The sequence below is a fragment of the Mesorhizobium norvegicum genome, assembly GCF_004919685.1.
Taxonomy (GTDB): domain Bacteria; phylum Pseudomonadota; class Alphaproteobacteria; order Rhizobiales; family Rhizobiaceae; genus Mesorhizobium; species Mesorhizobium norvegicum.
Genome location: NZ_SMYZ01000021.1, coordinates 165,747 through 223,417, shown reverse-complemented (window position 1 = coordinate 223,417; position 57,671 = coordinate 165,747). Strand labels below are relative to the sequence as shown.

The window sequence follows — 57,671 nt, the reverse complement described above, 5'->3', positions numbered from 1 at the left end:
TGGGGACGCCTGCGCGGTGAACTCGACAGCTTGCGCGGCGACCTCGACCGTACGCGCAGCGAGCGCGACAGGTTGCGCGCCGACAGCGACCGGCTGACCGGTGAGCTCGATGCATGCGGCAAGACCCGCGCCGACCTCGAGCGCCGGCTGCGCGAGGCGCAGGCCGCACCTGCTGCCGGGAGCAGCGCGGCAAAGCCAGCAGGCCAGGCGTCTGCAGCCCTGATGTCGACTCCCGCGACGGCCAAATCTGCCGCCGCAAAACCCGCGCCGGCTAAACCGGCCGCTGCGAAGGCGGCCCCTGCCAAGCCGGCGGCGAAACCCGCCGCCGCCAAAGCCTCGGCTCCAGCTAAATCCGCGACGAGCAAGCCTGTAGCAGCCAAGAAAGCTGCACCGGCACCGGCCAAGCCAGCATCCGGCAAGCCCGACAATCTGCGCCGGCTGATCGGCATTGGCCCGGTCAACGAGAAGCTGCTCAAGGCGCAAGGCGTCACCAGTTTCGCCCAGATTGCCGGCTGGACGGCCGCCGATATCAAGCGGATCGAGGACGTGATGAATTTCGACGGCCGCATAGCGCGCGAGCGCTGGATCGAGCAGGCCAAACTGCTCGCCGCCGGCAACGAGAAGGAATTCGCCAAGCAGTTTCCAACGGCGGGAACCGCCAGCAACACCTGATCACCAGGCAAGAGCTGAAGATTGCAAACGGCGGCGCCAATATGGCGCCGCCGTTTGCTTTTGGCCCCTGGGTTTGGCCCGGAGTCGACCTAAAGGTCGGCCCAAAGGTCGGCTTTGAGTGGCAGCGTGCCGTTCCCTCGATTGCGCGCGAGCGGCCCCCCATATAGAGCGGTCAACGGCTTCATTGACTGCAGCATCCGAGTCCCATGTCCCTGCCCGCCGCCATTTTCCGCAACGACGAAAGCGCGCGCCAGCTCGTTTTCGACCAGCCGGCCGATGTCATCGTGGCGCATGAGGCAAAGGATTTCCTGTCGGCACTGGCGGCAGCGCAAGCCGCGCACGACGCCGGCAAATGGCTGGCCGGTTATTTCTCCTATGAGGCGGGTTATCTGCTCGAACCGAAGCTCGTTCCCCTACTGCCTGACGGGCGCCGCGCTCCACTCGTCTGCCTTGGGGTTTTCGATGCGCCGGTCGAAGAGGCGGTGCCGCCCCGCAACACAGCGGCGACCAATGGTCCGATCTTCGATGCCCGTGCGATCTGGTCGCCCGAGGACTACGAGAAGCGGTTCTCGCGACTGCATCAGCACATCAGGCAAGGCGATTGCTACCAGGGCAATTTGACCTTTCCGGTGCATGCGCAATGGACGGGCGACCCGCTGGCTGCCTTCGACGCGCTGACCGAACGCCAGCCGGTGAAATACGGCGCGCTGGTCGCGCTCGGCGAGCCCATCGTGCTGTCGCGCTCGCCCGAACTGTTCTTCGAGATCGACACCGAGGGGATGATCGAGACGCATCCGATGAAGGGCACGGCGCCGCGCGGCGCGACCAAGGCCGAAGACGAGCGGCAGAAGATCTTCCTGCGCAACGACGAGAAGAACCAGGCCGAAAACCGCATGATCGTCGATCTCCTGCGCAACGATATCTCGCTGATCAGTGAGGTCGGCACGCTGGACGTACCGGCGCTGTTCCGCATCGAGACCTATCCGACGGTCCACCAGATGGTGAGCGACGTCAGGGCAAAACTGCTGCCGGGGCTTTCGATCCGCCAGATCTTCGCGGCGCTGTTTCCGTGCGGCTCGATCACCGGCGCGCCAAAAATCCGCGCCATGGAAATCCTGCGCGATCTGGAAGGCACGCCGCGCGACGCCTATTGCGGCGCCATCGGCTGGATCGCGCCCGGCGGCACGATGCGCTTTTCCGTGGCGATCCGCACCATCTCGCTCTTTTCCGGCGGCGAGGCGATCTACAATGTCGGTGGCGGCGTCGTCTTCGATTCGACGGCGCAGGAGGAGTATCAGGAGTGTCTGCTGAAAGCGCGCTTCGCGACGGGAACACCGCCGATTTCCAGCTGATCGAGACCATGCGCTGGGAACCCGGCTCGGGCTTCCTGCGCTTCGATCGCCATCTCGCGCGCCTCTATGGCTCGGCTGCGGAGCTCGGCTTCCGCTATGATCCGGGCAAGGTCGGCGAGGCGCTGAGCAGCGCGGTCGGCGGTTCCGGCATTGCCATGCGCACACGCCTCGTCCTGTCGCACGATGGCGAGGTGACGGCCTCGGCACAGCCCTATGAACCGCTCGCCGCCGACAAGGTCTGGCTGCTGCGGCTGGCACGGACGAGGCTCGATTCGAGCAACACGCTGCTGCGCCACAAGACCAGCCGGCGACAGGTCTACACGCATGCCCGTGCCGAATATCTCATCACCCAGGCCGACGAGGTTCTGCTGGCCAACGAGCGCGGCGAGATCTGTGAAGGCACGATCACCAATGTCTTCGCCGATTTCGGCGACGGCGTGCTGGCGACGCCGCGGCTCGACTGCGGCCTGCTGCCTGGCGTATTGCGCGCCGAGCTTCTGGATGAAGGCCGCGCCCGTGAAGCGATCTACAGCTTGGACGATTTGAAATCCGCCAGGGCGCTGTTCGTCGGCAATTCGCTGCGCGGACTAATCCCGGCCAAACTTGCCTGAGAGAAGACAATGTTCGTCGTTTCACTGAACTACAAAGTGCCGCTGACCGAGATCGACCAGCTCCAGGCGGCCCATGTCGAGTGGCTAAAGGCCTGCTATGCGGAAGGCATCTTTGTCGCCTCCGGGCCGAAGAAACCGCGAACCGGCGGCATCATCATCGCGCAATGCCCGCGCGAGGTGCTCGACGCCAGGCTGGCCGCCGACCCTTTCGCCAAGGCAGGCGCGGCCGACTATGATGTCACCGAATTCCTGGCGAGGATGACCGCCGCCGGCCTCGACCATTTCAAGGAAGCATGAGCTTGGCCGAGGCGCTGCCCACCCACACGCCCTATGACGGCTCGTCGAAACTCTTCAGCATCGGGCTGAAGCCGCTCGATCCGGCGGACTGGATCGAGGTCGACGACCATCTGCTGCCGTATCTCGCCGAGAAGCACCGGCTCTATACCGAAATCCCCGAGCGCGTTTTTGTCGAGGAAAACGGCACGCGGGACGCGCAGCAGGAAGTGCTCGACTTGCTCGGTGCGCATCTGCTGGAGAGGTTCCCCGAAACCTATCGGCGCACCGGATCAGGCATCGAGGTGGCGGGCGCGGCGGGCGGCCTGCCTGCTTCCCTCGCCGATGCTCCGCTGGCTAAGGCCTCACAGCTCATCCAGGAAGACCTGATCCTGATGCGCCGCAGCGACAGCGGCTGGCGGCTGGTCGCCGGCTCGCTCTGCTTTCCCTCGTCCTGGTCGCTTCTGGAAAAGTTCGGCAAGCCGCTGCAGGACATCCACGCGCCTGTGCCGGGTTTCGGCCCGGGCACGCGTCCGGCCGAGCTGATCAACCGGATGTTCGATGGCCTCCAGGGGCAGGCCGTCGAGCGCTACAACTGGTCGATCCAGTCTGATAACGCGCTCTACCATCCGCTCTCCGACCTGCAGCGCATCGACCGCGCCACCAACCGGCCGTCGCGCTTTCCCAATGGCGACATCGACGCCCATGCCTTCATCCGCGTCGAGCGGCAAACCCTGCGGAAACTGCCTGTTGCACGCGATATCCTGTTCACCATCCGCATCCATCTCGACCCTCTCGCCGTGCTCGCCCGGCACCCGGATCGGGCAACGCTGGCTGTGTCTTTCGCAGCCCAGCTCGACGCGCTCGATCTCGCCCAGCTCGACTACAAGGGCCTGACATCGGACCGTGACCGGCTGATGTCGGTCCTTAACCACATGGCCAATGACGGCTGACCGCTGGTTGGCGCTTTTCGCTGGTTTGTGACAATGATCTGTGATGTAGCGCATGGCCGCCGGGCAAAAATCCCCGGTTTGGCGCGTGTTTTTTCCCAGTTTCCTGGGTTTTGAAGGAGTGCTCGATAAAATGGCGACTGAAAACTGGCCCGTTTACGGTGAGATCAGCGGCCCTGTCGTGATGATCGGCTTCGGCTCGATCGGCCGGGGAACGCTGCCGCTGATCGAACGCCATTTCAAGTTCGACACGTCGCGTATGACGGTCATCGACCCGCGCGACACCGACCGCAAGCTGCTCGACGAGCGCGGCATCGCCTTCGTCCAGGAAGCGGTGACCGAGAAGAACTACAAGAAACTCTTGACGCCGCTTCTGACCAATGGCGGCGGCCAGGGCTTTTGCATCAACCTGTCGGTCGATACCGGCTCGGTGGATTTGATGCGGCTCTGCCGCAAGCTCGGCGTGCTCTACATCGACACCGTCGTCGAGCCGTGGCTCGGCTTCTATTTCGACGCCAAGGCCGACAACGCCAGCCGCACCAACTACGCGCTGCGCGAGTCGCTGCTCAAGGAAAAGCACGACAAGCCCGGCGGCGCGACGGCGGTCTCCACCTGCGGCGCCAATCCCGGCATGGTCTCGTGGTTCGTCAAGCAGGCGCTGGTCAACCTCGCCACCGATCTTGGCCTCGAATTTTCAGAGCCCGCGCAGGACGACCGCGAGGGCTGGGCCAAGCTGATGAAGAAGGCCGGCGTCAAGGGCATCCACATCGCCGAGCGTGACACCCAGCGCGTCAAGAAGCCGAAGCCGATGGACGTGTTCTGGAACACCTGGTCGGTCGAGGGCTTTATCTCCGAGGGTCTGCAGCCGGCCGAGCTCGGCTGGGGCACGCATGAGACGTGGATGCCGAAGAACGCCAAGAAGCACAAGCACGGCTCGAAGGCCGCCATCTATCTGGAGCAGCCCGGCGCCAACACGCGCGTGCGCTCATGGTGCCCGACGCCCGGCGCGCAGTACGGCTTCCTGGTGACGCACAACGAGGCGATCTCGATCGCCGATTTCTTCACCGTGCGCTCCAAGAAGGGCAAGGTGCACTACCGCCCGACCTGCCACTATGCCTACCACCCCTGCAATGACGCGATGCTGTCGCTGGACGAGATGTTCGGCGCTGCCGGCAAGCCCCAGTCGGTGCACCACGTGCTCGACGAGAACGAACTGGTCGACGGCGTCGACGAACTCGGCGTGCTGCTCTACGGCCATGACAAGAACGCCTATTGGTACGGCTCGCAGCTGTCGCTCGCCGAGGCGCGCAAGCTGGCGCCCTACCAGAACGCCACCGGCATGCAGGTCACCTCGGCGGTGCTTTCGGGCATGGTCTGGGCGCTGGAGAATCCCGAGGCCGGTATCGTCGAGGCCGACGAGATGGATTACAAGCGCTGCCTGGACGTGCAGTCCCAGTATCTCGGACCGGTCAAGGGCTACTACACCGACTGGACGCCGCTCGATAACCGCCCCGGTCTGTTCCCGGAAGACCTCGACCGGAACGACCCGTGGCAGTTCCGCAACATCCTCGTCCGATAGCGGCCTGCCCGGGGTACTCCATTGCCTTGCAATCGCCCGGAAATCGGGCGATTGAAGGGATGCGGACTGAGGAGAGGATTTTCATATGAACAACATTGCGCGCAAAGTTCTTTCGATGAGCGTAGCGGCGGCAGCCTTGGCCGGGCTTGCTGCTTGTACGACCAGTGGCCCGAATGAGCCGCCGATGGCAGCGGCGCCGAAAGGCGTCGAGGGCTCTTGGATCGACGCCAAGGGCACCGGCCTGTCGACATTCGCCGGCGGCACCTTCACGACCGTCGCCACCGACACCGGCCAGAAGCTTGCCGACGGCAGCTACACGATGACCGGCGCCACGTCGGTGCAGATCAACGGCACGTCGCTGATCCGCCAGACCGCGGTCAGCTTCAACTGCCTGATGGTTTCGACAAGCCAGCTCAACTGCACCAGTTCCAGCGGCCAGAATTTCGTGCTGACACGGCGCGCCTGAACCAGCGAGCATTCGCTTGCCCAAGGACGGCGGCCGGTTGGCCGCCGTCCTTTTTTATGCCGGCAAAGGTTCCCGGATTTCCGCTTGCGTCATCCGGAACGCGATGGGAACATGGCCAAAGCGCCGACTGTTATGTTCCAGTCAAGCAAGAGCGTTAAAGGCCTCTGATCAGCTTTCCGGGAGACGAAGATGAAGAAGCTTGCTGCCATTGCCGCCCTGTCCGCCTCAGCACTCGGCCTGTCGGCCGGCGCATCCTTTGCCGACTACACGCTGAACATCCTGCACATTAACGACTGGCACAGCCGCATCGAGGGCAACAACAAATATGAATCGACCTGCTCGGCCGACGAGGAGACCAAGGGCGAGTGCATCGGCGGCGCGGGCCGGCTGATCACCGCGATCGCCCAGGAGCGCAAGAAGCTCGAAGGCCAGAACGTGCTGCTGCTCAGCGCCGGCGACAATTTCCAGGGATCGCTGTTCTACACGACCTACAAGGGCAAGGTCGAAGGCGAATTTCTCAACGAGATGAAGTTCGACGCCATGGCGCTCGGCAACCATGAATTCGACGACGGCGAAGTGGCCTTGGCGCCGTTCCTCGACATGATCAAGTTCCCGGTGCTGGGCGCCAATGTGAAGGCCAACGCGCAATCCAAGCTGGGCGACCGCGTCAAGCCGTCGATCGTCGTCGAGGTCGGCGGCCAGAAGATCGGCATCATCGGCGCGATCACCAACGACACGCCGGAACTCGCCTCCCCCGGCCCCAACGTCGCCATAGAGGACGACGTCAAGTCGATCACTGCCGAGGTCGAGAAGCTGAAGGGCGAGGGCGTCAACAAGATCATCGCCGTGACCCATATCGGCTACAAGCGCGAGCGCGACGTCATTGCCAAGATCCCGGGCATCGACGTCGTCGTCGGCGGCCACAGCCATTCGCTGCTGTCGAACACCGACCCTAAGGCGGAAGGCCCCTACCCGACGATGGTCGACAACCCGGACGGGTACAAGGTGCCGGTCGTGCAGGCGGCGTCCTATTCCAAATATCTCGGCGAGTTCAAGGTGGTGTTCGACGACAATGGCGTCGTCAAATCGGCCAGCGGCGACCCGATCTATCTCGACAAGTCGATCACGCCCGACCCGGCCGTGCTCGCCCGCATCAAGGAGCTTGGCGCCCCGATCGAGGCGCTGAAGAACAAGGAAGTGGCGGAAACCTCCGACGTGATCGACGGCAGTCGCGAGAGCTGCCGCACCCGCGAATGCGCGATGGGCAACCTCGTCTCCGACGCCATCCTCGACCGCGTCAAGGGACAGGGCGTCGAGATCGTCATCTCCAATGGCGGCGGCCTGCGCGCCTCGATCGACAAGGGCACCGTGACCATGGGCGAGGTGCTGACCGTGCTGCCGTTCCAGAACACGCTGGCAACCTTCCAGATTTCCGGCAAGGACCTGGTGGCCGGCCTCGAGAACGGCCTCAGCCAGATCGAGGACGGCGCCGGGCGCTTCCCGCAGGTCGCCGGCCTGAAATATTCCTTCGACAAATCCGTCGCGCCCAATGCCGGCCGCGTCAAGTCGGTGGAGGTCATGGAAGGAGGCGCCTGGACGCCGCTCAACCCGGACAAGGACTATCTGGTCGCCACCAACAATTATGTCCGCCAGGGCGGCGACGGCTACAAGGTCTTCGCCGACAAGGCCAAGAATGCCTACGACTACGGTCCGGGTCTCGAACAGGTGGTTGCCGACTATCTCGGCGCCCATCGGCCCTATACGCCGAAGCTCGACGGCCGCATCACCGAAATCGCGGCGGTCGCGGCGGCGCCTGCGGCGCCGGCAACCGATCCGGCCAAGCCGGCCGAGCCGGCAAAGCCGGCCGAGGCAGCTCCCGCACCGGCAACTCCGGCACCGGCTGAAGCCGCCAAGCCTGCCGATGCGGCGCCGGCAATGCCTGAACTGCCGGCCAACTCGGGCGATATCGCCAACACGCCGCCGGCCGTACCAGCCGAAACCGCACCGGCGACGCCGGCACCCGCCGAACCGGCCAAACCAGCCGAGACGGCACCTGCGCCAGCGACCCCGGCGCCCGCTCCCGCCGCCGAGCCGGCAAAGCCCGCCGAGGCCGCACCGGCCGAAGCCAGCCATGTCATCGTTGCCGGCGATACCTATTGGGATTTGGCCAAGAAGGCCTATGGCGACGCGACGAAGTGGAAACTGATCTATGAGGCCAACAAGGGCCAACGGCCCCACCAGCTTAAGCTGGGCGCCACGCTGACCATTCCTGCGAAGTAAAGTCGCTTCACCTTTTCAAGAATGACACCCGCCCGGGAAACCGGGCGGGTGTCCGGTTTTCGAGCTAAGGTGCGGCCAGACGCTGCATTGAAAGCGCGCGCAAGATGGTTAGGTTCGCGTCTCCCGGAGAACCCTTATGACGCTTTCCACCCCTGTCGATCCCAAGGCCGCGAAGGCGCTCGGCCCGTTGCCGGCGGGACATCCGCCGGTCAAGGCAAGCAAGATCGGCGTCATGCTGGTCAATCTCGGCACGCCGGATGGCACCGACTTCAAGCCGATGTGGCGCTATCTCCGCGAATTCCTCTCCGACCCACGCGTCATCGAGCTCAACAAGGCGATCTGGTATCCGATCCTCTATGGGCTGGTGCTCACCACGCGGCCGAAGAAGTCGGGCGCCAACTACGCCAGGATCTGGAACCGAGAGAAGAACGAGTCGCCTTTGCGCACCTACACCCGCGCACAAGGCGAAAAGCTGGCCGAAGCAGTGCGCGACCTGCCCGATGTCGTCGTCGACTGGGCGATGCGCTATGGCAATCCTTCGACCGAGAGCGTGGCCAAGAAACTGGTCGAACAGGGTTGCGACCGCATTCTTTCGTTCCCGCTCTATCCGCAATATTCGGCGACGACCACGGCAACCGCCAACGATCAGCTGTTTCGCGCCTTGATGAAAATGCGCCGCGCACCGGCCATCCGCAGCGTGCCGCCTTACTATGACGAACCGATCTACATCGAAGCGCTGGCGCGCTCGATCGAACAACATCTGGCGACACTGGATTTCGAGCCGGAGGTGGTCATCACCTCCTATCACGGCATTCCAAAGCCCTATTTCGAGAAGGGCGATCCCTATCATTGCCATTGCCAGAAGACGACGCGATTGTTGCGTGAACGGCTCGGCTGGGATGACAAGAAACTGATCATCACCTTCCAGTCACGCTTCGGCGCGCAGGAATGGCTGCAGCCCTACACCGACAAGACGGTCGAGAAGCTCGCGCAGGACGGCGTGAAGTCGATCGCCATCGTCAATCCCGGTTTTTCCGTCGACTGCATCGAGACGCTGGACGAGATCGGCCGCGAGGCGGCCGAAACCTTCCATCATGCCGGCGGCAAGAACTTCGCCCATATCCCTTGCCTCAACGACAGCGCCGAGGGCATGGCGGTGATCGAGGCGATGGTACGGCGCGAACTGTCCGGCTGGGTCTGAACCGGAACAACACCTTCTCGCAGATCGCTTCCGAGATTGTCTCGGCCTCGATCGACGGGCTGGACGACACGGATGCAAGGCTGCTTGCCTTCAACCGCTGGGTGCAAACCCACAAACAATCCATCATCACCTGATTGTAACGCATCTGAAACACACTTAAGTCTTTGGTGAAGTCGGCCGCGCGAGAATGGCTTGTGCGGCCTTCGTCTGAGGGAGAGCCAAATGGATTTCAGTGGTTTCGATATTGCGGTTGGTGCACTTGCCCTTCTGGTATTGGTGCTTCTGATCAAAGGCATCAGAACTATCCCGCAAGGCTACAATTATACGGTGGAGCGCTTTGGCCGTTACACCAAGACACTGAGCCCAGGCCTCAATTTCATTTTCCCGTTCGTCGACCGCATCGGCGCCAAGATGAACATGATGGAGCAGGTGCTCGACGTTCCGAGCCAGGAAATCATCACCCGCGACAACGCTATCGTCGGTGTCGACGGCATCGCCTTTTTCCAGATCCTCAACGCGGCGCAGGCCGCCTACCAGGTTTCCGGCCTGCAGAACGCCATCCTCAACCTAACGATGACCAACATCCGTACCGTCATGGGTTCGATGGACCTCGATGAACTGTTGTCGAACCGCGACGCCATCAACGAGCGCCTGCTGCGCGTCGTCGATGAAGCGGCGCATCCGTGGGGCATCAAGATCACCCGCGTCGAGATCAAGGACATCAACCCGCCGGCCAACCTTATCGAATCGATGGGCCGGCAGATGACCGCGGAACGCAACAAGCGCGCGCAAATCCTTGCCGCCGAAGGCCTCAAGCAGTCGCAGATCCTCGAGGCCGAGGGCCGCAAGGAAGCCGCCTTCCGCGACGCCGAAGCGCGCGAGCGCTCGGCCGAGGCGGAAGCCCGCGCCACCCAGGTGGTGTCGGAAGCAATCTCCAAGGGCGACGTGCAGGCGCTGAACTACTTCGTGGCGCTGAAATACACCGAAGCACTCGGCAGGATCGGCACGGCCACCAACAGCAAGATCGTGCTGATGCCCTTCGAGGCGTCGTCTCTGATCGGCTCGCTCGGCGGCATTGGCGAGATCGCCAAGGAAGTCTTCCGCAGCGAAGGCACCACCGGCGCGCAAAGGCAGACCGCGCGTCCGCCAGTCGTTCGCCCGACCGACAACTGAGATCATAGGCCATGATCGACCGCATCATTTCCGAACTCGGCCCATGGAACTGGATGGTTCTGGGCTTTGTCCTGCTGGTGATGGAAATCATCGCGCCCGGTATCTTCATGCTGTGGATCGGCATCGCCGCCCTGATTATCGGCGCGGTGTCGCTGCTGATCTGGGACGCCGGCTTCTGGACCTGGCAGGTCCAGGTCCTCGCCTTCCTGGCGCTGTCGCTGGTCTCGGCCTATGTCGGCAAGAAGCTGGTCGGCAGTCGCACTGACCCGACCGACCAGCCGCTGCTCAACCGGCGCGGCGCGCAGATGGTCGGCAGGATGGCGACACTTGCCGAACCAATCCGGGATGGCCGTGGCCGCATCAAGCTGGGTGACACGCTGTGGCGTGTCTCTGGCCCGGACCTTCCGGCCGGCACGCAAGTGCGCGTGACGGGTGCTGCCGACACGGATCTGGAACTGACTGTGGAGGCGGTCTGAACTTTCAGGCGGCGCCGATGCGCAAGAGATCATGCAGGTGGATGAGGCCGACCGGCCTCTTGCCTTCCACCACCATCAAGCTGGTGATGGCCGAATTGTTGATCGTCTGCAGCGCCGTTGCCACCAGCGTGTCCGGCGTCGCCGTCTTTGGTCCTCTTGTCATCACCTGATCCACCGTCATTGCCAGCAGATTGCCGCCGATGTGACGGCGGATATCACCATCGGTGATGATGCCGACCAGCGCGCCGTCGGCGTCGGTGATCGCCACGCAGCCAAATCCCTTGCGCGACAGTTCCAGGATCGCGTCCTGCATGCCGGTGCCCGCAACCACCAGCGGCAGCCTGTCGCCGACATGCATGATCTCGCGGATCTGCGTCAGGTTGGCGCCGAGCTGGCCGCCGGGATGGAAGGTGCGAAAATGATCCGGCGTGAAGCCGCGTGCTTCGAGCAGCGCGATCGCCAATGCGTCGCCCATCACCAGTTGCAGCAATGTCGATGTCGTCGGCGCCAGGCCGTGCGGGCAGGCCTCCGGCGTGCGCGGCAGCAACAGCACGACGTCGGCGGCCCGCGCAAGCGCCGATGTCTCTCCGGCGGTTATGGCGATCAACGGGATGGAAAAGCGCCTGGAATAGGCGACGATGCCCATCAACTCCTTGCTCTCGCCCGACCACGACATGGCGATGATGGCGTCGTCCCTGGCGATCATGCCGAGATCGCCGTGATTGGCTTCCGCGGGATGAACAAAGAAGGCCGGCGTGCCGGTCGAGGCCAGCGTCGCCGCGATCTTCGAACCGATATGGCCGCTTTTGCCGACACCGGTGACGATGAGCCGGCCTTCAATCCCGGAGATCATCTCGACGGCCTGGGCGAAAGGCGCAGCCAATCCGTTCTCGAGGGCCTCGGCAAGGGCCGCAACCCCCGCCTGTTCGGTTGCCACCGTCCTCAGCGCCGAAGCGATCGAGGCTTGCCTGTCGAAAGGCTTCTTATCCAGGGATCCCGCATGCATGGTTGATGCGATTAGCGCTTTGCCGGCGCGCTGTCCAACGGAAATGGCCCCATGCATGTCGCCGGACGTGTGCGGTGGTCTGAGACAACGGCAGGCGTGAAAACAAAAAGCTTAACGCGCGCGGTTTGAATCCCTTTGGAAATCAGCGCTTCAGGCGGCTGACTGGCCGCCGCCTCAACCCTCCGTTAACCATCCCCATTTACGGTTCGGTAAGTATGGCGCGCGTGCGCCGCGCAAGCAGTGGTGGCGATGTCCGGGGTCCAGCCAGAAAAATCGAGTGGACGAAAGGGCAAGGCGGTCTGCGCCTTGCTGCTGGCGACCAGCATGTTTGCCTTGCTGCGCCCAACGGCGCTCCATGCGCAGGAAACGGAACTGCGCGGCGAAGTTTCGGAATCGGCGATCCTGTCCGACCAGCAGCGCAAGGCGAGACAACTCGCTTTGGCAGCGCAAGGTCGGGCGCCAACCAATGCGGCGCAAGACAATGCGCCGGCCCGCACCTATCTGCCGGCCAGCGCCGGCGCCGTGCCTGACGACACGGAGACCGGCGACGCAACCGCCACCGGCAGCGTTTTTGACCCGCCGGAAGCCGCCGACGACACCTCCGCCGACACTCCGGCACCGCCCAAGCCCCGCCGCCGTTCGTCGACCGCCGCGCAGAATGCGGCTGACCAGGCCAAGGAAAAGGCTACGGACAAGTCGAAAAAGAAGAAGAAGAAGTCGACAGCAGCAGACACCGACACCACCGCTTCCACGACGGCCTCCACGACAGATGCCACCGATGGTGCAGACACCGATGAGGAGACGGCCAACCGCCGCGCCCTCACCATCGACAGCGCCGACAAGCAAAAGCTCGACCCGGGCGCAGAGCGCACGGACGCCATCGAAGGCCAGAAAAAGAAGCCGGAGGACGACCCGTTTGCCGCCACCGGCGTCAAATGGGGTTCCTTCGTCATCCGGCCGACCATCGAACAGGGCCTGACCGCCACCTCGAACGGCGATTCGAGCAATGCCGGCAAGTCGGCGCTGCTTTCCGAGACCGCGCTGCGCTTCTCCGCCGCCTCCGACTGGCGCGAGAACTCCGCCACGATCGACGGCTATGGCCTGTTCCGCGAGACCGTCTCGGGTTACCCGGTTCACAACGAGCAAGGTCGCATCGAAGGCCAGCTCAATGTCGACCTCGACAATGAACTGCGCGCCATCGCCAAGCTCGGCTACGAGGCCGTACCGGAATCGGCGTCGGCGCCGGACGCCATCGCGGGCGTCAGCAAGCAGCCGCTGCGGCAGACCGTCGATGGCAGCCTCGCCGTCGAAAAAGACGTCGGCAAGATGCAGTACACGTTGACCGGCGCGATCTCGCACGACTTCTATGGCGACGCCAAGCTTTCCAACGGCACCTCGCTGTCGCAGAAGGATCGGGACTCGACGCTCTACACCGCGACCTTGCGCACCGGCTACGAGATCTCCCCCGCCATCACCCCCTTCACCGAAATCGAGGTCGGCCGCCGGGCCTATGACCAACGCATCGACAATGAAGGCTTCGAGCGCTCGTCGACGCGGCTTGGCGCCCGCGCCGGCGTTGCGCTCGACATGGGTGAGAAGCTGTCAGGCGAATTCTCGGCCGGCTGGCTCAGGGAAGCGATCGACGACAAAAACCTGGACGCGATTTCGGGTGCGACCGTCAATGCCGACCTCAAATGGTCACCGGAGCGCGGCACCATGATCGGCCTGACCGGCAAGACCACAGTAGAGCCCACGACCACATCAGGCGAAAGCGGCGACATCCTCTATTCCGGCCGCCTGACTGGCGAGCGCCAGATTCGCGCCAACCTCACCGGCAATGCGGCGCTGGGCCTCGACTGGCGTGATTATATCGGCATCGACGGCCACGACATGACCTTGAGCGCCGAGGCCGGCCTGACCTGGTGGCTGAACCGCTATGCCGGCCTCACCACAAGGGTGAGGACCGAGAAGCTGACCAGCAATTTGCCGGGCCGCGACTACACCGCCAACAGCATCTTCATCGGCGTGAAGGTGCAGCGCTGAAGCCGTCTGAGATTCGTCATCCTGGGGCGTAGCAAGGAGCGAAGCGACGCGGCGCAGACCCCAGGATCCATGCCGCGACTTATAGGCGCCTCTGCGGTGGTCGGCCTGGGGACATCGCTCTGGACCGCTGCACTCTGGGTCCATGTAACGGAATGGATCCTCGGGTCTCCGCGACGTCGCTACGCTCCTGCTTCGCCCGAGGATGACGAAAGTGTGGGGCCTAAAACGCTGCGCCGCGGCGGTCCGATGGCTTCATCTCATCGAGAAGCGTGCGGATGACTCCGGCCATGTTCTCGTTCATGTCGCTGCGCCACAGCGCGAAGGCGACATTGGCCTCGACAAAGCCTTCCGGCGATCCGCAATCGAACGTGCGGCCCTGATAGTGGTAGCCATAAAAGGGCTGCTGCTTTTCCAGCTTCAGCATCGCGTCGGTGAGCTGGATCTCGTTGCCGGCGCCCTTTTCCTGGCCTTCGAGGATCTTGAAGATGTCCGGCTGCAGGATGTAGCGGCCGTTGATGTAGAGATTGGACGGCGCGGTGCCGGTCTTCGGCTTTTCCACCATCTCGGTGATGCGGAAGCCATGATGCGTGTCCTCGCCACGGCCGACGATGCCGTATTTATGGGCGTCGGCGGGATCGCATTCCTGCACGGCGATGATGTTGTTGCCGGTTTCCTCGTAGAGCTCGACCATTGCCTTCATGCAGCTCTTCTCCGACTGCATGATCATGTCGGGCAACAAAAGCGCGAAGGGCTCGTCGCCGACGAGCTCGCGGGCGCACCAGACGGCATGGCCAAGCCCCATCGGCACCTGCTGGCGTGTGAAGCTGGTCTGCCCTGGCGCCGGCTGCAGCCGTTGCAGGCGGGCGAGCTGGTCGTCCTTGCCGCGCTGGGCCAGCGTGTCGTAGAGCTCGAACTGGATGTCGAAATGGTCCTCGATGACGGCCTTGTTGCGGCCGGTGACGAAGATGAAATGCTCGATGCCGGCCTCGCGCGCTTCATCCACCACATACTGGATGACTGGCCGATCGACGACGGTCAGCATTTCCTTGGGGACGGCCTTGGTGGCCGGGAGAAACCGTGTGCCGAGACCAGCGACGGGGAAGACTGCCTTGCGAACTCTCTTCATGCTTTCAATTATCCGTTTGATGGCCAGCTCCGCAATCCCCGTTTCAAGACATTTTCACGCCGGAATTGAGGACTACTGGGCGACTGAGGGGAACGTTCACCGGTAAAGCTTCGAGGCGTCTTTTCGTTCCCAGCGGCACCTATGGTAAACTAATTCCTAACCTGGTTCGGCGATGAATGGTCTTTCCTGAGACAGAGAAGGAGGAAAAGATGTCCGTTCGCAATGCCGCAAAGCGTTTTACCAGCGTCATGGCGGCAGCCAGCCTCTCGCTCGCTCTGCTGATGCCTGGCCCCGCTTTCGCCGATGCCGGTTTCCGGCAATGGGTCGCCGGCTTCCGCGCCACCGCCGTGCAGAGCGGCGTTTCCGGTGCCCTCTATGACCAGGCCTTCAGGGACATCAGGGATATTGACCCGGTGGTGCTGGAAAAGGCGCGCACGCAACCTGAATTCACGGCCCCTGCCTGGGACTATTTCGACAACCGCGTCCATGATCAGTCGGTCTCCGTCGGCCAGCAGATGGCCAAGAAATGGAAGCCGTGGCTGGACCGGATCGAGGCCAGGTTCGGCGTCGACCGCTACATCCTGCTGGCCATCTGGTCGATGGAATCGAACTATGGCGAGATCCTCAAGCGCGACGACATCATGCGCAATGTCGTGCGCTCGCTGGCGACCTTGGCCTATGCCGATCCGAAGCGGGCGAAATTCGCCCGCACCCAGCTGATCGCCGCGCTGAAGATCCTGCAGACCGGCGACATCGACGAAAGCCATCTGAGCGGATCCTGGGCCGGCGCCATGGGCCACACCCAGTTCATCCCGACCAGCTATCTGCACTATGCCGTCGACATGGACGGCAACGGCAAGCGCGACATCTGGAATTCGATCCCCGATGCGCTGGCGACCTCCGCCAACCTGTTGAAGAAGAATGGCTGGCAGGCCGGCAAGACCTGGGGCTATGAGGTCGCCTTGCCTGCCGGCAAACTTCCCGGCGGCTCCAAGACGCTGTCGCAATGGCAGGCGCTTGGCGTCGTCAGGGCCAACGGCAAGCCGTTCAAGAACGGCTCCGACAAGGCGACGCTGAAGGTGCCGGACGGCCGCAGCGGGCCGGCCTTCCTGATGATCAAGAATTTCACGGTCATCAAAGCCTACAACAATGCCGACAAATATGCGCTTGCCGTTGGTCTTCTTGCCGACGAAATCGCAGGCTCCAGCGGTCTCGTGCAGGACTGGAAGCGGCCTTTCACCAAGCTCACTTTCGAGGAAAGGCAGGAGCTGCAGAAGCGGCTTTCCCAGCACGGCCTTTATGACGGCAAGTTCGACGGCAAGATCGGCGACGGCTCGAAGACTGCCATCATGGCCTTCCAGGCCAAGGCCGGCTTGACCCAGGATGGCTATCCGAGCATGGAAGTGCTGAAGTGGCTCCGGCAGAAATAGAGCCACCTGCGGTGCCGCGCGGCCTTCCGGGCGCGCAAAGGACGCTGTAGCAATCTGCCAGGGATGGAGGAAACGATTGGCTTCGGCTGCGCGCATCGCAGGGCTTGTTCGTCGCATGCCGGTGCTCATTCTGGCCGTCGTCGTGCTCGCCGTCGGCGTGGCTGGCGCCTTTCATGCGCCGGCCATGGCGCAGGAGCAGCAAAATCGCGGCTGGTCGTTGCGCGACCTTCTGTTCCCGCGTCGCAGCGAGCGGATCGAGCCGCCGCTGGACATCCAGAAGGCAAGACCCAGGCCCAAGGCGAAAAAACCACGCGCGCCCCGCCCGCCTGCGGAACCGGAAACCCCTGTGGTCGACAAGGCGCCGGACGCCCGCACCGTCCTGGTGGTCGGAGACTTCATGGCGACCGGCCTCGCCGAAGGCCTCGACACCGCGTTCGCCGAGAATGCCGGCGTCAGGATCGTCGTTCGCAGCAATGGCTCGTCCGGCTTCGTGCGCGATGATTTCTACAACTGGCCCGAACAGATCAAGGCACTGATCGAGACAGAAAAACCCGCCGCCGTGATCGTCATGCTGGGCTCCAACGACCGCCAGCAGATGAAGGTGGGTGAGGTGCGCGAACAGCCCCGTTCCGAAAACTGGACCAAGGAATATGAGCGTCGCACCGACGCGCTCGGCAAAGCCATGGCCGCAGCCAAGGTGCCCTTCCTGTGGGTCGGCATGCCGGCCTTCCGGCTGCCGAAGATGACCTCCGACATGCTGGCCTTCAACGACATCTACCACCAGGCCGCCGAAAGCAACGGCGGTGAATTCGTCGACGTTTGGGACGGATTCGTCGACGAGAACGGCGCCTTCGTCACCAGCGGCCCCGACATCAACGGTCAGCCGGTGCGACTGCGCGCCGATGACGGTATCAACGTGTCGAAGGCGGGCAAGCGCAAGCTCGCCTTCTATACCGAAAAACCGTTGCTGAAGATCCTCGGCCTGACCGCGCCGGGAAGCGTGGTCACGGCTTCCGCGCCGGCGGGCGCTCCTGTCGAGGCGCCGGCGCCGGCCGCGGCCCCCATCGTCATCGACCGCACCGCGCCGATGCTGCTCAGCGATCCGGCACTCGACGGCGGCTCTGAACTGCTCGGCGCGGCCCCGCCGGCAAAGGCCAATCCGGACCTGCCCGGCGAGAGGCTGGTTGTGGAGGGCAAGGCACCCGTGGCTTCGCCCGGCCGCGCCGACGATTTCTCCTGGCCGCCGAAGGCCGCAGCCGCGACCGACACCACGACCGCGATCAATCGCTAAAAACGCTCAGCGGGGCAGAACGCTCGACCCCATCAATGCCTCGTCGATAGAGCGCGCCGCCTGGCGGCCCTCGCGGATCGCCCAGACGACCAGCGACTGGCCTCGACGCACGTCGCCGGCCGCATAGAGCCTGTCGACGCTGGTCCTATAATCGCGGTCATTGGCCTCGACATTCCTGGAGCGGCGGCTGTCGGTGGCGATCTTCATCTCACCCTCCAGCTCCTTCGCCACTCCGGCAGTGGCCGGCCCGGCAAAGCCGATGGCGATGAAGGCAAGATCGGCGCGGATGACGAATTCGCTGCCGGCGATCGGCTTGCGCTTCTCGTCGACCTCGCAGCACTTGACGCCGGTCAGCTGGCCCTCCTCGCCGATGAATTCGAGTGTCGCCACCTGGAATTCGCGCTCCGCCCCTTCGGCCTGCGACGACGAGGTGCGCATCTTGGTCGCCCAGTAGGGCCAGACCGAAAGCTTGTCTTCCTTCTCCGGCGGCTGCGGGCGGATGTCGAGCTGGGTGACGCGCACCGCGCCCTGGCGGAAGGCGGTGCCGACACAGTCGGACGCGGTATCGCCGCCGCCGACGACGACGACATGTTGGCCGCCGGCGATGATCGGATGCGACGGCCACGCCACGGACTGGATCGGTTCGCCGCCGACACGCCGGTTCTGCTGCACCAGATAGGGCATCGCGTCATGGACGCCGCCGAGATCGTCGCCGGGAATGCCGGCCGCGCGCGGCGTTTCCGACCCGCCACAATAAAGCACGGCATCATGTTCGGCGAGCAGCTCGGCAACAGGCTTGTCGACACCGACATTGACGCTGCAATGGAAGCTCACGCCCTCGCCCTGCATCTGCTCGATGCGCCGGTCGATATAGTGCTTCTCGATCTTGAAGTCGGGAATGCCGTAGCGCATCAGCCCGCCGGGCCGGCTTTCGCGCTCATAGACATGGACGTCGTGGCCAGCGCGGCCAAGCTGCTGGGCAGCCGCCATGCCGGCAGGGCCGGAGCCGATGACGGCGACCCGCTTGCCGGTCTTCTTCTCCGGCGGATAAGGCCTGATGTGGCCGGTCTCGTAGGCCTTGTCGGCGATCGCCTGCTCGACCGTCTTGATGGCGACGGGGATATCCTCGAGGTTCAGCGTGCAGGCTTCCTCGCAGGGCGCGGGGCAGATGCGGCCGGTGAACTCCGGGAAGTTGTTGGTCGAATGCAGGTTGCGGATCGCATTGTCCCAGTCGCCATTGTAGACGAGGTCGTTCCAGTCGGGGATCTGGTTGTGGATCGGACAGCCCGTCGGCCCATGGCAGAACGGAATGCCGCAATCCATGCAGCGCGCGGCCTGTTTCTCGACCTCCTTGTCCGACATCGGCAGCGTGAATTCACGGAAATGCCGGATGCGATCGGAGGCCGGCTGGTACTTGTGCACCTGCCGGTCGATTTCGAGAAAGCCTGTTACCTTGCCCATAGTCCAGTTCCTGCTGTCCAGATGGTGCGGTTTTCGCCGCACCCGTTAACCCCTTGAGGCAGCCATGGCAACCTTGCGCCCGAGGTCAAACTGTCGATGAAGATGGGCCGGGAAGCCTGGGCTCCCCGGCAATTGCAAAGCCTATTCCGCCGCGACGCCCATGCGCATGCGTTCCATTTCGATCAGGGCGCGGCGGTATTCGACCGGCATGATCTTGCGGAACTTCGGCCGGAAAATCGTCCAGTCGTCGAGAATCTCGCGACCGCGTACCGATCCGGTGTAATGCACGTGGTTGGAGATCAGCTGGTAGAGCCGCTCCTCGTCATGGCTGGTCATGTCGCCGGAGACATCGACGCGACCCTTGTGGTCAAGGTCGCCGCCATGATGCAGCAGCCTTTCCATCAGGTCGTCTTCTTCCGGAACCGGCTCCAGCTCGACCATCGCCATGTTGCAGCGCTCGGCGAAATCGCCCGCCTCGTCGAGCACATAGGCGACGCCGCCCGACATGCCGGCGGCGAAGTTGCGGCCGGTCTTGCCGATGACGACGACGATGCCGCCGGTCATGTACTCGCAGCCATGGTCGCCGACGCCTTCGACGACGGCGGCCACACCCGAATTGCGCACGGCGAAACGCTCGCCTGCGACACCGGCGAAGTAGGCCTCGCCTTCGGTCGCGCCGTAAAGCACGGTGTTGCCGACGATGATGGACTCCGCGGCGACGATCTTGGCTTCTTCCGGCGGGCGAATGACGATGCGTCCGCCCGACAGGCCTTTGCCGACATAGTCGTTGCCGGCGCCGACAAGCTCGAACGAGATACCGCGCGCCAGGAACGCACCGAAGGACTGGCCGGCCGTGCCGGTCAACTTCACCTGGATCGTGTCCTCGCGCAGGCCCTTGTGCTTGAAGCGCTTGGCCACTTCACCCGACAGCATGGCGCCGGTGGAGCGGTCGACATTGCGGATATCGACCTCGATCTTGACCGGCTGCTTGCTCTCGAGCGCCGGCTTTGCCAGTTCGATCAGCTTGCGGTCTAGCACGTCGTCGATCGGGTGCTTCTGCCGCTCGGTCCAGTGCACAGCTTCATGCGGCGCATCCGGCTTGAAGAACATCTTCGAGAAATCGAGCCCGCGCGCCTTCCAGTGCACGATCAGGTCACGCTTTTCCAGGAGATCGGTGTCGCCGATGATCTGGTCGATATGGGTGTAGCCCATCTCGGCAAGCAGGCCGCGAACCTCTTCCGCGACGTAGAAGAAGAAGTTGATGACATGCTCGGGCGTGCCCTTGAAGCGCTTGCGCAGCACCGGATCCTGCGTCGCGACGCCGACCGGGCAGGTGTTGAGATGGCACTTGCGCATCATGATGCAGCCGGCCGCGATCAGCGGCGCGGTCGAGAAGCCGAACTCGTCGGCGCCAAGCAGCGCGCCGATGATGACATCGCGGCCGGTGCGCAAGCCGCCGTCGACCTGCAGCGCAACGCGCGACCGCAGACCGTTCAGCACCAGGGTCTGGTGCGTCTCGGCAAGGCCCATTTCCCACGGGCTGCCGGCATGCTTGAGCGACGTCAGCGGTGAGGCACCGGTGCCGCCGTCATAGCCCGAGATGGTGATGTGGTCGGCGCGCGCCTTGGCGACGCCCGCCGCAACCGTGCCGACACCGACTTCCGACACCAGCTTGACCGACACGTCGGCCGTCGGATTGACGTTCTTCAGATCGTAGATCAGCTGCGCCAGATCTTCGATCGAATAGATGTCGTGATGCGGCGGCGGCGAAATCAGGCCGACGCCCGGTGTCGAATGCCGGACCTTGGCGATGGTCGCATCGACCTTGTGGCCGGGCAGCTGGCCGCCCTCGCCGGGCTTGGCGCCCTGCGCCACCTTGATCTGCATCATGTCGGAATTGACGAGGTATTCGGCCGTCACGCCGAAACGCCCGGAGGCGATCTGCTTGATCGCCGAGCGTTCCGGGTTCTTGCCGCCGCCGGGCAGAGGCAGATAGCGGTCGGCCTCTTCGCCGCCCTCGCCGGTGTTCGACTTGCCGCCGATCTGGTTCATGGCGCGCGCCAGCGTGGTGTGCGCTTCGCGCGAGATCGAGCCGAACGACATCGCCCCGGTCGAGAACCGCTTGACGATGTCGGCCGCCGACATGACGTCGTCGAGCGCGACCTTCTCGCGGCCGGTTTCCTCGGCCAGCTTGAGCCTGAACAAGCCACGAATGGTCTGGGCGCGGGCCGTCTCGCTGTCGATCTGCGCGGAATAGTCCTTGAACGTTTCCCACGATCCCTGGCGCACGGCATGCTGCAATGTGGCGACCGCATCGGGCGACCAGATATGCGCCTCGCCGCGCATGCGGAACATGTATTCGCCGCCGACTTCGAGGCTGTTGCGCAGCACGGGGTCGTTGCCGAAACCGTCATTGTGGCGGCTGAGCGTCTCGGTCGCGATCTCGTCCAGCCCAACGCCTTCGATCAGCGTGGCGGTGCCGGTGAAGTATTGCTGCACGAAATCGCTCTTCAGGCCGATGGCGTCGAAAATCTGCGCGCCGCAATAAGACTGGTAGGTCGAGATGCCCATCTTGGACATCACCTTGAGAATGCCCTTGCCGATCGACTTGATGTAGCGCGAGACGACTTCGTAGGCGTCCACTTCCTTCGGCAGTTCGCCGCGCTTGTGCATGTCGAGCAGCGTGTCGAAGGCGAGGTAAGGGTTAATCGCCTCGGCGCCATAGCCGGCAAGGCAGCAGAAATGATGCACTTCGCGCGGCTCGCCGGATTCGACGACGAGGCCGACCGAGGTGCGCAGCCCCTTGCGGATCAGGTGATGATGCACCGCCGCCGTCGCCAAGAGCGCCGGGATGGCGATGCGGTCCGGCCCGACCTGGCGGTCGGACAGGATGATGATGTTGTAACCGCCGGCGACCGCCGCCTCCGCCCGCTCGCACAGGCGGTCGATGGCGCCCTGCATACCCGCGGCCCCTTCGGCGGAGCCATAGGTGATGTCGATCGTCTTGGTGTCGAAGCGGTCCTCGGTGTGGCCGATGGAGCGGATCTTTTCGAGATCGCCATTGGTCAGGATCGGCTGGCGCACCTCGAGCCGCTTGCGGCGCGAATTGCCGACCAGGTCGAAGATGTTGGGCCGCGGCCCGATGAAGGACACGAGGCTCATCACCAGCTCCTCGCGGATCGGATCGATCGGCGGGTTGGTGACCTGGGCGAAGTTCTGCTTGAAATAGGTGTAGAGCAGCTTCGACTTGTCCGACATGGCCGAGATCGGCGTGTCGGTGCCCATCGAGCCCACGGCTTCCTGGCCCGTCGTCGCCATCGGCGACATCAACAGCTTGGTATCTTCCTGGCTGTAGCCGAACGCCTGCTGGCGGTCGAGCAGGCTGACATCCTTGCGCAGTGCGCGCGGCTCGACCGGCTTCAAATCTTCGAGGATGAGCTGCGTGTTGGCGAGCCAGGTCTTGTAGGGATGCTTGGTCGCGATCTCCGACTTGAGCTCCTCGTCGGAGACGATGCGCCCCTTCTCCAGGTCGATCAGCAGCATGCGGCCGGGCTGCAGCCGCCACTTCTTGACGATCTTCTCCTCCGGCACCGGCAGCACGCCGGCTTCCGAGGCCATAATGACACGGTCGTCGTCGGTGACGATGTAGCGCGCCGGGCGCAGTCCGTTGCGGTCGAGCGTGGCGCCGATCTGGCGGCCATCGGTGAAGACCACCGCAGCCGGCCCGTCCCACGGCTCCATAAGTGCTGCATGGTATTCGTAGAAGGCCTTGCGATCGGCATCCATGAGCTTGTTGCCGGCCCAGGCTTCCGGGATCAGCATCATCATGGCGTGGCTGAGGCTGTACCCACCCTGGAACAGGAACTCGAGCGCATTGTCGAAGCAGGCGGTGTCGGACTGGCCGTCGTAGGAGATCGGCCACAGCTTCGAGATGTTGTTGCCGAACAGTTCGGAATCGACCGAGGCCTGCCTGGCCGCCATCCAGTTGTTGTTGCCGCGCACGGTGTTGATCTCGCCATTGTGGGCGACCATGCGATAGGGATGCGCCAGCTTCCATGACGGGAAAGTGTTGGTCGAGAAGCGCTGGTGGACGAGGATCAGCGCCGTCTCGAAGCGCGGATCGATCAGGTCCTTGTAGTAGGCACCGACCTGGTAGGCCAGGAACATGCCCTTGTAGACGATGGTGCGCGCCGACAGCGACACGCAATAGGAGCCGATGTCCTTGTTGTCGTTCTCGGCGTAGATGCGGCCCGATATGACCTTGCGCAGCAGATAGAGCCTGGCCTCATACTCCTCGTCGTCGGTAATGTCTGGCGTGCGGCCGATGAAGACCTGCCGATGGAACGGCTCGGACGCCACGATGTCAGGCGCCTTCGACAGCGACGAATTGTCGACGGGCACGTCACGGAAACCGATGAGCGGAAGCCCCTCGGATTGCGCCGATTCGGCGATGATGTCCTCTATATGGGCGCGCATCGCAGCGTCCTGCGGCATGAACCAATGTCCGACGCCGTACTGACCCGCCGGCGGCAGGTCGATGCCCTGGGCTGCCATCTCCTCGCGGAAGAAACGGTCGGGAAGCTGTACCAGCACGCCGGCGCCATCACCGACCAGCGGATCGGCGCCAACAGCGCCGCGATGGGTCAGGTTTTCGAGCACGGCAAGCCCGTCCTTGACGATCTGATGCGACTTCATGCCCTTCATGTTGACGATGAAGCCGACGCCACAGGCGTCATGTTCGTTGCGCGGATCGTAGAGGCCTTGGGCGGAAAAGCCGTTGGCAGTTCGGCCAATATTGGATCGCAAGGTGTTTTTGACGGTTGCCGCTTTCGTCTGCGCGGCCTGGCCGTTCGTCGCAGAGTGCGTCATGTCCGTCATCTCCTGTCCTCCATTCCAGCCCTTCGGGCGCTGGTTTGCCTCGGCAAGCGCTTGGCTCACCCTGATCCTTGTGGCACGTCTTGCGAAATCCTTGCCGAACCAGGCGGCTGTCCGCATGGTTCGTATTCGTACAGGCCAGAGTGTGGCCGTCCACCTGTCGCTCGCGGCAACAGCCGGAGAGGCCCAAATGATACGCCAATCCAGCTTGTTTTGTGCGACAAAATAAGACAGCACTACTGTCCTAAATTTTTATGACAGAATTCCCGGACGCACACAAGACCGATTCACAAAAAACTTAGGCGTTCCACGGCAGAAAATGTCGTGAGGCTGAGGAAAAACGTAAGCTTCAGTCGCGAGCCTCTGCCTTGCCGGCCGACTGGCTTTAATGGTTTTCCGGCGTCTGGCCCCTTGCGATCAGCGCGCGAAACCGGTCAACTTCATGCTGATTTCCCCAAACCCCGACTTCCCAAAACATAGGCAGATGCATGTTCTTCGCTTCCGACAACTGGGCAGGCGCCCATCCCAATATCGTTGCCGGCCTGTCGGCCGCGGCCGGCGGCTTTTCCACCGCCTATGGTGACGGTGCGCTCGACCAGGCCGTCTATCAGCGCTTCAGCGAGATTTTCGAACGCGAGGTCGCGGTGTTCTTCGTCGCCACCGGCACGGCCGCTAACTCGTTGGCGCTGACCGCTTACAACAAGCCAGGCGGCATTTCCTTCGCCCACCGCGAATCGCATGTCATCGAGGATGAATGCGGCGCGCCGGTGTATTTCTCCGGCGGCTCGCGCCTGCATGACATCGATGGCCCGCTGGGCAAGATCGATCCGCACAATCTGGAAAGGACCATCGGCCGTTTCGCGCCCGAAATCGTCCATTGGGGACGGCCGATGGCTGTTTCGATCACCCAGTCGACCGAGGTCGGCACCATCTACGGGCTGAATGAGATCGAGACGATCTCGGCGATCGCCAAGAGGCATTCGGTGCCCCTGCACATGGACGGCGCCCGCTTTGCCAACGCGCTGGTCGCGCTCGAGACGACACCGGCCGAAATGACCTGGAAACGCGGCGTCGACATCCTCTCCTTCGGCGGCACCAAGAACGGCTGCTGGTGCGCCGAGGCGATCGTGCTGTTCGATCTTGATCGCGCCAGGGAGCTGGCCTTCCTGCGCAAGCGCGCCGCCCAGCTGTTTTCGAAATCGCGCTTCGTCGCGGCGCAGTTCGAGGCCTATTTCAAGGACGGCTTGTGGCTGGACACCGCCCGCCACGCCAACGCCATGGCCGCGCGCCTTGCGGCAGCGATCGAGGATTCGGCCACGGCAAAGCTGGCCTGGCTGCCGCAGGCGAACGAGGTGTTCGCGGTGATGAAGAAGGCCGAAGCCGAAAAGCTGCAGGCAGCGGGCGCCGCCTTCTACGACTGGCACAAGCCGCATGGCTTTGACGGCCATATCGGCGAGGACGAGTTGCTCTATCGCTTCGTCACCAGCTTTGCGACGACGGCCGAAGATGTCGACCGCTTTGGCCAGCTGATCGCTGGATAATCGATTTCCTTGACAAAAAAGCGGCGCCTTTCGGCGCCGCTTCCGTCTCGGGAGGAGACTTGTACTTTAGGCAGCGGTCTTGGCCTCGATCTGCTTGGCCTTGGCCGAAGACGCCGTAATGGCGATCTTGCGCGGCTTCAGCTCCTCGGGGATGTTGCGCTTGAGGTCGACGAAGAGCAGGCCGTTCTTCAGCGAAGCACCGACGACTTCGACGTGGTCGGCAAGCTGGAAGCGGCGCTCGAAAGCCCTCGAGGCAATGCCGCGGTAGAGCAGTTCGGACCCTTCGCCGGTGCCCTCGTCCTTGCGCTCACCTTTTACGGTCAACACATTGCGATGGGCTTCGATCGAGATTTCCTCGTCCGAGAAGCCGGCAACCGCCATCGAGATGCGGTAGGAATCCTCGCCGGTGCGTTCGATGTTGTAGGGCGGATAGGTCTGCGCGCCATCCGGCTGCGCAAGCGAATCGAGCATGGTGAAGAGACGGTCGAAGCCGACGGTCGAGCGATAAAGCGGGGAAAAATCAACGTGACGCATGAGGTGTTCTCCTGTTGAGCAACATGGTTTGCGTGTGGCCGTTGCGAAACCCTTGAGCGGCGTTTCGGCTGGACCAGCGGCCCCGACATTGGCGACCGCATGAGACATTTGGGGAGCGCTCGAAAGCATTTCAAGATTTCATTTGGCGGCAAAAACCGCGCGGCTGATTCCCAGATGAACGGCAGATGAACCGGCGCTTCGGCGCGCGTTCAGACAGCCGGCGCTAAAGTGCATTCCAAGATCAAGGACTGGCGGCGCCGATTGCACAACAGGCACCGCAACGAGGCCGACCGGGTGTTAACGTCCCTTCCTCCCGGATCGACAGAGGCCGGAGGCACGCTTTCAAGCGGCTTCCGGCCTTCCCCGTTGCAGCCTCCGTCGCCGGGAATTCCTTTGCTTTTGGTGCATGGGCGTCTATCACCTTAGCGGAGCCAGCCAGCACAGGCGGCACGCCAGACGCCGAGCACGAAGCGCCGAATGACGGACCTTTTCCACGACATCCCCCTTTTCCACGAAACTCAGGGCAATCCTCGTCCGGAAAACGCCTCCGGCGGCTTCTTCACCACGCGCGACGGCAAGAAGATCCGCTATGGCCTGTTCGGCGGTACCGCCCGCCCGATGAAGGGCACAGTGGTGCTGCTGTCGGGCCGCAACGAGTGCATCGAGAAATATTTCGAAACCATCCGCAACCTTGCCGATCGCGGCTTTGGCATCGCCACCCTCGACTGGCGCGGCCAGGGCGATTCCGACCGGCTGATCCGCGATCGCCAGCGCGGCTATGTCAGGAGTTTCCGCGACTATACGGCAGACCTCGAACAATTTTTCGAGGAGATCGTGTTGCCCGACTGCCGCGGCCCTTATTACATCCTGGCGCATTCGGCGGGCGCGTTGATCACGCTGCTTGCCGCGCCGTCGATGGTGAACCGCGTGCGGCGCATGGTGCTGATCGCGCCATTCCTGACGCTGCCCGATCTGCCGGTCTCGATATCAACGGTTCGCCGCGTCTGTTCGTTTTTCTGCGCTCTCGGCCTCGGCCGGCTCTATGCCGCCTGGGGTCCGCGGCCGAAGGCAACGGCCCCTTTCGAGACCAACAAGCTGACGTCGGACCCGGAGCGCTATCGGCGCAACACACGGATTTACGAAGAGTATCCGCAACTGGCGCTTGGCGGCCCGACGATCCGCTGGCTGAAGGCGGCTGCCGAAGCATCCGAAGCCGTCAGCGATCCCGACTTCATGGCTCGGATTCAGGTGCCTCTGCTGATAATCGCCGCCGGCGCCGATCAGGTCGTCTCGACCAAGGCCGTGGAAGCCTACGCAAGGCGTCTGCGGCTCGGTTCGCTGCTGATGATCGACGGCTCCCGCCACGAAATCCTGCAGGAGGCCGACATCTACCGCGAGCAGTTGCTCGCCGCCTTCGATGCCTTCATTCCCGGCAGCGACGACCCGACTGCCTGATAGGCGCCGATCGCCGGTTCATGGCTGGCGGGCAAACTCCATGATCCAGTTGGTCTCCCAGGTGGTGCCGCCATCCTGCGAAAAGGCCTGCTCCCAGCGCGCCGTGTTTTGCGCGATCTCCGACCAGAGGAAACGAACCCGGATCGGCCGACCGTCGAAGACGTCCTCACACAGGAACGTGCCGACGCCGTCGACGAACGCGCCACGCACCGGCACGTCGATGATCAGCGGGTTGCGGCCATCGATCCACCAGATCGACCATTGCCGTGTCGCCGGATCGAAGGTCCGCACCGTGGCGGCACGATAGGCGCCATCAGGCAGTTCGATCACATTGTCGTCGACATTGCCGAGGCCACCGAGCAGCGGGCTCACCTCGCATGTTCCAGTGAATTCGTCCCAGTTGGTGTCGTCCGTCAGGCGCTTTTGCAGCCTTCGATGGCTGACATCCCAAGTGCCGAAGAAGAAATCGAAATCGCTGCGGCCGTCCGCGGGAATGTCATGGGCGGGGCTGGCTGTTGAGTGCTTCGGCATGTCTGGTTCTCCCTCTGGCAATGACCCTTCCATAGCCGGTGCCTACTGACACCCTGTTGTCAGTTGCGTGAGCCGGCCAGCGCCCGCGGCACGCAAAATGCTAAAGATTCTGACAGCCCGCATCGCCTTGAACTGCTCATCTGCTCGCGTCGAACTGAACGCCGTGGAGATGAGATCATGACCGAGAAAACCTGCGCTGCCTGCGATTGCCAGCTGGACGCCAACCCGATCCGCGTCAAGGTCGGCGGCAAGACCGTCGAAGTCTGCTGCGAGGAGTGCGCGCAAGCGCTGAACGAAGCCGGCGCCGCCGCGGCCGGCACCAGGGAGGACTGAGCGATGCGCCCCGACCATACAGCAGCGGCGCAATGCCTGGCTGGCCCTGCCCCGGCACGGGCATCGACAATCCGCACCGCGACCATGCGGCAGTCCCTGGGTGCACAATTCAATGCGGCTGCCAGATGGATCAGCCGCCAGATGGAAAGGCGCCGAAGCCGCCGCGCTCTGCTCGAAATGACCGACGATCAGCTCAAGGACATCGGCCTGTCGCGCAGCGAAGCCTATTCCGAATCCTTGCGCCGGTTGTGGGATTGAGGAGCGGCCTGTCGGGAAGTCTCCTGACAGGGATGGGCGGACCGATTGCGTAGAATGCCCTGCAATGCCGGAACCATGTTCCGGCGCAAGGGGAAGATCGCAATGGCCATGCCGCAATTCACCGTGCAACCGCTTCTGGACACCGGCACCGTCAGGGTGCGGGATGTCGTCTGCAGCGGCGAATGCCGGCACCGGAGCGAAGAAGAGTGCACGTCGGCCACTCATTTGGTGTTTCCCTACCGCGGCGTCTTCGTGCGCCATGTCGGCCGCCAGGATGCCGTTGCCGAGGCCAACCAACTGCTGTTTTTCAATGAGGCCGAAGCCTACCGGATCAGCCATCCCGTCGAGGGCGGCGATTCCTGCCTCGATCTCATCATCGAGGAGGCTCAGCTGCTTGAACTGGCGCCGAAGGAACAGTTGCGCACCGGCGGCGCCACTCCAGCCTTTCGCCGTCAGCGCCGGCGCATCGACCCGCGGGCGCAGGCTTTGGTGGCTTTGCTGCGCCACAGCCTGAGCCGCAAAATCGCCGAAACGCTCGAGGCCGAAACCCTGGCGCTGACGCTGGTGCGGCGCTCTCTTGGCGAGCGGACCTCGCATGTCGCCGGCGCCAGCGCTGGGCGCCAGAAGCTGGTCGACCGCGCCAAGCTTGTCCTGTCCTCGGATCTGTCACGACGCTGGACGCTGGCCGGAATTGCAGCCGAGGTTGGTGTCTCGCCGGTCTACCTGACGCAGGTTTTCCAGCAGGTCGAAGCCATGCCGCTCTATCGCTACCATCTGCGGCTGCGGCTGGCGCGCGCTCGACCTGCTGGGCAGCTACGACAATCTGACCACGCTGGGCATGGACCTGGGCTTCTCCAGCCACAGCCATTTCAGTCCCGCTTTCAGACAGGTTTACGGCCGCACGCCGGCCGAATTCCAGCGCTCGATAAGGTCGCGCTGAAATATGGCGGTCTCAGCCGCGCAAGGCGGCCATGGCAGCTGCGTGAAGCTCCGGCGTTGCTGCGGCGAGCACGTCGCCGCCCTTCTCCGCCGGCCCGCCATCGAATGTGGTGACGACACCACCGGCCTTCTCGATGATCGGGATCAGCGCCACGATGTCGTAGGGCTTCAATCCGGGATCGGCGACGATGTCGACGCTTCCTGAGGCAATCATAGCGAAGGCATAACAATCGGCGCCGTAACGGGCGAGCTGGACCTGCTTTTCGAACTGGTCGTAACGCTCGCGCGCCGCGTCCTTGAACAGCGCCGGCGTGGTGGTGAACAGCGTCGCCTCGGCGAGCTTCGTCGTCTTGCGCGTCGAAAGCTTGCGTGGCCCGCCCGGCCCCTCATAGTGGGAACCCGAGGCATTGGCGTAGTAAAGCTCGCCGGTGAAGGGCTGCGCCATCATGCCGGCAACAGCGTCGCCGTCGACCGTCAGCCCGACCAGCGTCCCCCACACCGGCAGGCCGGAAATGAAGGCGCGCGTGCCGTCGATCGGGTCGATCACCCAGACATGCCGGCTCGAAATGTTCTCGCTGCCATGCTCCTCGCCCAAAATACCATGGTCGGGATACTCAGCCGATATCAGCGCACGGATGGCGCGCTCAGCCTCGCGATCGGCCTCGGTGACCGGGTCGAAACTGCCCTGCTCCTTGTTGGCAACCGCGCCCTGGCTGCGAAAGCGCGGCAAGGTCTCCGCCGCTGCCGCCTGGGCGATGCGGCGCATAAAATCGATGCTGACGTCCAACTGATTCTCCTGCATTGCAGCATGCCCGAGCCGGGCCTTGCCGCCACTTCCGTCCCAAAACAAGGGTGTTTATCGATTTATCCGCGACGCTAGCTGTTGCCAAAATGTCACGCCACCGTCGTCGAAACACAATTTCCACATCAGAGTGAATTAAAAAAGGCTGAAGGTCGCTTGACATTTGTGCAGCGCACAATACCCTCAATCTCGGACAGGTTTTCCTGTCCATGCCCTCCTTGGGCGTTTCCTCCCTAGACTTCGACCGTATCGTGCAAACGATGCGGTCTTTTTTTACGCTGCGGTCCCCAACTCACTCCGCGGCCAGCGGCAGGTCGATGAAATGATGGTCGGGCATCGACATCAGGTCGGCTGAAAATCGCGTCAGATCGTCGGCCAGCGCGTCGAAGCCGGCGGCCTTCTCGAATGTCCGCTCGTTCATGTAGAGCCCGCGATTGACCTCGATCTGCAGCGCATGCAGATGGCGCGCCGGGCGGCCGTAATGCTCGGTGATGAAGCCGCCGGCATAGGGTTTGTTGTGGGCGACCGTATAGCCCATGGCGGTGAGCAGGCCGATCGCCGTCTCGGTCAGGGCGGCTGCGGCCGAGATGCCGAAACGGTCGCCGATGATGAAGTCGGGCCGCAGGCCGCTGTCGCCGACACGAATGCTCGCCGGCATCGAATGACAGTCGATCAGCACGGCAAAGCCAAACCGCGCATGGGTTCTCGTCAAAAGCCGCTTCAATGTCTCGTGATAGGGCTTGTAGACAGCCTCGATGCGGGCGATCGCTTCGGCCAGCGGCAGGCGGCCGGAGTAGATGTCGAGCCCCTCGCCGACCAGCTTCGGCACCGTGCCAAGCCCGCCCGCCACCCGCGCTGAGCGGATGTTGCAGAAGGACGGCACCGGCTCGGCGAACATGCGCGGATCGAGTTCCCACGGCTCGCGGTTAACGTCGAGATAGGCCCTCGGGAAATTCGCCGCCAGCAGCGGCGCGCCGAGCGCGACGGCGCCGCCGAACAGCTCGTCGACGTAACAGTCTTCCGACCGGCGGATGGCGTTGCGGTCCAGCCTTGCCATGGCAAGGAAGCGTTCGGGATAATAGCGGCCGCTATGCGGTGAGTTGAAGAGGAAGGGGACGCGCTGCTCGGCGCCCGACCGGATTTCGAAGGGTGGAAAGACCGAAAAATCCTCGGCTGCCGTCTTCAATTTGAGCGAACCCGAAAACACCAGTGCATCATGATGTGAAAGTGCCACCTTGCTGGCCGCCTGTCCAGCATTTCAGCGGCCACGCCGCCGGGCAAATATGGATCATCGCCTTGCTCGTTCACTTGATGTTTACCCTCACCTCCTCATATACAGGATGGTTAACGGGCTTGCCCAACGGCAATCTCGGGCGGGTGATTCGGACGGGATATCATGGCACGCATTCTTCTGGCGGAAGACGACGACGATATGCGTCGGTTCCTCGTCAAGGCGCTGGAGCGCGCCGGTTACCAGGTCAGCGATTTCGACAATGGCGCCAGCGCCTATGAACGGCTGCGCGAGGAGCCGTTCTCGCTGCTGTTGACTGACATCGTCATGCCGGAGATGGACGGCATCGAACTGGCGCGGCGCGCCACCGAGATCGATCCTGATTTGAAAGTCATGTTCATCACCGGTTTCGCTGCCGTTGCGCTGAACCCGGATTCCAAGGCGCCGAAAGACGCCAAGGTGCTGTCGAAGCCGTTCCACCTGCGCGATCTCGTCAACGAGGTCGAGAAGATGCTGCAGGCGGCCTGAGCCGCTTTCCGAGCCAATGCCTGTCGCCCAAAAGTGGTCCCGGTTCTGGGAAAACGACATGCATGAAACAAAGACCTGAAGCGCGGCGCGCTTTAGGATTGGCGCCCGTTCGCCGCTGCGGCGAGACGACGCCTTCTTTCCTTTTTCCTGCTATTGACGCGCTGGATCAAAAATGGTGTATGCGCGGCTTCGGATGGGCGTGTAGCTCAGCGGGAGAGCACTGCATTGACATTGCAGGGGTCACAGGTTCAATCCCTGTCACGCCCACCATCCTTTCAAATACTTAGCTAATCCCGTCTCCCGTCTGGCACAGAAACGGCACAGAAACCGGCCCTAAACCTCGGCCGCGTTCCGCTGAAAATCGACGTGGTGGTGACCATAGACTTTGTCGAGCGTTTTGGCCGACATGCCGAGCGCGCCGGCCGCCTCCCAGATATCCACACCCTTGAACATCATCCAGGTCGCGCGCGTGTGGCGCAGCACGTGCGGCGTGATCGCCGACTGGCCGGTGATTGCTGGATCCAGCCATCCGTTGTCGATCGCCATTTCCCAAGCGGTCCGGACAGAAGCGACCCCGCGCCCCATGTAGTTGACGACGTGCAGATAAGCCGACACTGGCTCGCCAGCCTGCCGCGCTGCCTCGTCGCGGGCGCTGTCGTCAATCCGCTTCCAGCGCGCCAGGTGGGCGCTGATACGCTTGCCTAGCCGTACCGGTGGCTGACGCTTGTTCGTCTCTGCCACGCCCTCCCCTCGCCGATGCATGACGCCGCGCTGGCTGTCGATCCATCCGCCTGTCGTGTTCGCCATCCACTGCACGTTGCAAATCGCCGCGCGCCGTGACCCGGTATAGAGGCCGAGCAGGATGAAGCGGGCCAGATGGCGGTTTACGGCAAACCGTTTGCGGCGCCACCGAACATGCTCCCGACGGCTTACGACATCACACCAAAATTCGCGATAGAAGCCGAGCGCACCGGCAAGCAGCATCGCGGCTTCCGTCCTTGTCAGCCATCGGTCCCGAGCCGGCGGGACATCGGGCATGGGTCTAAAATGATCCGTATGAACCGCAACCGACCATGCCGCCGCTCGCGGATCCGCTACTGCCGGGGGCTGTCGGCATGACTGCCTGGCTGGCATTCGCGTTGTCTGCTTGCGTCGTCCTGGCGCTAGCTTGGCCGTTCTAGTGGTGAAAGCCTGACGCTTGGTACGCGTGGGGCAGCTCAGGGTGGAGAGCGGACCGAGCCGTCTCAAAACGCTGTCGCGAACCTTGTCTCGCGCCGTGCTATACCGACCAAGCCAACCTGCACTGCGCGGCAGTTGGGGAAAATGCCTCACCGCTGCGGACACACAAAATGTTGACCTGAGGGAGTCGCCAGTCCGGATCAGAAATAAAACGACAGGGAGGATGACATGTCCCTCGACGCCAATGACTTCGATCAAGCAGTTGAAAAATACCACCTGGCTCTGGATGAGTTCATGAAAGGAAACCCAGCGCCTGCGAAGAAGCTCTATTCCCAACGAGACGATGTAACACTGGGCAATCCCTTTGGCCCTTTCGCGCATGGATGGAAACAGGTCGCTGAGAGGTTGGAGCAAGCGGCATCGAATTACAGGGACGGCGACGCTACCGGCTTCGAGAACATAGCGAAGTGTGTGACGTCTGAACTGGCATACCTCGTCGAAGTAGAGCGGCTCAGGTCCAAGGTTGGCGGTCGGAGTGATGTCACGCCTCTGGCGTTACGCGTGACGAGCGTCTTTCGCCCAGAAGATGGTCTCTGGAAGATTGTGCATCGTCATGCCGATCCGATAACGACGGCTCAGCCGGCCGATTCGGTACTCCGCCGATAGCCCGCGTCATTGGGCTCGCAGCATCGGATGGCCGCTCTGGGTCGGATCTTGCCGGTCAACGTGGGGTGGCAGCAAAATGCGGGATAGCGATCTAACCGAGCGTCCCGGCCGCGGAAGCGGAAATTTCGAAGCGGTCCCTTTTCAATAAGCCGAGAAGGCGCAATAAACACATTTGGCTTGGCCATGTGTAGGTTGATCCTCGCTCTCGCCTTCGTGCTCACCTGTGGCCCCGTGTCCGCAGTAGAGCATTGGTTTGCTCATGACGGCGACACGCTTTGGCATGACAAAAAACGCGTTCAGTTGCTCGGTATCGATGCCCCCGAACTTTCGCAGGCATGTTTTGATGCCGCTGACAAAATCTGGCCCTGCGGCAGGTATGCGCGTGACCACATTCGCCATCTCATTGCCTCCGGGGATGTATCCTGCACCATCGAAGGCAAGGACCGCTATGACAACGATGTCGGCGTCTGCTTCGTGGGAGGCATCGATCTCGCACGCGATCTGGTGAAACACGGATTGGCGGTCGCCGACGCACAATCGCCACGATACCTTGCCGAAGAGCGCGAAGCCCGCATTCTCAAACGTAACTTGTGGGCGGGGAACTTTATCGATCCCGGCGAATATAGACGGGGTGGACGCCCATAGCTGCCGGCGCGCGCCGCAATGCGCTTTCACTCATAGTTCCTGAGCCTTACCCGGCGCAACCGCCGTGCCTAAAGGTCCGTCAGGGGAAACCGGGCTCGATAGAACATTAGCGACTTCTAATAGTTTCTTCAGCGGCAGGGGTCGCCAACACCCCCGCAACTCCCGTTTATCCCTAGGGACGCCCGCCGCTGCCGTGAATGGGGCGGCGGGTTTTATTGCTAGAACCTCAGAGCAGCCGTCACCGGCTCGAACTATCGTCACATAAGCCCGGATACATGGATTAGGTGGGCAACTCGCATACCGATGCCAATGGTGAATTCGCCTTGGTTAGCGGCGAAGTCCCAACCGAAGAATGCTGCCCAGCCAAAAAGCAGAATCGAGAAACGCATTAGAATACGCTAAATTAGGCACATTGAGTAAAGGTTAAGGCCACCAGAGAGAGCGCAATCGCGACTGGAAACCGACTTTCGATCGCAAAGGCCCATGTGCCCCATAACGGGTCAATAGGTCTGGCACCGCAATTGCATTGACAGATACGGGGTTGGGGTGAGGTTCCGTCGCTTCGCAAATGGGGCGGCGGGCCTCCTCGTGCTTGTCTTGCTCAAGGAGATTACCTCTGCGCAAGCGGCCCGGACTGCGATACTTGCGCACTTGCTAAAATAATGAGATTTTGCAGGGGGGGGTCCGTTGGGGAACGGGAAGTGGGTTGGGGCAATGTATTTTCCGCAGTTTCTAGTGGGAATGCTGGCGACGTCTGTCGTCGTCGCGGCTTGGGCCTATCTCGACACGGGGTCCATCGGGAAGGGTGTAGTCTGCGGCGTCATCGCCGCTGTTTTGTTGCAGGTCGGGTATTTCGCGCTCGTATTTAGGCTTGTCTATGGGCGACGAAAAAACATCGAACAGCAGGCGGAGGAGACTACTCCCGAAAGCCAACGAATAGCCGGTCGGTCGGAGGCAGCTAATGCGGGGAGACAGGCGATAAAGAAAGGCTGACGCACCGCTAAACGGGTCTTTAGGGCCGCCAAACCAAGGACTTCAGTCTTAATTGCGTGACTGCCAATACAGTATAAACTTATCAGCGCGGGGGTTTTTCCCTCTATCGCAGTGGCCGGTGCGGCGCGCTTCACCCAAGCATCCGCACCGGCCATTCCCCGCGATTAAGTCACTCTCCAAGGCCGGAAGAATGACCGACAAGCCGGCGACAACTTACGTCGTGAGCGTGTTCGAGAAGCCGCATTGGCGCACCGTGCTGACCACCAAGGCCAAGGCGTTGGCCATGGCGAAAGAGATCGGCGACAAAGGTGCGGATCGAGGAGATCACGCCCAAGCCGAAGAAATAGGTCGTTACTTCTTCGGCGTCTGAGATGGCGCTAGTGTGACGTAAGGTGTCCTCGGCTCCTTGCCAATGGTCCGATAACGCGGCGCCGACTCACCGGGCGCGCCGAGCGATTTGATATAAAGATACAGCGAACGCATGTCGCTCTCGGCCATAGCCTGGACTTGGTACCAAGGCATTGGCGGCATTGTGAACCTGTTCTTGAGGTAGTCTACCCATTTGTCCTCCGTATATGACCTTGCCGATTCCCTTAGATTTGATGCATAGGTCGTGCCCCAGGGACCCCGCCAGCCCACGGAAGAGCCCTTCAACGCTTTCTCCGTATCGATTTTCCCCTCGGCTTCACGGTACCCTTCCGTATGGCAGAAATGGCAGCCGCCGATGATCGAAATATACAAACCGCGTTCGACGGAAACCTCGTCGGCCGCCAGTAGACTGGATGGCACGATGCACAGAGCGACGACCGCACAAAGATCGATTGTTCGCATATTCGCTCCCCCTGATTGATTGCCGCCCATCATACGCGAATGATCGACGGGCATCGTCAAGGCGGGCAAATTTCAAACTGACGTGCCCCCCAGGGGGCCCGCCAGCGCGCGTTTCGGTGAAGCGATGGCGGGACCGCGTAGCATGAAGTGTCGGCGTCGGCCTCTATGACCGGACATCTCTGCCGGCGCGCTGTGGCCAGAGCGGCGGCACGGGCGGGCCGCCCTTCAGTGGTGATGGGCGGAAACGCTCTTGACGTATTCGGACACCATTTCCCTCGGTGCCGACTGACTGACGTCGCCGACGCTAAGGATGCCGACCATCCGCATATTCTTGTTGATCACCGGCAACCTGCGGATTTTCAGTTCTTCCATGTGCTGTACGGCCTTGGCCAGATCGTCGTCTTCGCGGCAGCAGTGAATGCCGGTCGTCATGACATCGCGCGCCGTTGCGGTGCGGCCGTCGAAACCATCGTCCACCAGTCCTTTGCAGACAATATCGCGGTCGGTCACCATTCCGATCAGTCGGTCGTTCTCTCCGATGGGAATCGACCCGATATCCTGGGCTTGCATCATTTTCGCCAGTTCGGTGACAGCGGTTTCGGGGCTGACCCAGTCGACACCCTTATGCATTGCGTCTTTGACTTTCATGGCGGACTCCCTTGCTGGGTTTGTGAATGTCCCCCTGTCCCATTTTAACGCGGACGGGGCTTGACTGCCAGAGGTCATCATCCAGACCCGCGTCTGAATGGTTATCGATGTCGCCGATGACCCCTTTTTGCGGTTGGTTGTCATGCGTCCATCTCCAGCCAACTAGAGCCGCTTGGTGAGATCATGGCGTGATGCGTGGCGAGGAAGACGTTCGCCATACCTAGCTGCAGGATTTTCGTGACGAAGGCTAGCGCACCGATTGTTTCTTGGCGTATGCGGCGACTGCGCAGAGGAAAGCCAATGCGGCGGCATCGCATGCCGTCCGAGACGGGCCTTTGGCGAAAAGAACCGCGTCCGCAGCCGGTATCGTCAGGCCATGCTTTTTGGCGAAAGAGGTAACCTCGTAAGGCTGATCGTCAGATCGAATGGCAATGCCAAAATCATAATTCATGGACTACATCCTCCCAGTTCGCGGCCTTTTCCCCTTTTTTGGCCTGACGCAGAAATTAACTGCCGGCGCAACGCGCGAGTCCAGCAATTCAGGATTGTGTAAAACGATACACTCCGCAATCGCGCCTACATTTCCTTGTTTTCGATGATGCCGGTTTCGCCGTCGGGCAGTTGAGCGGCAGGCGCCGACAAGCAGCCGGATATATCTTTCAGCCGACGGAACGTTTGTACCCGCCCCGGTGTTATCGCCATGATCCCCGCATAGGGATCATAAAGGGCCTTGCCCCCCTCGGCCCCAGTTTGAGTCCGCTGTCTCCCCGGCAGCGGACCCGACATATTTCTTTTATTTCCGCAGCCTCAGCCAGCGCCGCGCTCTCAAGCTCATGGGCGATGGATAAGCGGGTCATCCGGGGATGCTCTCGGAATTTAGCTCGTACCGCAAGTGGGGTCCGTCTGCCAGCCTGCTTGGCACAGATACGGCACAGATATGTTTGAATGTTTTTGCTCTGTTCACCTTAGGTTGGCGGGTTTTTCGCAACAAAATCAGAGAGAGCACTGCATTGACATTGCAGGGGTCACAGGTTCAATCCCTGTCACGCCCACCATCCAAATCCAGACGATCAGACTTAGATCGACATCCTGGCCGGCTCGCCAGAGCTGGACGATTTCGGTCGCTCCCAAGGGAAGCTGGACATTGGCCAGGTTTTCGAGCGCAACGCGCCCGTCCCGGCGTTGACCGGAACGGGCCGCAGTCGATCAGATCATTGCGGTTCTGGATCGGGTGTATTTCCCGGCCTGTCCGGCGTGCCGCCCTTGCCTTCGCGGCAAGGCTGGCCGATACCGCAGCATTTGCCGTTGTAGGTTACGCCAGCCTGTCGCATTCCCTGGGAGCGGTTGTCTTGCAGCCGGCCAGCATCGAAACGGCGATGGCGGCCAAAAGGACGTTTCTTGAAACAGTAAACATGAGACGTTCTCCTTGATGGACCGTGTTTGGACACACCGCTTCGTCGCGCCTCGGGAGAAATTGGTTCAAAAGAAAAATTGCGATCACCGGCGAAATCTTTTGCGAGCTTGGCTTCGCGAGAAGGCGCATCGCCGATGCTGCGGCATTTGCCATGCTATGTGGTTTTCGGATTTGATTTATCGCATTGTCTTGTCGGCGTTGCCTGGCAACCTGCCATCACCGATGCCGTGAAACCGTAAGCAGGACATTCGCAACGTTACATGCGAGAGACGTTTTCCATGATTGATCGCGTTGGACAACGCAGGGCTCGGTCACCCCACGATCAGAAATGGTCCAGCACCGAAATCGGAATGGTTGACGAAACTGCGCGCGTCCCCGAGGCGGCGATCGGAATCCGGTCTCCCAGCGTGCCGTCATGAGTTCACGGTCCGGAAGGGCAAAGCTATCGTCCTGGCCGAAGCTACATCGCGAACTGAACCGTGTGCGCACGCAATTGCAATCGCCGTGGTCGACATTGAGCAACGCGCTCATTTCGGCAAAGCAGAACGCTGAATACCGACGCGGCCTCGGCAAGCGGATCGAGGCCGCCCGCGAGACTTACACAGCTTCGCCGATCTCGCAGATTGCCGACACCTTCATGCTCGTCCGGATCATCGGCAACGATCTGGAACCGCGACACCGCAAGGGCCAGTCATTCGACAATTTGCTGTTCATCCTGGACAACGAACCGGCCTTTGAGGGATGCGAAAAATTCTGGATCGTCAACCGGATAGTCGACACCGACGAGGAAGCCCGGATCATCGGCCTGCTCGAAAGCCGCCGCCAGAATTTTCACAGAATCCCTTTCGAGCTCGATGCGTACCGGAAGACGCCCTGGGATCTTGATCAGGTAGCTGCCAGCGAGATCAGATTCTCGCAGCAAGGCCGGGCGAGCGGAGCACAGTCCGCGCGTTACGAAACGCACATTCGCCGCGGCAAGAACCTCTATGTGATGAACAACAATGGAGCTCGCAACGCCGCGCTCGCGATTGCCCGTGACCGGGCAAAATGGCTGATGCCTTGGGACGGGAATTGCTACCTGACAGGGTCTGCGTTCCAGCGGATAGGGTCTGCGATCGAGAAAAACCCGCACCTTCCCTACGCCGTGGTGCCCATGGCGCGCATTGTCGACAACGCGCTTCTGCTGGACCAGGGTTTCCAGCCGCCGGCCGAGGAAGAGCCGCAGATCATATTTCGAGCCGACACCACGCAGCTGTTCGACGAAAACTATGGCTACGGAAGGCGGCCAAAAATCGAGATGCTGTGGAGGTTGGGAGTTCCCGGCTCCTGGGATCGCTACCGCGACGACGCCTGGGACTTTCCGCGCCCGGCCCGGGCAGTGGATGCCGGGCTGTTCCAGAAGGTGGGCTGGGTGGCGCGTCTGGATTCAGGGCGCTCGCATCTGGAGATCGGCAAGGCCGGCTTCGTCGCGCGCCTGGTCAGCCGCGATCAGGCGATCGTCGATATGGTCGATCAATGCGACGCCAGGGCGGTCGCCGCTCGGCTTGATACCTCCCGCCTGACTTTTTATGACGAAGACGCCCTGGCCCACGCGGTAAAGGATGCGCCCATCCTGCGCCATCTCGAAGCCGCGGCCGGACAAGCGCTCACCCGGGGTCCGTTCAGCGTGCTCGACAAGACTGGCCTGGCCCCCAGCGGAGACCCCCAGGACTATTTTCATCCAGCGCCTTATTGGTGGCCCGACCCCGACAGACCCGATGGCCTGCCCTATGTTCAGCGCGATGGCGAACGCGTGCCCGGCACGGCATTGTATGAAGCAGGAAGCGAAACCTACGATCGCACGCGCTTGCAGCGCGTCTTCGACGACACAACCGTGCTTGCGCTGGCCGCAATTGTGCTTGGCGGACATCATTATGCCGCCCATGCCGCGAAGCTCATCCGCGCATGGTTTGTCGATCCCAGGACAAGAATGAACCCGCATTTGCGTTATGCGCAGGTGCGGTCGGGCCACGACAGCAATGAAGGGTCCGGCTACGGCATCATCGAACTGAAGGATTTCTATTTCTTCCTGGATGCCGTGCGCCTGATCGAGCGAACAGGAGTGCTGGGCGACGAGGATCGCGAGGCGTTCAGAGCATGGCTCGGTTGCTACTGCGAATGGCTGGACACCGCGCCGGCAGCCGCGACCGCCTTCAACAGCAACAGCAACCAAGGGACGTTTTACGATTTGCAGCGGGCATCGATCGCCACATTTCTTGGCGACAGCGCCACGCTGGCCAAGGTCGGCCTTTATGCTCGGGAGAGATTCGCGGCCCAGGTCGCGGCCGACGGCTCATTGCCCAGGGAACTGTCCCGCACGCGCCCCAGGCACTACGCCATGTTTACCCTGCAAGGCTGGACGTCGCTGGCCCGTGTCCTGTCTTCGGTCGGCGACAATCTCTGGCAGCACCGGACCGCCGAGGGACTGGGGCTGGTTCAGGCACTGCACTGGCTTGTTGCCCACGAGAACAAGCCACACACGATGTCCACCGAAACTGTCGATCCGGATCGGCTTTGGCCGCTGCTTCTCGACCTGGCGAACCATGACCCCGCGGGGATGCCACCTGCCGACCTGAGGAGGTCGGCCAAGCCCATTTTTCACCCAGATGAGGCGATCGCGCCTTTTTGGCTGTGGCGACGGCGCTAGAGCCGGGACGTAGATCTGCGAGGGAACCCCTCCAGCTCAAACGCCCGCGACGGCGCAAAGACTCTTCATCCTGGCAACCGCCAGTTCCGGATCGGCCAGTAATCCGGCCTGGTCGGCAAGGCGGAACACATCGGCGTAGTGACGGATACCGCGCGCCGACTGCATGCCGCCGACCATCGCAAAATGGTCCTGATGACCGTTCAGCCAGGCCATGAAGACGATGCCGGCCTTGTAGTATTCGGTCGGCGCCTCGAAGATTTTTCGCGATAGCGGCACGGTCGGCGCCATCAACACGTTATAGCCGGCGCGGTCCCCCTCCGCCAGTTTCGCCAGTGCTGCGTTGGCGACCGGCGCTATCGCGTCGAAAATGCCGAGCAGCGCATGCGAATGCCTTTTCTCGTCGCCGGCGATCAGTTCGGGATAGTTGAAGTCGTCGCCGGTAAACATGACGACGCCGTCCGGCAGGCGGTTCCTCAGCGCAACCTCCTTGCCGGCATCGAGCAGCGAGATTTTTATCCCCTCAACCTTGCCGGCGTGGCGTTCGATGATGGCAACCACTGTATCGAGCGCGGCCTCGAAGTCGCTGCTGCCCCAATAACCCCTGAGCGCCGGATCGAACATGTCGCCCAGCCAGTGCAGGATGACCTTGCCGGAGGCCTGGCTCAGAATACGGTCGTAGACACTGATATAGTCGTCCGGACCTTTGGCCACCGTTGCCAAGGCTCGGCTGGCCATCATGATCGCCTTGCCGCCGAGCCCTTCGATGAAAACGAACTGCTCCTCATAGGCCTTGATGACGTCGTCGATTGTCTTGGCGGCGCTCGGCGCCAGATGGTCTGTCCCGGCGCCCGAAGCGAGGTCGGCGCCATCGACGGTACGCGCCTCGGCGATCGAGCGGCGGATCAGTTCCTGTGCATTGGCCCAGTCGAAACCCATGCCGCGCTGCGACGTGTCCATCGCCTCGGCGATGCGGAAGCCGAGCCGCCACAGATGGTGACGGAACGCCATCGTCCTGTCCCAGTCGACCACCGGCCTGGACCACGGATCGGTCATCGCAAGCGGATCGGCAACGACGTGTGCGGCGGCATAGGCGATGCGCGAAAACCGCGCGCCGATCACCGGCCGCACCGGCTGGCCGGCAAGCGCGTAGCGGGCGCTGCGGCCATCCTCACCAGGCAAGGAAATGTCCATCGATCTCTCCCTTTGCCGCGCCTATAAATGGAACGTTCCAATAAATCAAGAACCTTTAAGATTCAGAGTTCATTCATAGGCAAATGCTGCATCGCAACAGGGAAAGCCTTGAAGGCCATGCCATTTGAGTACGGACAATCGATCTTTCAAGTCGAGAAAAAATCCTGATTGACTCAGGATCGAACCGATGATTAGAACGTTCCAATAAACTTTGACCATGAAACCATGAAGTTGGGAGGATGCATCTGGATGGCCAACCGGGCCAAGGCGACGATATTCGACATCGCCCGTGAAGCAGGCGTGTCCAAATCGACGGTATCGCTCGTGCTCCAGGGCAGCGGGCTGATCCGGCCTGAGACAACCAGCAAGGTTCGCAAGGCGATCGAGGATGTCGGTTACGTCTACAACCGCGGCGCCGCCAATCTGCGCAAGGCTCACTCCAACGTCATCGGCATGGTCATCAACGATCTCACCAATCCTTTTTTCGCGGAACTGGCGGTCGGCATGGAGCGCGTCTTCCAGTCGGCCGGCATCGTGCCGTTCATCGCCAACACGGCGGAAAACCCGGTGCGCCAGGAAGAAGTGCTGAAATCGCTGATGGAGCAAGGCGTCGCCGGTCTCATCGTGTCGCCGGCACGCGGCACGACGCCGGGCGCCTTCCGGCGGATCGAGACGGCGGGCGTGCCGGTGGTCTTCGCCATGCGCCGGCTGCCGGAAAGCCGCATTCCGGTGATAGCGCCCGACAATCATCGCGGCGCCTATCTTGCCGCCGCCCATCTCATCGGCAAGGGGCATCGCCGGCTGGTCTTCTTCGGCGGCTCGTCCGACCTGGTGGTCTATCACGAGCGGCTGGGCGGCTTTCGTGAGGCCTGCGAGACGCTTGGCATCGCCGCCCGCGACATACTGATCGTCGAGGGCGAGACCAGCCGCAAAGGCGGCATTGCGTGCCTGGAAACCGCTCTCGCGATGGCTGAACCGCCGACCGCGGCCCTGTGCTTCAACGACGCGGTCGCCTTTGGCGCCATGCTGGCGTTGCGCAAGCGCGGGCTCGAGCCGGGAGCCGATTTCGCCGTCGTCGGCTTCGACGATGTGGTCGAGGCCGAGCACTATATGCCGGCTCTGACCAGCGTCGCGGTGGACTCGGCGGGCCTCGGCGAACGCGCCGCGCATGTCATGCTGAAAATGATCCAGTCGCGCACCACGCGGGCCGAGGACCATATCGGCGCGGTCAATCTCGTGGTCAGGGAAAGCTGCGGCCCGGATCGCCGCACCCGAAGCAGGCCCGCAGGTTCGGGGAACGCGGCATGAGTGTCAGATGGGGGTTGATCGGCGCCAGCACGATCGCCAGACAATTCATGATCAGCGCCATGCGCGCGCAAGGCGATGGCGAGATCGCGGCGGTGATGAGTTCCAGCCCCGAGCGCGCAACGACCTATGCCGGGGAGAACGACATTCCGCTTGCCGTCTCGACGCTTGACGCCCTGCTCGGCGCCGACATCGACGCCGTCTACATCTCGACCACCAACGAATTGCACCTCGAGCAGGCGCTCGCTGCCATCAAGGCGGGAAAGCACGTGCTGTGCGAAAAGCCGCTGGCACTGACCAGTGCCGATGCCCGAAAGATGGTTGCCGCCGCCAGGGCAGCCGGCATCGTGCTCGGCACCAATCACCATCTGCGCAACGCCGGCGCGCATCGTGCCATGCGCGAGGCGATAGCCGCCGGCCGCATCGGCAAGCCGATCGCCGCGCGCGTCTTTCATTCCGTCTATCTGCCCGTGAATCTGCAGGGCTGGCGCATCGCAAAGCCCGAGGCGGGCGGCGGCGTGGTGCTCGACATCACCGTGCATGACGCCGACACGCTGCGCTTTGTGCTCGGCGACGACCCAGTCGAGGTTTCCTGTTTCACCCAGTCGGCCGGCATGGCCGGCGCGGGGCTGGAAGATGGCGCCATGTGCATCTGGCGCTTCAAATCGGGCATCATCGCCCAGTCGCATGAAGGCTTCACCACCAAATTCGCCGGCACCGGCTTCGAAGTGCACGGTTCGGAAGGCTCGCTGATCGCCAGCAATGTGATGACCCAGAAGCCGGACGGTTCGGTGCTGTTGCGCACGGCAGAAGGCGAAGAGGAATTGAGCTTCGACCGCGAGGATCTTTATTCGCGCTCCGTGCATCAATTCCACACCGCGATCCGAGGCGAGGGCCAGCCAGCGGCCACTGGTGAAGACGGCGTCTGGTCGCTGACCTCTGCCGAGGCGGCGCTTCAATCGGCCAGCTCCGGCAAGGCCGTCAAGATCGACCCGAAACTCGGGAGCATGAATTGAGCAAGGTCGTTTCGGCAGCGCAGGCAGCGGGCCTGATCAAGGACGGCATGGTCGTGTCCGTGTCGTCGTCGAGTGGCCTCGGCTGCCCCGACGCCGTGCTGGCCGCGATCGGCGAACGCTTCGACGCAGAAGGCCATCCGAAGAACATCACCACGCTGCACCCGATCGCCGCCGGCGACATGTACGGCATTAGGGGTATCGACCATCTGGCCAAGCCTGGCCTGCTGAAGCGCACTTTGTGCGGCTCCTACCCGTCCGGCCCCTCCTCTTCCGAACCGCCGCAGATCTGGAAGATGATCGGCGACAATTCGGTCGCCGCCTACAACGTGCCGTCCGGCATCCTGTTCGACATGCATCGCGAGGCCGCCGCCAAGCGACCGGGCGTGCTGACCAAGGTCGGTCTCGACACCTTCGCCGACCCGCGCCACCAGGGCTGCGCCATGAACGCCGCCGCCAGCGAGCCGATCGTTTCGGTGCAGCAGTTCGACGGCGAGGAATGGCTCTATTTCCGCTCGATCGTGCCGCAGGTCTCGATCATCCGCGCCACGTCGGCTGACGAGCGCGGCAACCTCACCTATGAGCATGAGGGCGCCTATCTCGGCGGCCTCGAACAGGCGCTCGCCGCCCGCAACAATGGCGGTGTCGTCATCGCGCAGGTCAAGCGCGTCGTCGAAAACGGCACGCTGAAGCCGCATGACGTGCGTGTGCCCGGCGTGCTGGTCGACCACATCGTCGTCGCGCCCGACCAGTTGCAGACGACACTGACACCCTATGACCCGGCGATCTCCGGAGAAATCTTCCGGCCGCTGTCGAGCTTCCGCAACGCCGAGATGAACGTCCAGAAGGTGATCGCGCGCCGCGTCGCCATGGAGTTGCGCGACGGCATGGCAGTCAACATCGGCTTCGGTATTTCCGCCAATGTGCCGCGCATCCTGCTCGAGGAGGGCCAACACGGCAAGGTCACCTGGGTGATCGAACAGGGCGCGGTGGGCGGCGTGCCGCTGCTCGACTTCAAGTTCGGCTGTTCGTCGAACGCCGACGCCTTCATGCCCTCGCCGCACCAGTTCATCTATTTCCAGGCCGGCGGCTTCGATGCTTCGCTGCTGTCCTTCCTGCAGATCGACCGCCATGGCTCGGTCAACGTCTCGAAACTTTCGGCGCGCCCGCATGTCACCGCCGGCGCCGGCGGCTTTGTCGACATCACCGCGCGGGCGAAGAAGATCGTGTTCTCCGGCTTCTTCAACGCCGGGGCAAAACTTTCATTGGCCGATGGCGGCATCCGCATCGACCAGGAGGGCAAGGTCAAGAAGGTGGTCGCGGAGGTCGAGCACATCTCGTTTTCGGGCAAGCGGGCGGTCGCGCAGGGACAGGACATAACCTATGTCACCGAGCGCTGCGTGATGAAGCTGACGCCGGAGGGCCTGGTCGTCACAGAACTCGCACCCGGCATTGATCTGCAGCGCGATGTGCTGGCGCAGTCGGAAATTCCGTTGGGCGTTGCCAAGGACCTCAAGACGACACCGGAAGCTCTCTATCTGGACCAACCAATAGGCCTGTCGCTGAATGGCGGCGCCTCGCTCGGAGGCGCGCATGGCTGAGCCTCTCGTCACCTTCGAGCAGGATGGCGCCATCGGCATCGTCACGCTGCGCCGGCCCGAGAAATTCAACGCGCTCGACATCCCGATGCTGCGCGCGCTGGAGACGGCGCTCGACGCGGCCGAGATGGCCGAGGGCGTCCGCGTCGTGCTGCTGCGCGGCGAAGGCAAGGGCTTTTGCGCCGGCGGCGATGTCGAGGCGTGGGCGCAGATGAGCGCCCCCGATTTCCAGGCGCAATGGGTTCGCTACGGCCACCGCGTCTTCGACCGGCTGGCGCGGCTCAGGCAGCCGACCATCGCCGTTCTGTCCGGCCATGCGCTGGGCGGCGGCCTGGAACTGGCTGTGGCTTGTGATTTCCGCGTCGCGGAAACACAGGTGAAACTGGGCTTCCCCGAAACCTCGATCGGCGTGGTTCCAGGCTGGTCCGGCACGCAGCGCGCCGTGCGCCGCTTCGGCGCGCAGACGGTGCGGCGCATGGCGCTGGGCGGCGAGATCATTCTCGCGCCCGACGCGCTGGCCCTGGGTGTGGTCGACCGGGTGGTCGAGACCGGCAAGGCACACGAAGAAGCCAAGGCCTGGGCCGAAAAGATCGCCGAGCGCGGACCGCTGGCAACGGAAGCCGCCAAATTGATGATCGCGGTCGCCGAAGGCGAGGAAAGTGCCGCCGCCACCGAAGCGCTGGCCAGCGGCTTCATCGCCATGACTGGTGACCTCAAGGCCGGCGTCGATGCCTTCAAGGCCAAGCAGAAGCCGGTCTTTTCGAGATCCTAGAGGAAACACATGAACGCACCCCTCAAGATTTCCATGCCGGCCGAGGCGTCCGCGGCGCCGAAGGCGTACAGGCTGCTGATCGACGGCAAGCATGTCGATGCCCGCGACGGCCGCACGATAGCGCGCCAGAGCCCCGGCCACGGCTTCACCGTTTCGCACTATGCGCAGGCCGGCGAGGCCGAAGTGGAAGCGGCGATGCAGGCCGCGCACAAGGCTTTCGAGACCGGTCCATGGCCGCGCATGAAGGCTGCTGAACGCGCCGCGATCTTGCTCAAGGCGGCCGACCTGATCGAGGCGCGGCTCGAAGACATCGCCCGGCTCGACGCGCTGGAATCGGGTAAGCCAATCGCCCAGGCGCGCGGCGAGATCGGCGGCGCCGTGGACATCTGGCGCTATGCCGCCTCGCTGGCCCGTACGCTGCATGGCGAGAGCTACGCCAATCTCGGCGACGCCATGCTGGGCGTCGTGCTGCGCGAGCCGATCGGCGTCGTCTCGATCATCACGCCGTGGAATTTCCCGTTCCTGATCGTCAGCCAGAAACTGCCCTTCGCGCTCGCCGCCGGCTGCACGGCCGTCGTCAAGCCGAGCGAAATGACCTCGGCCTCGACCTTCGTGCTCGGCGACATCCTGATGCAGGCCGGCCTGCCCGCCGGCGTCGTCAACATCCTCGCCGGTCTCGGCGCCGATGTCGGGGCGCCGATGGTCAGCCATCCCCTGGTCGAGATGGTGTCGTTCACCGGCTCCACCCGCGTCGGCAAGATGACGATGGCGTCGGCCGCGCAATCGCTGAAGAAAGTCTCGATGGAGCTCGGCGGCAAGAACGGCCAGATCGTCTTCCCCGACGCCGACCTCGAAGCGGCCGCCGACGCGGCGGTGTTCGGCGGCTTCTTCAATGCCGGCGAATGCTGCAATGCCGGCAGCCGGCTGATCGTGCATGAGGCGATCGCCGACGATTTTCTCAGCGCCGTCAAGACGCTCACCGCTAGGGTGACGGTCGGCGATCCGCTCGATGACCGTACCAAGGTTGGCGCGATGATCTCATCCGACCACCTGGCCAAGGTGGCCGGTTACGTTACGGCAGCAGCGACCGAAGGCAGCAGCGTCTACAGCGGCGGCAAGCAACTGGCTTCCAATGCCGGCCAATACCTCGATCCCACCATCATCCGCGGCGTCACCGAGGATATGGCCATAGCGCGCGAGGAAGTATTCGGGCCGGTGCTCTCGGTGCTGACTTTTGAATCGATTGAAAAGGCGTTGCACATCGCCAACAACACGCCCTATGGTTTGTCGGCGGGCGTGTGGAGCGCCAGCATCGACACTTGCATGTCGGTGGCGCGTGGGGTGCGTTCGGGGACCGTCTGGGTGAACACATTCATGGAAGGTTATCCCGAGCTGCCTTTCGGAGGCTACAAGCAGTCCGGTCTCGGACGCGAACTCGGCAAGCGTGCCGTCGAGGATTATACCGAGGAGAAGACAATCCAGTTTCATCGCGGCCAGCGCACCGGATGGTGGGTCGGCTGAGTTGGGAAGAACCCGGTGGGCTTCCACCGGTCGTGTAATGCAACAAGGGAGGAAGTACATGTTGCGCAAACTGCTTATCGGAACGGCTCTCGCATCCGGTCTGGCTTTCGCGGCCCATGCCGAGGACGTCAAGGAAGTCCAGATGCTGCATTGGTGGACGTCGGGCGGCGAAGCGGCTGCTCTCAACGTCCTCAAGGGTGATCTGGCCAAGGAAGGCTATGCCTGGAAAGACGTGCCGGTGGCCGGCGGCGGCGGCGACGCTGCCATGACCGCGCTGAAGGCGATGGTTGCCGCTGGCAACTATCCGACCGCCTCGCAGATGCTCGGCTACACCGTGCTCGACTATGCGGCCGCCGGCGTGATGGGCGACCTGACCGAAACGGCGAAGAAGGAAGGCTGGGACAAGTCCGTTCCGGCAGCCCTGCAGAAGTTCTCGGTCTATGAAGGCAAGTGGGTCGCGGCTCCGGTCAACGTCCACTCGGTCAACTGGCTGTGGATCAACAAGGCCGTCATGGACAAGATCGGCGGCACCGAGCCGAAGACCTTCGACGACTTCGTTGCCCTGCTCGACAAGGCCAAGGCGGCAGGCGTGATCCCGCTCGCTCTTGGCGGCCAGAACTGGCAGGAAGCCACCATGTTCGACTCGGTCGTGCTGTCGACCGGCGGACCTGAGTTCTACAAGAAGGCCTTCAACGACCTCGACGACGCGTCGCTCAAGTCCGACACGATGAAGAAGTCGTTCGACAATCTGGCCAAGCTCGTCACCTATGTCGACCCGAACTTCTCGGGCCGCGACTGGAACCTTGCCACCGCCATGGTCATCAAGGGCGACGCCCTTGTGCAGGTCATGGGCGACTGGGCCAAGGGTGAGTTCCACGCCGCCAACAAGACCCCGGGCACGGACTTCCTGTGCTATCGCTTCCCGGGCACCGACGGCTCCGTGATCTACAACTCCGACATGTTCGGCATGTTCAACGTTCCGGACGACCGCAAGGCCGCCCAGGTCGCACTGGCCACCGCCACCCTGTCGAAGAGCTTCCAGTCGGCCTTCAACGTCGTCAAGGGTTCGGTTCCGGCCCGTACCGACGTTCCGGACACCGACTTCGACGCTTGCGGCAAGAAGGGTATCGCCGACCTGAAGGCTGCGAACGACGGCGGCACGCTGTTCGGCTCGCTGGCTCAGGGTTATGGCGCGCCTCCGGCAGTCGCCAATGCCTACAAGGATGTCGTCTCCAAGTTCGTCCATGGTCAGATCAAGACCTCGGACGAAGCCGTGACCGAGCTGGTCAAGGCAATCGACGACGCCAAGTAAGCACCACACACCCAAAACGCCTTCCCCGCTCCGGCGGGGAAGGTTCCGATCCGCGAACCTGGTTGGCATCGCGTCGACGGGAGGAGCCCTATGAGCACGGTAGCGACAAGCCAGATCAAGCTGACGCCGGAGCGGCACCACGCCTCGGTGCGCTCGCGCTTGCAGGACGCCCTGCCGAAGATCGTTCTGGCGCCGAGCTTCGCCATCACCATCGTCTTCGTCTACGGCTTCATCCTGTGGACGATCTATCTGTCCTTCACCAATTCCAAGACCTTCCCGTCCTATGTCATCACCGGCTCGCGCGCCTATCAGCGGCTGTGGGGCTGGACCTTCGACACCGACCCGCCATCGAGCTGGTACACGTCGATCACCAATATGGGCATTTTCGGTTTCCTCTACATCTTCATCTGCCTGGCGCTCGGCCTGTTCCTGGCCATCCTGCTCGACCAGAAGATCCGCGGCGAAGGCGTGTTGAGGCCGATCTATCTCTACCCGATGGCGCTGTCCTTCATCGTCACCGGCGTCGCCTGGAAATGGTTCCTCGATCCCGGCCTCGGCCTTGAGCAGACCTTGCATCAATGGGGCTGGACGAGCTTCCATTTCGACTGGATCAAGAACAAGGATTTCGTCATCTACACGGTGGTCATTGCCGGCGTCTGGCAGGCCTCCGGCTTCATCATGGCGATGTTCCTGGCCGGCCTGCGCGGCATCGACGGCGAGATCATGAAGGCGGCGCAGATCGACGGCGCCACCACCTTCCAGCTCTACCGCCGCATCGTCATTCCGCTGCTGCGGCCGATCTTCCTGTCGGCCTTCATCGTGCTCGCGCACCTCGCCATCAAGTCCTACGATCTGGTCGTGGCGCTGACCAGCGGCGGGCCGGGCGGCTCGGCCTGGCTGCCGTCCAACTTCATGTATGAGTACACGTTCAAGCGCAACGAGATGGCCGTCGGCTCGGCCAGTGCGGTGATCATGCTGATGACCATCGTCGCCATCATCGTGCCCTATCTCTATTCGGAACTGCGGGAGAAGCCGCGATGAGCGCTGTCACCACTCCCGCCCGCCAGGCCTCCGGCGGCGTCAACGTCAAGGTCATCAACCGCATCGTCATCTACGGGCTGCTGGCGCTGTTTGCGCTGTTCTACCTGATGCCGCTGTTCGTCATGTTGGTGACCTCGTTCAAGACCATGGACGAGATCCAGAACGGCAACATGCTGGCATTGCCCAAGGCGCCGACCTTCGACCCGTGGCTGAAGGCCTGGGGCGAGACCTGCGTCGGCCTGACCTGCGCCGGCATCAAGGGTTATTTCTGGAACTCCATCAAGATGGTGGTTCCGGCCGTGCTGATCTCGACGATGCTGGGGGCGCTGAACGGTTACGTGCTGACCAAATGGCGCTTCCGCGGCGCAACGCTGGTGTTCGGGCTGATGCTGTTCGCCTGCTTCATCCCGTTCCAGTCGGTGCTGTTGCCGATGGCGACGATCCTCGGCAGCGTCGGCCGCTTCGGCGTGACCCTGCAAAACTCGATCGGAACGAGTTTCGGCCTCGGCAATTCGACGGTCAACCTCGTCTTCGTCCACGTCGTCTACGGCATCGGCTTCACCACGCTGTTCTTCCGCAACTATTACGAGGCGTTCCCGACCGAACTGGTCAAGGCGGCTCAGGTCGACGGCGCCTCCTTCTTCCAGATATTCCGCCGCATCATGCTGCCGAATTCGATGCCGATCTTCGTCGTCACGGTGATCTACCAGTTCACCAACATCTGGAACGACTTCCTGTTCGCCTCGGCTTACGCCGGCACCGGTGACTCGATGCCGATGACGGTGGCGCTCAACAACGTCGTCAACACCTCGACCGGCGTCGTCGAATACAACGTCAACATGGCGGCCGCGATGATCGCGGCACTGCCCACCCTTCTCGTCTATGTGCTCGCCGGCCGCTACTTCGTGCGCGGTCTCATGGCTGGCGCCGTCAAAGGATAATCTGATGGCTTTTCTGGAAATTGATGGTCTGAGAAAGCGCTTCGGCCAGGTCGAGATCCTGAAAGGGATCGATGTCGAGCTTGAGAAAGGTGGCTTCCTGGTGCTGGTCGGCCCGTCGGGCTGCGGCAAGTCGACCTTGCTCAACACCATCGCCGGCCTGGAGACGATCACTTCGGGCGAAATCCGCGTCGACGGCCGCCAGATCAACGATCTGCATCCCTCCAAGCGCGACATCGCCATGGTGTTCCAGAGCTATGCGCTCTACCCGAACATGACGGTGGCCGGAAACATCTCCTTCGGCATGGAGATGCGCGGCGTACCGGTGGCGGAGCGCCAGAAGGCGATCGACAAGGTGGCCAAGGTGCTGCAGATCGGCCACCTGCTGCAGCGCAAGCCGAGCCAGCTTTCCGGCGGCCAGCGCCAGCGCGTCGCCATGGGCCGGGCGCTGGTGCGCGACCCCAAACTGTTCCTGTTCGACGAACCTTTGTCCAACCTCGACGCCAAGCTGCGCGTCGACATGCGCATCGAGATCAAGCGCCTGCACGCCACCACCGGCACCACCATCGTCTATGTCACCCACGACCAGATCGAGGCGATGACGCTGGCGACCAAGATCGCCGTCATGCGCGACGGCGAGGTGCAACAGTTCGGCACCCCGGCCGAAATCTACAACAACCCGACCAATCTCTTCGTCGCCGATTTCATGGGCTCGCCGGCGATGAACCTGATCCCGGCGACGATCGGCACCAATGGCAACGCGCTGTCGGTCGTGCTGCAGCGCGAGGCGCGCGAGCCGATCAACCTGCCGATGGCCAATGCGCCGGCGGGCCTGTCGGCATTCCAGGGCAAGCCGATCATTTTCGGCGTCCGCCCTGAGGCGCTGACCGATCCGGAAGGTGCCGAGCGCAATGCGTCGAATATTGCCACCGCCGACTGCCATATCGAGGTCGTCGAACCGGCAGGCTCGGACACCTTCGCCGTCACCAATCTCGGCGGCAAGGGCGTGGTGGCGCGGCTGCGCGCCGACGCCAACATCCAGCCGGGCACCAGCACGCCGCTCGCCTTCAACCTGACCAAGGCGGTGTTCTTCGATCCGGCGACCGAGAACCGCATTCGCTGACGGCCATGACAAATCCGGACATCGTCATCATCGGCTCCGGCATTGGCGGCGCCACGATCGCCTCCGGCCTTGCCGGCAGCGGCGCCTCGATCCTGATGCTGGAACGCGGCGAACCGTTGCCGGCGACGCCACACGCACGCGACACGCGCTCGATCTTCGTCGATGGCCATTACCGGCCAAAGGAGATGTGGCGCGAAGCCGGTGGTGCCGCTTTCAACCCCGGCAATTACTACTATGTCGGCGGCAATTCGAAATTCTACGGCGCGGTGCTGATCCGCTATCGCAAAGAAGATTTCGCCGCCATGGAGCATTTCGGCGGCGTCTCGCCGGCCTGGCCGTTTTCCTATGACGAGTTCGAGCCTTGGTATTCGAAAGCCGAACAGCTGTTTCGCGTGCGCGGCACGCTGGGCGAGGACCCGACCGAGCCGTTCCATTCGCTCCCCTATGCCTTCAAGCCGGTGCCCGACGAAGCCCCCATCGCCCGCGCCCGCGCCGAGCTCAAGGGGCTCGGCCTGCATCCGGCCTCGCTGCCGCTCGGCGTCGACATCGACACCTGGCTGAAAGAGGGCAAGACCGGCTGGGATGCTTTCCCGAACACCGGCCAGGGCAAGGTCGACGCACAAACGGGACCGCTGACGGCAGCCCTGACCGACACCAACATCAGGCTCGAGACCGGCGCTTACGTCGACTATCTCGAAGCGTCGCCCGACGGCAAAACCATATCAGCCATTCACTATCGCCAGAACGGCGAACTGAAGAAAGTGTCGCCGAAGTTGGTCATCCTCTCGGCCGGCGCGGTCAATTCCGCCGTCATCCTGCTGCGCTCGCCCTCGCCCAACAACGGCAGTGGGGGTGGCAAGGGCCTTGCCAACCGCTCCGACCAGGTCGGGCGCAATTTCATGAACCACAATTCCAGCGCCATGCTAGCGATCGACCCGCGCCGCAGGAACGATTCCGTCTACCAGAAGACGCTGATGCTGAACGACTATTATCTGTCCGACGGCAAGGGCGGCAAGCCGCTCGGCAATGTCCAGTTGCTCGGCAAGATCGATGGCAACATGCTCAAGGCCAATGTCAAATATACGCCGAAATTCGCGCTCGATTTCATGGCCGGCCACGCTGTCGACTGGTACCTGATGTGCGAGGATCTCCCCGACCCTGAAAGCCGCATCATGGTCGATGGCAAGGACATCGTCATGCAGTGGCGGCGCTCCAACATGCAGTCGCTCGACGGGCTGACCAAGGTGATGCGCGACAACTTCCGCGCCTGCGGCTATCCCCTAGTGCTGTCGCGGCCCTTCGACAAACGCACGCCCTCGCACCAGTGCGGCACGGTCAAGATGGGCGACGATCCGGCGACCGCGCCGCTCGATCCCTTCTGCCGGTCGTTCGATCACCGGAACCTGTTCGTCGTCGACGGCGGCTTCCTGCCCAATTCGGCGGCGGTCAATCCGGCACTGTCGATCGCCGCACAAGCGCTGCGTGTCGCCGACCATATCCGCAAGACGGAACTCGCCGCATGACCCGCCCGGCGGCCATTGTCACCGGCGGCGCGCGCGGCATTGGCCTTGCCTGCGCCCAGGCACTCGCCGATGCCGGCTTCGATGTTCTGGTCGCCGATCTCGCCGAAGCAGCCGCTGACGGACTCGCCATCGACATCGCCGGGCGCGGCGCGAAATTCGCTTATGTCCGTTGCGACATTGCCGACCTCGCCAGCCACACCACACTTGTCGACGCAGCGATGCGCGCCTTCTGCCGTATCGACTGCCTGGTCAACAATGCCGGTGTCGGCGCCGTTGTGCGCGGTGACCTGCTGGACCTCCAGCCGGAGAATTTCGACCGCACTCTGGGCATCAATCTGCGCGGCACCGTCTTCCTCAGCCAGGCCGTCGCCAAGGCAATGCTGGCCACATCGGGCGATCAGAGATCCATCATAACCATCACCTCGGTCAGCGCCGAAATGGCATCGCCGGAGCGACCGGACTATTGCATCTCGAAAGCCGGGCTTTCGATGTGGGTGAAGAACCTGGCGCTGCGGCTCGCGCCCGAAAACATCGGCGTGTTCGAGGTGCGGCCCGGCATCATCCGCACCGACATGACATCAGGTGTCACCGCCAAATACGATGCGCTCATCGACGGCGGACTGGTGCCGGCCAAACGCTGGGGCGAAGCGTCGGATATCGGCGCAGTGGTGGCGACCCTCGCCGGCGGCAAGCTCGGCTTTTCGACCGGCTCGATCATCAATGTCGACGGCGCGCTCTCTGTGCCGCGACTGTAAGTGGACAGTGTCATGACCGACTACATCATCGTGGGTGCCGGTCCGGCCGGCTGCGTTCTGGCCAACCGGCTGAGCGAGGATCCGGCCAATTCGGTCCTGCTGCTGGAAGCTGGCGGCAAGGACTGGCATCCCTACATCCACATGCCGGCCGGCTTCGCCAAGATGACCAAGGGCATTGCCTCCTGGGGCTGGTCGACGGTGCCGCAGAAGCACATGAAGGACCGCGTCTTCTGGTACACGCAGGCCAAGGTGGTCGGCGGCGGCTCCTCCATCAACGCCCAGATCTACACGCGCGGCAATGCCCGTGACTATGACGCCTGGGAGAAGGAAGAAGGCCTTGTCGGCTGGGGCTATCGCGACGTGCTGCCTTACTTCAAACGCGCCGAGAACAACCAGCGCTACGCCAACGACTTTCATGGCGACCAGGGCCCGCTCGGCGTGTCGAACCCGATTTCGCCGTTGCCGATCTGCGAGGCCTATTTCCGCGCCGGCCAGGAGATGGGCATCCCCTTCAATCCGGATTTCAACGGCGCCAGCCAGGAAGGTGTCGGCTATTACCAACTGACCCAGAAGGATGCCCGGCGCTCCTCCGCCTCGGTCGCATATTTGAAGCCGATCCGCGCCCGCAAGAACCTCACCCTCCGAACCGATGTGCTGGTGACCCGCATCGTCGTCGAGAAGGGCCGTGCCATCGGTGTCGAGGTGGTCGACAGGCCAGGCGGCGAGAAGAAAATCCTGCGCGCCGAGCGCGAGGTGATCGTCTCGTCCGGCGCCATCGGCTCGCCGAAGCTCTTGATGCAGTCGGGCATCGGCCCGGCCGACCATTTGAAGGCGGTCGGCGTCAAACCGGTGCACGACCTGCCCGGCGTCGGCTCCAACATGCAGGACCATCTCGATTTGTTCGTCATCGCCGAATGCACCGGTGACCACACCTACGACAACTACGCCAAGCTGCACCGCACGGCCTGGGCCGGCCTGCAATATCTGCTGCTGAAGAAAGGGCCGGTGGCCTCCAGCCTGTTCGAGACCGGCGGCTTCTGGTACGCCGACCCGACCGCCGCCTCGCCCGACATCCAGTTCCATCTCGGCTTGGGCTCCGGCATCGAGGCCGGCGTCGAGAAGCTGAAAAACCCCGGCGTCACTTTGAACTCGGCCTTCCTGCGGCCGCGCTCGCGCGGCACGGTGCGGTTGAAGAGTGCCGACCCGTCCGATCATCCGCTGATCGATCCGAACTACTGGTCCGATCCCTATGATCGCGCCATGTCGATCAAGGGGCTGCGACTGGCGCGCGAGATCATGCGGCAGAAGGCGCTTGCCCCTTACGTGCTGCGCGAAGTGCTGCCTGGCCCGACACTCGCCAGCGACGACGAGCTGTTCGACTATGCCTGCCGCAGCTCCAAGACCGACCACCACCCGGTCGGCACCTGCCGCATGGGCCATGACGAGATGGCTGTGGTGACGCCGGACCTGCGACTGCGCGGTATTGAAGGCCTGCGCGTCTGCGACGCCTCGGTGATGCCGCGCGTGCCCTCCTCCAACACCAATGCGCCGACCATCATGGTCGGCGAAAAGGGCGCCGACCTGGTCCTCGGCCGCGAGCCATTGCCGCCGGCGGTGTTTTCCGGAAACCGGGCAGCTTAGCCACTCAGGAGCAAGAAATGATCAGGCACTGTGTTTTCGCTAGATTCCGCAACGATGTTGGCGACGGCGAACGCAAGGCAATCCACGCCGATCTCGAGGCGCTGCGACAGGTGATCGACGGCATGGACACGGTAAAATTCAGCGCCAATGTCAGCCCGGAGCCATTTGCCCGCGGCTTCAGCCATGGCTTCACCATCGATTTCCGCGATGCCGCCGCGCGCGACGCCTATCTGGTGCATGAGGCGCATCAGCGCGCCGGCGCGCGGCTGGTGGCGGCTCTCGAAGGCGGCACGGACGGACTGATGGTCTTCGATCTGGAGATCAGCCAAGCCTGAGCGCGACGACACCCGCAACGATGCTGAGCGCGGCGGCACCGCGCCAGCCCGTCATCTTCTCGCCGAGCGCGAACACCGAGATCATCATGGCAAACAGGATCGAGGTTTCGCGCAGCGATGCCAC

At 62.9% G+C, this 57,671-nt stretch carries 51 protein-coding genes, 1 tRNA gene and 1 pseudogene (2 of these 53 cut by a window edge); 39 read left to right on the top strand and 14 right to left on the bottom strand.

Going from position 1 to position 57,671, the window contains the following annotated elements:
* The 11 genes from FCU66_RS08955 to FCU66_RS08900 form a co-directional block, all read left to right on the top strand.
* Positions 1-672, top strand: the 3' portion of a protein-coding gene (locus tag FCU66_RS08955) for a proton-conducting membrane transporter (RefSeq protein WP_136616731.1). Its footprint begins 63 nt before the window's first position; the window shows 672 of its 735 coding nt (coding positions 64-735); its start codon lies off the left edge, out of view; it ends in the stop codon at positions 670-672.
* 206 nt (positions 673-878) lie between these two features.
* Positions 879-2,024 (top strand): aminodeoxychorismate synthase component I, encoded by a 1,146-nt coding sequence (locus tag FCU66_RS08950; RefSeq protein ID WP_136616730.1) that lies wholly within the window; start codon positions 879-881, stop codon positions 2,022-2,024.
* Positions 1,973-2,635 (top strand): aminotransferase class IV family protein, encoded by a 663-nt coding sequence (locus tag FCU66_RS08945; protein WP_136616729.1) that lies wholly within the window; start codon positions 1,973-1,975, stop codon positions 2,633-2,635. The genes FCU66_RS08950 and FCU66_RS08945 overlap by 52 nt, the downstream gene beginning before the upstream one ends.
* A gap of 9 nt (positions 2,636-2,644) precedes the next feature.
* Positions 2,645-2,932, top strand: coding sequence for a YciI family protein (locus FCU66_RS08940; RefSeq protein WP_136616728.1), 288 nt, complete (start codon positions 2,645-2,647; stop codon positions 2,930-2,932).
* Positions 2,929-3,861 carry a heme-dependent oxidative N-demethylase family protein gene (locus tag FCU66_RS08935; RefSeq protein ID WP_136616727.1) on the top strand — a complete coding sequence of 311 codons (933 nt, stop codon included), beginning with the start codon at positions 2,929-2,931 and terminating at the stop codon, positions 3,859-3,861. The genes FCU66_RS08940 and FCU66_RS08935 overlap by 4 nt, the downstream gene beginning before the upstream one ends.
* 130 nt (positions 3,862-3,991) lie before the next feature.
* Positions 3,992-5,437 carry a homospermidine synthase gene (locus FCU66_RS08930; RefSeq protein WP_136616726.1) on the top strand — a complete coding sequence of 482 codons (1,446 nt, stop codon included), beginning with the start codon at positions 3,992-3,994 and terminating at the stop codon, positions 5,435-5,437.
* 85 nt (positions 5,438-5,522) lie between these two features.
* Positions 5,523-5,903, top strand: coding sequence for an outer membrane lipoprotein Omp10 (gene omp10, locus FCU66_RS08925; protein WP_126070347.1), 381 nt, complete (start codon positions 5,523-5,525; stop codon positions 5,901-5,903).
* A gap of 189 nt (positions 5,904-6,092) precedes the next feature.
* A complete protein-coding gene (locus FCU66_RS08920; protein ID WP_136616725.1) occupies positions 6,093-8,183 on the top strand; it encodes a bifunctional metallophosphatase/5'-nucleotidase in 2,091 nt (696 codons plus the stop codon).
* Positions 8,184-8,319: 136 nt separating this feature from the next.
* Positions 8,320-9,384 carry a ferrochelatase gene (gene hemH / locus FCU66_RS08915; RefSeq protein ID WP_136616724.1) on the top strand — a complete coding sequence of 355 codons (1,065 nt, stop codon included), beginning with the start codon at positions 8,320-8,322 and terminating at the stop codon, positions 9,382-9,384.
* A gap of 222 nt (positions 9,385-9,606) precedes the next feature.
* Positions 9,607-10,557, top strand: coding sequence for an SPFH domain-containing protein (locus FCU66_RS08905; protein ID WP_136616722.1), 951 nt, complete (start codon positions 9,607-9,609; stop codon positions 10,555-10,557).
* Positions 10,558-10,568: 11 nt separating this feature from the next.
* Positions 10,569-11,033, top strand: a complete 465-nt coding sequence (locus FCU66_RS08900) for an NfeD family protein (protein ID WP_136616721.1) — start codon at positions 10,569-10,571, stop codon at positions 11,031-11,033.
* A 4-nt stretch (positions 11,034-11,037) separates the two neighbouring features.
* On the opposite strand, the gene FCU66_RS08895 is transcribed toward FCU66_RS08900, so the two are convergent.
* On the bottom strand, positions 11,038-12,039 hold the full coding sequence (locus tag FCU66_RS08895) for a KpsF/GutQ family sugar-phosphate isomerase (protein WP_136616720.1): 1,002 nt from the start codon (positions 12,037-12,039) through the stop codon (positions 11,038-11,040).
* A 249-nt stretch (positions 12,040-12,288) separates the two neighbouring features.
* Here FCU66_RS08895 and FCU66_RS08890 point away from each other — a divergent pair, with 249 nt between their 5' ends.
* Positions 12,289-14,082, top strand: coding sequence for an outer membrane beta-barrel protein (locus tag FCU66_RS08890; protein WP_168991766.1), 1,794 nt, complete (start codon positions 12,289-12,291; stop codon positions 14,080-14,082).
* 220 nt (positions 14,083-14,302) lie between these two features.
* Here the strand turns inward: FCU66_RS08890 and galU are convergent, their stop codons facing one another.
* A complete protein-coding gene (gene galU / locus FCU66_RS08885) occupies positions 14,303-15,208 on the bottom strand; it encodes a UTP--glucose-1-phosphate uridylyltransferase GalU (RefSeq protein WP_136616719.1) in 906 nt (301 codons plus the stop codon).
* Positions 15,209-15,417: 209 nt separating this feature from the next.
* Between galU and FCU66_RS08880 the strand changes: the two genes are divergently transcribed.
* Positions 15,418-16,638 (top strand): lytic murein transglycosylase, encoded by a 1,221-nt coding sequence (locus FCU66_RS08880; protein WP_136616718.1) that lies wholly within the window; start codon positions 15,418-15,420, stop codon positions 16,636-16,638.
* Positions 16,639-16,714: 76 nt separating this feature from the next.
* Entirely contained in the window at positions 16,715-17,929 is a 1,215-nt protein-coding gene (locus FCU66_RS08875) for an SGNH/GDSL hydrolase family protein (protein ID WP_136616717.1), read from the top strand.
* Positions 17,930-17,935: 6 nt separating this feature from the next.
* Here FCU66_RS08875 and FCU66_RS08870 read toward each other — a convergent pair whose 3' ends face one another.
* Together FCU66_RS08870 and gltB are read right to left on the bottom strand one after the other, a co-directional pair.
* Positions 17,936-19,390 carry a glutamate synthase subunit beta gene (locus FCU66_RS08870; RefSeq protein WP_136616716.1) on the bottom strand — a complete coding sequence of 485 codons (1,455 nt, stop codon included), beginning with the start codon at positions 19,388-19,390 and terminating at the stop codon, positions 17,936-17,938.
* Positions 19,391-19,531: 141 nt separating this feature from the next.
* A complete protein-coding gene (gltB, locus tag FCU66_RS08865; RefSeq protein WP_136616715.1) occupies positions 19,532-24,268 on the bottom strand; it encodes a glutamate synthase large subunit in 4,737 nt (1,578 codons plus the stop codon).
* Between the two features lie 485 nt (positions 24,269-24,753).
* Here gltB and FCU66_RS08860 point away from each other — a divergent pair, with 485 nt between their 5' ends.
* On the top strand, positions 24,754-25,806 hold the full coding sequence (locus tag FCU66_RS08860; protein ID WP_136616714.1) for a threonine aldolase family protein: 1,053 nt from the start codon (positions 24,754-24,756) through the stop codon (positions 25,804-25,806).
* Between the two features lie 66 nt (positions 25,807-25,872).
* Here the strand turns inward: FCU66_RS08860 and FCU66_RS08855 are convergent, their stop codons facing one another.
* Positions 25,873-26,340: an Hsp20 family protein gene (locus FCU66_RS08855; protein WP_013529716.1), complete on the bottom strand. Its 468-nt coding sequence runs from the start codon at positions 26,338-26,340 to the stop codon at positions 25,873-25,875.
* A gap of 477 nt (positions 26,341-26,817) precedes the next feature.
* Between FCU66_RS08855 and FCU66_RS08850 the strand changes: the two genes are divergently transcribed.
* Complete coding sequence (locus tag FCU66_RS08850; RefSeq protein WP_136616713.1) at positions 26,818-27,795, top strand: alpha/beta fold hydrolase; 978 nt, start codon at positions 26,818-26,820, stop codon at positions 27,793-27,795.
* An 18-nt stretch (positions 27,796-27,813) separates the two neighbouring features.
* Here the strand turns inward: FCU66_RS08850 and FCU66_RS08845 are convergent, their stop codons facing one another.
* A complete protein-coding gene (locus tag FCU66_RS08845) occupies positions 27,814-28,326 on the bottom strand; it encodes a DUF1579 domain-containing protein (protein WP_136616712.1) in 513 nt (170 codons plus the stop codon).
* A gap of 177 nt (positions 28,327-28,503) precedes the next feature.
* Here FCU66_RS08845 and FCU66_RS41040 point away from each other — a divergent pair, with 177 nt between their 5' ends.
* The 3 genes and pseudogenes from FCU66_RS41040 to FCU66_RS08835 all read left to right on the top strand — a co-directional run bounded on the left by FCU66_RS41040 (position 28,504) and on the right by FCU66_RS08835 (position 29,857).
* On the top strand, positions 28,504-28,659 hold the full coding sequence (locus FCU66_RS41040) for a hypothetical protein (protein ID WP_168991765.1): 156 nt from the start codon (positions 28,504-28,506) through the stop codon (positions 28,657-28,659).
* Positions 28,660-28,662: 3 nt separating this feature from the next.
* Positions 28,663-28,917: a DUF1127 domain-containing protein gene (locus tag FCU66_RS08840; protein ID WP_136616711.1), complete on the top strand. Its 255-nt coding sequence runs from the start codon at positions 28,663-28,665 to the stop codon at positions 28,915-28,917.
* Between the two features lie 108 nt (positions 28,918-29,025).
* Positions 29,026-29,857, top strand: a pseudogene (locus FCU66_RS08835) (helix-turn-helix transcriptional regulator).
* 12 nt (positions 29,858-29,869) lie between these two features.
* Here FCU66_RS08835 and hisN read toward each other — a convergent pair.
* Both hisN and FCU66_RS08825 read right to left on the bottom strand, forming a co-directional pair.
* Complete coding sequence (hisN, locus tag FCU66_RS08830; protein WP_136616710.1) at positions 29,870-30,643, bottom strand: histidinol-phosphatase; 774 nt, start codon at positions 30,641-30,643, stop codon at positions 29,870-29,872.
* A 307-nt stretch (positions 30,644-30,950) separates the two neighbouring features.
* Entirely contained in the window at positions 30,951-31,892 is a 942-nt protein-coding gene (locus tag FCU66_RS08825; protein WP_136616709.1) for an N-formylglutamate amidohydrolase, read from the bottom strand.
* A gap of 162 nt (positions 31,893-32,054) precedes the next feature.
* On the opposite strand from FCU66_RS08825, the gene cpdR reads away from it, so the two are divergent.
* Together cpdR and FCU66_RS08815 are read left to right on the top strand one after the other, a co-directional pair.
* Positions 32,055-32,417 carry a cell cycle two-component system response regulator CpdR gene (cpdR, locus tag FCU66_RS08820; protein WP_006199474.1) on the top strand — a complete coding sequence of 121 codons (363 nt, stop codon included), beginning with the start codon at positions 32,055-32,057 and terminating at the stop codon, positions 32,415-32,417.
* Between the two features lie 195 nt (positions 32,418-32,612).
* Positions 32,613-32,687: transfer RNA gene (locus FCU66_RS08815), tRNA-Val, on the top strand.
* Between the two features lie 63 nt (positions 32,688-32,750).
* Here the strand turns inward: FCU66_RS08815 and FCU66_RS08810 are convergent.
* Positions 32,751-33,401, bottom strand: coding sequence for a site-specific integrase (locus FCU66_RS08810; protein ID WP_136616708.1), 651 nt, complete (start codon positions 33,399-33,401; stop codon positions 32,751-32,753).
* Between the two features lie 423 nt (positions 33,402-33,824).
* Here FCU66_RS08810 and FCU66_RS08805 point away from each other — a divergent pair, with 423 nt between their 5' ends.
* The 4 genes from FCU66_RS08805 (at position 33,825) to FCU66_RS41035 (ending at position 36,270) form a co-directional block, all read left to right on the top strand.
* A complete protein-coding gene (locus tag FCU66_RS08805) occupies positions 33,825-34,262 on the top strand; it encodes a YybH family protein (protein ID WP_136616707.1) in 438 nt (145 codons plus the stop codon).
* A gap of 192 nt (positions 34,263-34,454) precedes the next feature.
* Positions 34,455-34,907, top strand: a complete 453-nt coding sequence (locus FCU66_RS08800; RefSeq protein ID WP_168991764.1) for a thermonuclease family protein — start codon at positions 34,455-34,457, stop codon at positions 34,905-34,907.
* A gap of 714 nt (positions 34,908-35,621) precedes the next feature.
* Positions 35,622-35,900 carry an exopolysaccharide production repressor protein gene (locus FCU66_RS08795; protein ID WP_136616705.1) on the top strand — a complete coding sequence of 93 codons (279 nt, stop codon included), beginning with the start codon at positions 35,622-35,624 and terminating at the stop codon, positions 35,898-35,900.
* Between the two features lie 190 nt (positions 35,901-36,090).
* Positions 36,091-36,270: a hypothetical protein gene (locus tag FCU66_RS41035; protein ID WP_168991762.1), complete on the top strand. Its 180-nt coding sequence runs from the start codon at positions 36,091-36,093 to the stop codon at positions 36,268-36,270.
* Here the strand turns inward: FCU66_RS41035 and FCU66_RS08790 are convergent.
* From FCU66_RS08790 to FCU66_RS41865, 3 genes are all read right to left on the bottom strand, one after another.
* Complete coding sequence (locus FCU66_RS08790) at positions 36,252-36,791, bottom strand: cytochrome C (RefSeq protein ID WP_136616704.1); 540 nt, start codon at positions 36,789-36,791, stop codon at positions 36,252-36,254. The genes FCU66_RS41035 and FCU66_RS08790 overlap by 19 nt on opposite strands.
* 165 nt (positions 36,792-36,956) lie before the next feature.
* Positions 36,957-37,379: a CBS domain-containing protein gene (locus FCU66_RS08785; protein WP_136616703.1), complete on the bottom strand. Its 423-nt coding sequence runs from the start codon at positions 37,377-37,379 to the stop codon at positions 36,957-36,959.
* 1,312 nt (positions 37,380-38,691) lie between these two features.
* Positions 38,692-38,946 (bottom strand): hypothetical protein, encoded by a 255-nt coding sequence (locus FCU66_RS41865; RefSeq protein ID WP_246093835.1) that lies wholly within the window; start codon positions 38,944-38,946, stop codon positions 38,692-38,694.
* Between the two features lie 361 nt (positions 38,947-39,307).
* On the opposite strand from FCU66_RS41865, the gene FCU66_RS08770 reads away from it, so the two are divergent.
* Positions 39,308-41,479, top strand: a complete 2,172-nt coding sequence (locus FCU66_RS08770) for an alginate lyase family protein (protein WP_246093834.1) — start codon at positions 39,308-39,310, stop codon at positions 41,477-41,479.
* 36 nt (positions 41,480-41,515) lie between these two features.
* Here FCU66_RS08770 and FCU66_RS08765 read toward each other — a convergent pair whose 3' ends face one another.
* Positions 41,516-42,670 carry a dihydrodipicolinate synthase family protein gene (locus tag FCU66_RS08765; RefSeq protein ID WP_136616700.1) on the bottom strand — a complete coding sequence of 385 codons (1,155 nt, stop codon included), beginning with the start codon at positions 42,668-42,670 and terminating at the stop codon, positions 41,516-41,518.
* 249 nt (positions 42,671-42,919) lie between these two features.
* Between FCU66_RS08765 and FCU66_RS08760 the strand changes: the two genes are divergently transcribed.
* The 13 genes from FCU66_RS08760 to FCU66_RS08700 all read left to right on the top strand — a co-directional run bounded on the left by FCU66_RS08760 (position 42,920) and on the right by FCU66_RS08700 (position 57,547).
* On the top strand, positions 42,920-43,978 hold the full coding sequence (locus tag FCU66_RS08760; protein ID WP_136616699.1) for a LacI family DNA-binding transcriptional regulator: 1,059 nt from the start codon (positions 42,920-42,922) through the stop codon (positions 43,976-43,978).
* Entirely contained in the window at positions 43,975-44,991 is a 1,017-nt protein-coding gene (locus FCU66_RS08755) for a Gfo/Idh/MocA family protein (protein WP_136616698.1), read from the top strand. The genes FCU66_RS08760 and FCU66_RS08755 overlap by 4 nt, the downstream gene beginning before the upstream one ends.
* A complete protein-coding gene (locus FCU66_RS08750) occupies positions 44,988-46,589 on the top strand; it encodes an acyl CoA:acetate/3-ketoacid CoA transferase (protein ID WP_136616697.1) in 1,602 nt (533 codons plus the stop codon). The genes FCU66_RS08755 and FCU66_RS08750 overlap by 4 nt, the downstream gene beginning before the upstream one ends.
* Complete coding sequence (locus FCU66_RS08745; protein WP_136616696.1) at positions 46,582-47,358, top strand: enoyl-CoA hydratase/isomerase family protein; 777 nt, start codon at positions 46,582-46,584, stop codon at positions 47,356-47,358. The genes FCU66_RS08750 and FCU66_RS08745 overlap by 8 nt, the downstream gene beginning before the upstream one ends.
* Before the next feature lie 9 nt (positions 47,359-47,367).
* Positions 47,368-48,879 (top strand): aldehyde dehydrogenase family protein, encoded by a 1,512-nt coding sequence (locus FCU66_RS08740; RefSeq protein WP_136616695.1) that lies wholly within the window; start codon positions 47,368-47,370, stop codon positions 48,877-48,879.
* A gap of 58 nt (positions 48,880-48,937) precedes the next feature.
* Positions 48,938-50,191 carry an ABC transporter substrate-binding protein gene (locus tag FCU66_RS08735; protein ID WP_136616694.1) on the top strand — a complete coding sequence of 418 codons (1,254 nt, stop codon included), beginning with the start codon at positions 48,938-48,940 and terminating at the stop codon, positions 50,189-50,191.
* Positions 50,192-50,281: 90 nt separating this feature from the next.
* A complete protein-coding gene (locus tag FCU66_RS08730) occupies positions 50,282-51,232 on the top strand; it encodes a carbohydrate ABC transporter permease (RefSeq protein ID WP_136616693.1) in 951 nt (316 codons plus the stop codon).
* Positions 51,229-52,173, top strand: coding sequence for a carbohydrate ABC transporter permease (locus FCU66_RS08725; protein WP_136616692.1), 945 nt, complete (start codon positions 51,229-51,231; stop codon positions 52,171-52,173). Before FCU66_RS08730 ends, FCU66_RS08725 begins: the two co-directional genes overlap by 4 nt.
* Before the next feature lie 4 nt (positions 52,174-52,177).
* On the top strand, positions 52,178-53,293 hold the full coding sequence (locus FCU66_RS08720) for an ABC transporter ATP-binding protein (RefSeq protein ID WP_136616691.1): 1,116 nt from the start codon (positions 52,178-52,180) through the stop codon (positions 53,291-53,293).
* 5 nt (positions 53,294-53,298) lie between these two features.
* The gene (locus tag FCU66_RS08715) at positions 53,299-54,816 is read left to right on the top strand and encodes a GMC oxidoreductase (RefSeq protein WP_136616690.1); all 1,518 of its coding nucleotides are present in this window, start codon (positions 53,299-53,301) and stop codon (positions 54,814-54,816) included.
* Positions 54,813-55,571 (top strand): 3-ketoacyl-ACP reductase, encoded by a 759-nt coding sequence (locus FCU66_RS08710; RefSeq protein ID WP_136616689.1) that lies wholly within the window; start codon positions 54,813-54,815, stop codon positions 55,569-55,571. The genes FCU66_RS08715 and FCU66_RS08710 overlap by 4 nt, the downstream gene beginning before the upstream one ends.
* Positions 55,572-55,583: 12 nt before the next feature.
* Complete coding sequence (locus FCU66_RS08705; RefSeq protein ID WP_136616688.1) at positions 55,584-57,212, top strand: GMC family oxidoreductase; 1,629 nt, start codon at positions 55,584-55,586, stop codon at positions 57,210-57,212.
* 17 nt (positions 57,213-57,229) lie between these two features.
* A complete protein-coding gene (locus FCU66_RS08700; RefSeq protein ID WP_136616687.1) occupies positions 57,230-57,547 on the top strand; it encodes a Dabb family protein in 318 nt (105 codons plus the stop codon).
* Here the strand turns inward: FCU66_RS08700 and FCU66_RS08695 are convergent.
* Positions 57,534-57,671: the 3' end of an EamA family transporter gene (locus FCU66_RS08695; protein ID WP_136616686.1), read on the bottom strand. 708 nt of this gene lie beyond the right edge of the window; the window shows 138 of its 846 coding nt (coding positions 709-846); its start codon lies beyond the right edge, outside the window; its stop codon occupies positions 57,534-57,536. The two genes, FCU66_RS08700 and FCU66_RS08695, sit on opposite strands and share 14 nt — an antisense overlap.

Bases quoted from the DNA above. Each gene is read 5' to 3' on its own strand.
- FCU66_RS08890 (WP_168991766.1), top strand. From the start codon at position 12,289: ATGTCCGGGGTCCAGCCAGAAAAATCGAGTGGACGAAAGGGCAAGGCG.
- FCU66_RS08845 (WP_136616712.1), bottom strand. From the start codon at position 28,326: ATGCCGAAGCACTCAACAGCCAGCCCCGCCCATGACATTCCCGCGGAC.
- FCU66_RS08785 (WP_136616703.1), bottom strand. From the start codon at position 37,379: ATGAAAGTCAAAGACGCAATGCATAAGGGTGTCGACTGGGTCAGCCCC.
- FCU66_RS08795 (WP_136616705.1), top strand. From the start codon at position 35,622: ATGTATTTTCCGCAGTTTCTAGTGGGAATGCTGGCGACGTCTGTCGTC.
- FCU66_RS08725 (WP_136616692.1), top strand. From the start codon at position 51,229: ATGAGCGCTGTCACCACTCCCGCCCGCCAGGCCTCCGGCGGCGTCAAC.
- FCU66_RS08715 (WP_136616690.1), top strand. From the start codon at position 53,299: ATGACAAATCCGGACATCGTCATCATCGGCTCCGGCATTGGCGGCGCC.
- FCU66_RS08755 (WP_136616698.1), top strand. From the start codon at position 43,975: ATGAGTGTCAGATGGGGGTTGATCGGCGCCAGCACGATCGCCAGACAA.
- hemH (WP_136616724.1), top strand. From the start codon at position 8,320: ATGACGCTTTCCACCCCTGTCGATCCCAAGGCCGCGAAGGCGCTCGGC.
- FCU66_RS08705 (WP_136616688.1), top strand. From the start codon at position 55,584: ATGACCGACTACATCATCGTGGGTGCCGGTCCGGCCGGCTGCGTTCTG.
- FCU66_RS08880 (WP_136616718.1), top strand. From the start codon at position 15,418: ATGTCCGTTCGCAATGCCGCAAAGCGTTTTACCAGCGTCATGGCGGCA.
- FCU66_RS08805 (WP_136616707.1), top strand. From the start codon at position 33,825: ATGTCCCTCGACGCCAATGACTTCGATCAAGCAGTTGAAAAATACCAC.
- FCU66_RS41865 (WP_246093835.1), bottom strand. From the start codon at position 38,946: ATGGCAAATGCCGCAGCATCGGCGATGCGCCTTCTCGCGAAGCCAAGC.
- FCU66_RS08860 (WP_136616714.1), top strand. From the start codon at position 24,754: ATGTTCTTCGCTTCCGACAACTGGGCAGGCGCCCATCCCAATATCGTT.
- FCU66_RS08855 (WP_013529716.1), bottom strand. From the start codon at position 26,340: ATGCGTCACGTTGATTTTTCCCCGCTTTATCGCTCGACCGTCGGCTTC.
- FCU66_RS08920 (WP_136616725.1), top strand. From the start codon at position 6,093: ATGAAGAAGCTTGCTGCCATTGCCGCCCTGTCCGCCTCAGCACTCGGC.
- FCU66_RS08730 (WP_136616693.1), top strand. From the start codon at position 50,282: ATGAGCACGGTAGCGACAAGCCAGATCAAGCTGACGCCGGAGCGGCAC.
- FCU66_RS08900 (WP_136616721.1), top strand. From the start codon at position 10,569: ATGATCGACCGCATCATTTCCGAACTCGGCCCATGGAACTGGATGGTT.
- FCU66_RS08950 (WP_136616730.1), top strand. From the start codon at position 879: ATGTCCCTGCCCGCCGCCATTTTCCGCAACGACGAAAGCGCGCGCCAG.
- omp10 (WP_126070347.1), top strand. From the start codon at position 5,523: ATGAACAACATTGCGCGCAAAGTTCTTTCGATGAGCGTAGCGGCGGCA.
- FCU66_RS08940 (WP_136616728.1), top strand. From the start codon at position 2,645: ATGTTCGTCGTTTCACTGAACTACAAAGTGCCGCTGACCGAGATCGAC.
- FCU66_RS08700 (WP_136616687.1), top strand. From the start codon at position 57,230: ATGATCAGGCACTGTGTTTTCGCTAGATTCCGCAACGATGTTGGCGAC.
- FCU66_RS08720 (WP_136616691.1), top strand. From the start codon at position 52,178: ATGGCTTTTCTGGAAATTGATGGTCTGAGAAAGCGCTTCGGCCAGGTC.
- FCU66_RS08935 (WP_136616727.1), top strand. From the start codon at position 2,929: ATGAGCTTGGCCGAGGCGCTGCCCACCCACACGCCCTATGACGGCTCG.
- galU (WP_136616719.1), bottom strand. From the start codon at position 15,208: ATGAAGAGAGTTCGCAAGGCAGTCTTCCCCGTCGCTGGTCTCGGCACA.
- gltB (WP_136616715.1), bottom strand. From the start codon at position 24,268: ATGACGGACATGACGCACTCTGCGACGAACGGCCAGGCCGCGCAGACG.
- FCU66_RS08810 (WP_136616708.1), bottom strand. From the start codon at position 33,401: ATGCTGCTTGCCGGTGCGCTCGGCTTCTATCGCGAATTTTGGTGTGAT.
- FCU66_RS08765 (WP_136616700.1), bottom strand. From the start codon at position 42,670: ATGGACATTTCCTTGCCTGGTGAGGATGGCCGCAGCGCCCGCTACGCG.
- FCU66_RS08735 (WP_136616694.1), top strand. From the start codon at position 48,938: ATGTTGCGCAAACTGCTTATCGGAACGGCTCTCGCATCCGGTCTGGCT.
- FCU66_RS08840 (WP_136616711.1), top strand. From the start codon at position 28,663: ATGCGCCCCGACCATACAGCAGCGGCGCAATGCCTGGCTGGCCCTGCC.
- FCU66_RS41035 (WP_168991762.1), top strand. From the start codon at position 36,091: ATGACCGACAAGCCGGCGACAACTTACGTCGTGAGCGTGTTCGAGAAG.
- FCU66_RS08760 (WP_136616699.1), top strand. From the start codon at position 42,920: ATGGCCAACCGGGCCAAGGCGACGATATTCGACATCGCCCGTGAAGCA.
- FCU66_RS41040 (WP_168991765.1), top strand. From the start codon at position 28,504: ATGACCGAGAAAACCTGCGCTGCCTGCGATTGCCAGCTGGACGCCAAC.
- FCU66_RS08745 (WP_136616696.1), top strand. From the start codon at position 46,582: ATGGCTGAGCCTCTCGTCACCTTCGAGCAGGATGGCGCCATCGGCATC.
- FCU66_RS08930 (WP_136616726.1), top strand. From the start codon at position 3,992: ATGGCGACTGAAAACTGGCCCGTTTACGGTGAGATCAGCGGCCCTGTC.
- cpdR (WP_006199474.1), top strand. From the start codon at position 32,055: ATGGCACGCATTCTTCTGGCGGAAGACGACGACGATATGCGTCGGTTC.
- FCU66_RS08710 (WP_136616689.1), top strand. From the start codon at position 54,813: ATGACCCGCCCGGCGGCCATTGTCACCGGCGGCGCGCGCGGCATTGGC.
- FCU66_RS08905 (WP_136616722.1), top strand. From the start codon at position 9,607: ATGGATTTCAGTGGTTTCGATATTGCGGTTGGTGCACTTGCCCTTCTG.
- FCU66_RS08850 (WP_136616713.1), top strand. From the start codon at position 26,818: ATGACGGACCTTTTCCACGACATCCCCCTTTTCCACGAAACTCAGGGC.
- FCU66_RS08740 (WP_136616695.1), top strand. From the start codon at position 47,368: ATGAACGCACCCCTCAAGATTTCCATGCCGGCCGAGGCGTCCGCGGCG.
- FCU66_RS08895 (WP_136616720.1), bottom strand. From the start codon at position 12,039: ATGCATGCGGGATCCCTGGATAAGAAGCCTTTCGACAGGCAAGCCTCG.
- FCU66_RS08870 (WP_136616716.1), bottom strand. From the start codon at position 19,390: ATGGGCAAGGTAACAGGCTTTCTCGAAATCGACCGGCAGGTGCACAAG.